Genomic DNA, 56,907 nt, shown 5'->3' on the forward strand with positions numbered 1-56,907 from the left:
TTGCGCCACGATAACGATCGGCGCGCCCCGGATCCGGCGGTTCACCGACCCGTAACACGCCAGGTGCCTTCGTCACGGCGGCGAAACAACGAGGGGCTTCCACCGAAACGGCGCTGCGCCAATCTCATGGCGCATAACCGGCCCACCCCTCAATCCGCTCGAGGCTTCGCCCGCACGGGGCCGTACCAACGACGAGGAGACGCCGATGGCACCAGCCATCACCCTGGCCGCAGACGCACCCACGCTGTCCGCCGCCAACACAGGGTTCATGCTCATCTGTTCCGCCCTGGTGATGCTCATGACCCCGGGCCTGGCCTTCTTCTACGGAGGCATGGTCCGCGTCAAGAGCACCCTGAACATGCTGATGATGAGCTTCATCAGCCTCGGCATCGTCACCGTCCTGTGGGTGCTGTACGGCTTCTCCATGGCGTTCGGCACCGACTCCGGAGGCATCGTCGGATGGAACTCCGACTGGGTCGGCCTCAGCGAGATCGGCCTGACCGAACTCTGGGACGGCTACACCATCCCGGTCTCCGTCTTCCTGGTCTTCCAGCTGATGTTCGCCGTCCTCACGCCCGCACTGATCAGCGGAGCGCTCGCGGACCGCGTGAAGTTCACCGCCTGGGCGCTGTTCATCGCCCTGTGGGCCACCGTCGTCTACTTCCCGGTCGCGCACTGGGTCTGGGGCGCCGGCGGCTGGGCCTTCGAGCTGGGCGTCATCGACTTCGCCGGTGGTACGGCGGTCCACATCAACGCTGGTGCCGCCGCGCTCGGGGTGATCCTGGTGATCGGCAAGCGCATCGGCTTCAAGAAGGACCCGATGCGCCCGCACAGCCTCCCGCTGGTCATGCTCGGCGCCGGACTGCTGTGGTTCGGCTGGTTCGGCTTCAACGCCGGTTCGTGGCTCGGCAACGACGACGGCGTCGGCGCGCTGATGTTCGTCAACACCCAGGTCGCCACCGGCGCCGCGGTCCTCGGCTGGCTCGCCTACGAGAAGATCCGGCACGGCGCCTTCACCACGCTGGGCGCCGCCTCCGGCGCCGTCTCCGGCCTGGTCGCGATCACCCCGGCCGGCGGCGCGGTCTCCCCGCTCGGCGCGATCGCCGTCGGCGTGATCGCCGGTGTGCTGTGCGCCATGGCGGTCGGCCTGAAGTACAGGTTCGGCTACGACGACTCCCTGGACGTCGTCGGCGTCCACCTCGTCGGCGGCATCCTCGGCTCCCTCCTCATCGGTTTCTTCGCCACCGGCAAGGGCCAGTCCGACGTCGCGGGCCTCTTCTACGGCGGCGGCCTGGACCAGTTCTGGAAGCAGTGCGCCGGTGTCTTCGGCGTCCTCGCCTACTCCCTGGTCGTCTCCGCGGTCCTCGCCCTCCTCCTCGACAAGACGATCGGTATGCGAGTCTCCGAGGACGACGAGGTGGCCGGTATCGACCAGGCCGAGCACGCCGAGACCGCATACGACTTCAGCGGCGCGGGCGGCGGCGCGGCCCGCACCGCGGTCACCGCCCCCGTCGCCCCGGCCGAGAGCAAGAAGGTGGACGCATGAAGCTCATCACCGCCGTCGTGAAGCCGCACCGGCTCGACGAGATCAAGGAGGCCCTGCAGGCCTTCGGAGTACACGGCCTGACGGTCACCGAGGCCAGCGGCTACGGCCGTCAGCGCGGCCACACCGAGGTCTACCGAGGTGCCGAGTACACCGTCGACCTGGTGCCCAAGATCCGCATCGAGGTGCTGGTCGAGGACGACGACGCCGAACAGCTGATCGAGGTCGTGGTCAAGGCGGCCCGCACCGGCAAGATCGGCGACGGCAAGGTCTGGTCCATCCCGGTCGAGACGGCCGTACGGGTGCGGACCGGCGAGCGCGGCCCGGACGCGCTCTGACCGCGGGCGAACGGAACAGGAGCCGCCGGGTGACGGGAACGGACATGCGAAGCGAGACAGCGGACTCGGGACCCAGCGGCTACGCGGCGGCCCGGCTGCGCCTTCTCAACGAGCAGGCGCGGTCCGGGCCGCCGCGCCGTGCCGCTCTCGCGGACCTCACGGACCAGTGGCTCAGCGGACTGTTCACGGCAGGCACCGAAGGGGCGCGCGGAGTGTCCCTGGTCGCCGTGGGTGGCTACGGGCGCGCGGAGCTGTCCCCGCGCAGCGACCTCGACCTGCTCCTGCTGCACGACGGTGGCGACCCCCGTGAGGTCGCCGCCCTCGCGGACCGCCTCTGGTACCCCGTCTGGGACCTCGGCCTCGCCCTCGACCACTCCGTCCGCACCCCGGCCGAGGCCCGCCGGACCGCGGGCGAGGACCTCAAGGTCCAGCTCGGCCTGCTCGACGCCCGGCACATCGCCGGCGACCTCGGCCTCACCACCGCACTGCGCACGGCCGTGCTCGCCGACTGGCGCAACCAGGCGCCGAAACGGCTCCCCGCCCTGCGGGAGATGTGCGAGGAACGCGCCGGACGGCAGGGCGAACTGCAGTACCTCCTGGAGCCCGACCTCAAGGAGGCCCGCGGTGGCCTGCGCGACGCCACCGCCCTGCGCGCGGTGGCCGCCTCCTGGCTCGCCGACGCACCGCGCGAGGGCCTGGCCGACGCCCGCCGCCGGCTCCTCGACGTACGCGACGCCCTGCATCTGACGACCGGCCGGGCCACCGACCGGCTCGCGCTCCAGGAGCAGGACCAGGTCGCGGCCGAACTCGGTCTGCTCGACGCGGACGTGCTGCTGCGCCAGGTCTACGAGGCCGCGCGGGTCATCGCCTACGCCGGTGACGTCACCTGGCGCGAAGTGGGGCGCGTGCTGCGCTCCCGCGCGGTACGACCCCGGCTGCGCGCCATGCTCGGCGGCGGCAAACCGGTGCCCGGGCGCTCCCCTCTGGCCGAGGGCGTCGTGGAACAGGACGGCGAGGTGGTACTCGCCCGCGCCGCGCGCCCCGAACGCGACCTTGTGCTTCCCCTGCGCGCCGCGGCCGCCGCCGCCCAGGCCGGGCTCCCGCTCTCGCCGCACGCCGTACGGCGCATGGCGGCCGGCGCCCGCCCCCTGCCCACACCCTGGCCCGCCGAGGCGCGGGAACAACTGGTGACCCTGCTGGGCTCGGGTGGGCCCACGGTGCAGGTCTGGGAGGCGCTGGAGGCGGAGGGGCTGGTCAACAGCCTGCTCCCGGACTGGGAACGGGTCCGTTGCCGCCCCCAGCGCAACGCGGTCCACCTGTGGACCGTGGACCGGCACCTCATCGAGACCGCGGTGCGCGCCTCCGAGTTCACCCGGCGCGTGCACCGACCCGACCTGCTGCTGGTCGCCGCGCTGCTGCACGACATCGGCAAGGGCTGGCCCGGCGACCATGCGGTTACCGGCGAGGTCATCGCCCAGGACGTGGCCGCCCGCATCGGTTTCGACCATCAGGACGTCGCCGTGATCGCCACTCTCGTACGTCACCACCTCCTGCTCGTCGAGACCGCCACCCGGCGCGACCTGGAGGACCCCGCCACCGTGCGCGCGGTCGCGGAGGCCGTCCGCTCCCAGGGCACCCTCGACCTGCTGCACGCCCTCACGGAGGCGGACGCACTCGCCACCGGACCGGCGGCCTGGTCGTCGTGGCGCGCCTCGCTCGTGGCCGACCTGGTCGGGCGGGTCTCCGCCGTGCTGTCCGGAGACGTCCCGGCCGACCCCGCGGAGGCCTCGCCCACCGCGGAGCACGAGCGGCTCGCCCTCGAGGCCGTCGCCACGGGCGCGCCCGTCCTGTCCCTGCGGGCCAGGACGGAACCGGCCGCCGAACCCGCCGGCGACCCCGAGCCGCTGGGCGTGGAGCTGCTCATCGCCGTACCCGACCAGGTCGGCGTGCTGCCCGCGGCGGCCGGGGTGCTCGCCCTGCACCGGCTGACCGTGCGGACCGCCGAGCTGCGGGCCCTGGACCTCCCCGACGGGGTGGACGGCTCCGTGCTCCTGCTGGACTGGCGGGTCGCCGCGGAGTACGGCTCCCTGCCCCAGGCCACCCGGCTCCGCGCCGACCTCGTACGCGCCCTGGACGGCAGCCTCGACATCGCGGGCCGCCTCGCCGAGCGGGACGCCGCGTACCCCAGGCGGCGCGGCGTGGTCGCGCCCCCGCCGCGCGTGACGGTCGCCCCGGCCGCGTCCCGGCACGCCACGGTGATCGAGGTCCGCGCACACGACGCCCCCGGGCTGTTGTTCCGCATCGGGCGGGCGCTGGAGGACGCCGGCCTGCGCGTACGCAGCGCGCACGCCGGCACGCTGGGCGCGAACGCGGTCGACGCCTTCTACGTCACCGGCTCCGACGGCGCGCCGCTGCCCGCCGAGGAGGCCGTGGCGGTGGCCCGGAAACTGGAAGAGACGCTACGTGGGTGAGGACACTCCGGCGTCCCCCCGCGCCGGGATACCCTGGAGGGCGATTCCCCAGCCTGTCTCCGACTCCGAGGACCGACGCCGCCGTGTTCGATACTCTTTCCGATCGCCTTTCAGCGACCTTCAAGAACTTGCGCGGCAAGGGGCGCTTGAGCGAAGCGGACATCGACGCCACGGCGCGTGAGATCCGCATCGCCCTCCTTGAGGCGGACGTGGCCCTGCCGGTCGTCCGCACGTTCATCAAGAACGTCAAGGAGCGCGCGCTCGGTGCCGAGGTCTCCAAGGCGCTGAACCCCGCCCAGCAGGTGCTGAAGATCGTGAACGACGAGCTCGTCACGATCCTGGGCGGCGAGACCCGCCGGCTGCGCTTCGCCAAGCAGCCCCCCACCGTGATCATGCTGGCCGGTCTGCAGGGTGCCGGTAAGACCACCCTCGCGGGCAAGCTCGGCCGCTGGCTGAAGGAGCAGGGCCACTCGCCGGTGCTGGTCGCCGCCGACCTCCAGCGCCCGAACGCCGTCAACCAGCTGAGCGTCGTCGCCGAGCGCGCGGGCGTGGCCGTCTACGCGCCCGAGCCGGGCAACGGCGTGGGCGACCCGGTGAAGGTGGCCAAGGACTCCATCGAGTTCGCGCGGACCAAGGTCCACGACATCGTGATCGTGGACACCGCCGGCCGCCTGGGCATCGACCAGGAGATGATGCAGCAGGCCGCGGACATCCGCGACGCCGTCCGGCCCGACGAGATCCTGTTCGTCGTCGACGCGATGATCGGTCAGGACGCGGTCAACACCGCGGAGGCCTTCCGTGACGGCGTCGGCTTCGACGGCGTCGTGCTCTCCAAGCTCGACGGTGACGCGCGCGGTGGTGCGGCGCTGTCGATCCGGCAGATCACCGGCAAGCCGATCATGTTCGCGTCCAACGGTGAGAAGCTCGACGACTTCGACGCCTTCCACCCGGACCGGATGGCCTCCCGCATCCTCGACATGGGTGACCTGCTCACCCTGATCGAGCAGGCGGAGAAGACGTTCAGTCAGGAAGAGGCCGAGAAGATGGCCTCCAAGCTGGCGTCGAAGAAGGGCCAGGACTTCACCCTGGACGACTTCCTGGCCCAGATGGAGCAGGTCAGGAAGATGGGCAGCATCAGCAAGCTGCTCGGCATGCTGCCCGGCATGGGTCAGATCAAGGACCAGATCAACAACCTCGACGAGCGGGACGTCGACCGCACCGCCGCGATCATCAAGTCGATGACCCCGGCGGAGCGCCAGGAGCCGACGATCATCAACGGCTCGCGCCGGGCCCGTATCGCCAAGGGCTCCGGTGTCGACGTCAGCGCGGTGAAGAACCTGGTCGAGCGGTTCTTCGAGGCGCGGAAGATGATGTCCCGCATGGCTCAGGGCGGCGGCATGCCGGGGATGCCCGGGATGCCGGGCATGGGCGGCGGTCCCGGCCGGACGAAGAAGAAGCAGAAGCAGGCCAAGGGCAAGCAGCGCTCCGGCAACCCGATGAAGCGCAAGCAGCAGGAGCAGGAGGCCGCCGCGCGCCGTGCCGCCGCCGCGGAGGGCGGCGCCTTCGGTCTGCCGCAGCAGGGTGGCAAGGACTTCGAGCTGCCCGACGAGTTCAAGAAGTTCATGGGCTGAGGCCCTCGCCCGCGCCGCTGGGGCGTCCCTCCGTTTCGGAGGGGCGCCCCAGCGGCGTGTCTCAGGGGGTGCGCGCGACGAGGTACCGGAACACGTTCGGCATCCACACGGTTCCGTCGTGCCGCTGGTAGGGATGCAGGGCCTCCGCCAGCTCCTTGTCGACCTGCGCCTGGTCCGTGGCGGTGATCGCCGGGTCGAACAGGCCGGTCGACCTCAGGCCCCGCACCGCGCTGTCCGCGTCGGCGTAGCCGAAGGGGCAGGCCACCCGCCCGGAGCCGTCCGGCCGCAGTCCGGCCCGCTCGGCGACCCGCTCCAGGTCGTCGCGGTCGGTGGGGCGCCAGGTGCCCCCGCCGTGCAGCGGATCCGCGAGCTTTGCGGCCACTTGGAGCACGGACGCCGTGGCGCACCGCTCCGGCGGGCCCCAGCCGGCCAGCACCACGGCCGCCCCCCGGCCGGCGAGCGGTACCGCCTCGGCGAGCAGTTCGCCGAGCCACTCCGCGTCTCCCGCGAGGCAGCCGATCGGCTCGAACGCGGTCACCACGGTGTACGCGGACGCGTCCGCGCGGGCCGTGTCCGCCGGTGAGCCGTGCACGATCCTGGCGCCGGTACGCGCGTGTGCCTCCCGTTCGCCGGGCAGCAGCCGCTCCCGGGCGAGGGCCAGCCGGTCGGCGGAGGTGTCGACGCCGGTGATCGTGGCACCGCGCGAGGCCGCCATCAGCAGGGCCAGCCCGGACCCGCAGCCGAGACCGAGCAGTCGTGTCGCGGGACCCACGTCCAGTCGCTCGTAGACGGCCTCGTAGAGCGGTACGAGCATCCGCTCCTGGATCTCGGACCAGTCACGCGCGCGTGTACTCAGGTCCACGCGGGGGGAGGCCCCCGTGTGAGGCAGGTGCTGCCGCACGAGCGTAGGTGTCATAGGTAAGCGCCCCAATCAGCCGAGAGTTGCCGCAGTGCCCGTTTCCCTGGCCCCCGTGGCATGCGCCCGCACACCCCCCGTATGCCAGGAAACTCCGACCCCGACGTGTCGTCCAGTGGAATGCGGCGACGGCTTGGTAGTTGCTCGTGCCAGTGGCAAGAACTCAGGTGCGCGGGAGCGGGGCGGTGCGTGGGGCCGGTGGGGGACCCGGTAACGTCGGGTGCGTGGCGCTTCCGGTGGGGCCGGGCGCCGTGTCGCGAGAGCGGCCGAAACGCCCCTTGCGCACACCAGGACCCCCTGTGCACCGGAGCGCGCCGACCGAGTACGCGCCGAGCCGGAGGGCGGCAGGTGAGGGCCGCTTCCGAGGGTGGTGGCCGGAGACGGGTGGGCGTACGTCAGCCTACGCACCACCTTGAGGTGAGCTGCGAGGCTTCTCCGCAGATCAGCGCACCCGCCCTCGTCGGAGCGCATCAGCGGCAACTGACGGGTACGTGCAAATTATTTGGGATGCCCCGGAATCGGAACACACAGGTACCCGCGCTCGTTGTCATTACGTGAGCACGACACAGACACCACCTGTACTCGCCGCAGAGCTGGCACAGGCGTGGGCCGATATTCAGCGGTACCACCCCGAATTGCCCGATCTTGCCGCGCCCGAGTCCCTGATCGGGGAGTCGTCGTCCGCGTGCGGTCACGAGCTCTCCTTCGAACGGCTGCTGCACGAGGCAGTCCACGGCGTCGCCGCCGCGCGCGGCGTACGCGACACATCCCGAGCCGGCCGCTACCACAACCGCAGATTCCTCGCGATCGCCGAGGAACTGGGCCTGGACCACCCCGAGGAGCCGCATCCCAGCAGCGGTTTCTCGCTGGTCACGCTCACTCCCGAGGCGAAGCGCCGCTACCGCCCCACGACGGAACGGCTGCACCGGGCCCTGAAGGCCCACACCGCGGCGACGGCGGGCGACACCGCCCGCAGCTTCCGCGGGCCGGCCGCACGGCACGGTTCCTCGGGCGGCGGCGTGCGCGTCAAGGCCGTCTGCGACTGCGGCCGCAACGTCCGCGTCGTCCCCTCGGTCCTGGCCCAGGCCCCGATCGTCTGCGGCGGCTGCGGCAAGCCGTTCCGCATTCCGGAAGTAGCGGCGGCGAGCTGACCTCCCGGCACCTCGTGGGTGCCGGGACCTGCCCTGCCGTCGCGCCTCACAGCCGCCGGCCGCGCTGCCGTCGCGGCGGACGGTCGTGCCGCTGGAACGCGCGGGCCGCACCCGGCGTACGGTCACCGAGACGCCGGGTGCCGCTCACGCGTGCCCACGTCACACCCGCGGTGAGCGCGGCCGCCAGGGTGTGGCAGAATGGCCAGCTGTACTCGACAGCCGCACAGGACCCCTCTCTCCTCCGGCTGACGCGTCCGTCGGGCACTCGGGTACCGCAACCCCACGCGGCATTTCCGCCGTGCCCAACCACGTCAAATCCAGGAGAATCCACTCCCGTGGCAGTCAAGATCAAGCTGAAGCGTCTGGGCAAGATCCGTTCGCCTCACTACCGCATCGTCGTCGCCGACTCCCGTACCCGCCGTGACGGCCGGGCCATCGAGGAGATCGGCAAGTACCACCCGACGTACAACCCGTCGGTGATCGAGGTCGACGCCGAGCGCGTGGCGTACTGGCTCGGTGTCGGCGCCCAGCCGACGGAGCCCGTGCTCGCCATCCTGAAGAAGACCGGCGACTGGCAGAAGTTCAAGGGCGAGCCCGCCCCGGCTCCGCTGCTCCAGCAGGCCGAGAAGCCCGCCCGTCCGTCGTTCGAGGCGATCGGTGGCGACGACGAGGGCAAGGGTGAGGCGATCACCCAGAAGAAGAAGGCTGAGAAGAAGGACGAGGCCGCCGCCGAGTCCGCGTCGACCGAGGCCTGATCATGCTCGAGGAGGCTCTCGAGCACCTCGTGAAGGGCATCGTCGACAACCCTGACGATGTGCAGGTCGCCTCGCGCAACCTGCGTCGCGGACGCGTGCTCGAGGTCCGGGTCCACCCGGACGACCTCGGCAAGGTGATCGGCCGCAACGGCCGCACCGCACGCGCGCTGCGCACCGTCGTGGGCGCCATCGGCGGCCGCGGTGTCCGTGTCGACCTCGTCGACGTGGACCACGTCCGCTGACGCCAAACGCAGCACCGGCTCGGGCCGGGGAGGGCCACTGGGCCGTCCCCGGCCCGCAGTCGTCCGAGCCGTGAGCGGCTCGTCGCAGTTTCGACAGGAGATCAAGCACAGTGCAGCTGGTAGTCGCTCGCATCGGCCGCGCCCATGGCATCAAGGGCGAGGTCACCGTGGAGGTCCGCACCGACGAACCGGAGCTGAGGCTCGGACCCGGCGCCGTCCTGGCCACCGACCCCGCCTCCGTCGGGCCGCTGACCATCGAGACCGGCCGTGTGCACAGCGGCCGCCTCCTGCTGCGCTTCGAGGGCGTGCACGACCGCAACGGCGCCGAGGCGCTGCGCAACACCCTCCTCATCGCCGACGTCGACCCCGAGGAGCGGCCCGAGGACCCCGACGAGTACTACGACCACCAGCTGATGGACCTGGACGTGGTGACCGTGGACGGCACCGAGGTGGGCCGGATCACCGAGATCTCGCACCTGCCCACGCAGGACCTCTTCGTGGTCGAGCGCCCCGACGGCACGGAGGTGTACGTCCCGTTCGTCGAGGAGATCGTCACCGAGATCGACCTGGAGGAACAGCGGGCCGTCATCGACCCGCCGCCGGGGCTGATCGACGACCGCGCGGAGATCGCCTCCTCCAGGGACTCCGGGGACGAGGCGTGATGCGGCTCGACGTCGTCACCATCTTCCCCGAGTACCTGGAACCGCTGAACGTCTCCCTCGTGGGCAAGGCACGCGCGCGCGGGCAGCTCGACGTCCACGTGCACGACCTGCGCTCCTGGACCCACGACCGGCACCACACCGTCGACGACACCCCCTACGGCGGCGGCCCCGGCATGGTCATGAAGACCGAGCCGTGGGGGGACGCGCTGGACTCGGTCCTGGCGGACGGCTACGAGGCCGGCTCCCGCGGGCCGGCCCTGATCGTCCCCACCCCCAGCGGCCGTCCCTTCACCCAGGACCTGGCGGTCCACCTCTCCGAGCGTCCCTGGCTGATCTTCACCCCGGCCCGCTACGAGGGCATCGACCGCCGCGTCGTCGACGAGTACGCGACCCGGATGCCCGTGTACGAGGTGTCCATCGGCGACTACGTCCTGGCCGGTGGCGAGGCGGCCGTCCTCGTCGTCACGGAGGCCGTGGCCAGGCTGCTCCCCGGCGTCCTCGGCAACGCCGAATCGCACCGCGACGACTCCTTCGCCCCCGGCGCCATGGCCGGCCTCCTGGAGGGCCCCGTCTACACCAAGCCGCCCTCCTGGCGCGACCGCGGCATCCCGGACGTACTGCTCAGCGGCCACCACGGGAAGATCGCCCGCTGGCGGCGCGACGAGGCCCTGCGCCGCACCACGGCCCACCGGCCCGACCTCATCGAGCGCTGCGATCCCAAGGCCGTCGACAAGAAGGACCGCGAGATGCTGTCCATCCTGGGCTGGGAACCGGACCCCGCGGGAGAGCCGTACGGCCGATTTTGGCGCAGGACGGGCGGCGTGGAAGAATAGGCCGCTGTTGTGCGTCGTCCGGCGTGCGCCCCTGCCGCAGGGGGACACGACGCCCGCCCGCATCGCACCTCCGTGATCCGTCACTCCAGTTGCCGTTGATGACCTGCGGCATCAGCGAAGAAAGCAGACGACATGTCTCACCTCCTCGACTCCGTCGACTCCGCGTCGCTGCGCAGCGACGTCCCGGCGTTCCGCCCCGGCGACACCGTCAACGTCCACGTGCGCGTCATCGAGGGCAACCGCTCCCGTGTGCAGCAGTTCAAGGGCGTGGTGATCCGCCGCCAGGGTGCCGGCGTCCGCGAGACCTTCACGGTCCGCAAGGTCTCCTTCTCCGTCGGCGTCGAGCGCACCTTCCCGGTGCACACCCCGATCGTGGAGAAGATCGAGCTCGTCACCAGGGGTGACGTCCGCCGCGCCAAGCTGTACTACCTGCGCGAGCTGCGCGGCAAGGCGGCGAAGATCAAGGAGAAGCGCGAGAACTGAGCGCTTTACCGGAGCCACACCGGGGCCGGATAACATCTGGCCCCGATGGACACCGAAGCACAGCCGACGGAGCGCGACCGTTCCTCCCTCCCGGCCGGACCCGAGAACAGCTCGGGGACGCCGGGGCCGGAGGGACGGTCGCGCTCCGCGTTGGTGCCGCGCATCACGCAGTGGCTCCCTGGCGGGCGCATTACCCTGACCCTGCTGCTCTGTCTGCTGTTCCTGCTGGCCGTCAACATCTTCGTGGCGCGGCCGTTCGAGATTCCGAGTGGGTCGATGGAGCGCGGATTGAGGGACGGGGACCGCGTTCTCGTAAACAAGTTGGCGTACCGCTTCGGCGACGGGCCGGGCCGCGGCGATGTGATTGTGTTCGACGGCACCGGGTATTTCGGTGAGGCCGACTACATCAAACGGGTCGTCGGAGTGGGCGGGGACCACGTGGTCTGCTGTGACGGGGAGGGGATGATCCGGGTGAACGGCCGTTCGGTCGACGAGTCGGGTTTCCTGTTCCCCGGTGACAGGCCCTCCACGGTGCCGTTCGACGTCGTCGTGCCCGACGGCCGGCTGTTCGTCCTCGGCGACCACCGCAGCAACTCCAGCGACTCCCGCGACCACCTCGGTTCGCCCGGCGGAGGCATGATCCCCGTGGACGAGGTCATCGGCCGCGCGGACGGGATCGTGTGGCCGCCGGCCCGCGCCACCCGGCTGCACCGGCCCGACGCCTACGTGCGGGTGCCCGCCCGGGAGGCGGGCGCGGCCCGTCCGGCGGGGGGCGCTCATGGGTAATCGCGGCAAACCCCGCGGTGTCCCGGAGAGCCCCGCGGAGAACCTGCTGCCCACCGGTTCCCGCCGCGCGGCGGCTGCGGGCTCCGGGCGTAGCCGGGCCGAGCGGCGCAAGCTCCAGCGCAAGGTCAAGCGGCGCCGCCGGCGGAGCGCGGTCAAGGAGATCCCCCTCCTCGTCGGCGTGGCCGTACTGATCGCGCTGGTGCTCAAGACGTTCCTCGTACAGGCCTTCGTCATCCCCTCCGGCTCCATGGAGCAGACGATCCAGATCGGCGACCGGGTGCTCGTCGACAAGCTCACCCCGTGGTTCGGTTCCAGGCCGCAGCGCGGGGACGTCGTCGTGTTCAAGGACCCCGGCGGCTGGCTCCGGGACGAGCGGACCACCCCGAAGGAGGAAGACCCCGTCGGGGTCAAGCAGATCAAGGAAGGGCTCACCTTCATCGGACTGCTGCCGTCCGAGAACGAGAAGGACCTCATCAAGCGGGTCGTCGGCGTCGGCGGCGACCGGGTCCAGTGTTGTGACCAGCAGGGCCGGGTCACCGTCAACGGCGTGCCCCTGGACGAGGACTACCTCTATCCGGGCAACGCCCCGTCCAGGACCCCGTTCGACATCACCGTGCCCGAGGGGCGGTTGTGGGTGATGGGCGACCACCGGGCGAACTCGGCCGATTCCCGTTTCCACCAGGACACCGCCTACCAGGGCACCGTCTCCGAGGACGAGGTGGTGGGCCGGGCGATGGTCATCGCCTGGCCGTTCGGACACTGGAGCACCCTGGAGGAACCCACCACCTACGCCTCCGTGTCGGACTCCGCGCCGGGGTCGACCGCTGCCGCGCCGCTGTCGCATAGGGTTGCCCCGGACGATCCCAACGGAATGGTCCAGCTCCCGACCCCTGCGGAACTCCCGCTCGTTATGGGAGTGGTGGGCCTGCGCCGGGCATGGCGCGGGCGGCGGCAGAGAGTGAGGAGTTGGCGTGGGGGATGCGGCGGTTGGCGCACGGTCCGGGCGCGAGGGCGAGGAGCACCGCGGACGTCCCGCGGACGCGGCCTGTCCGGCGGCGGACGACTCCGTGACCTCCGGGGAACACCCCTCGGCGGGTGGCGGCGACGGGCCCGGGGACGGGCAGCCCCCCACGGAGCAGGGCGGCTCGGGCGACGGCACCCCCCGGGCGAAGCAGCCTCGCTCCTTCTGGAAGGAACTGCCCATCCTGATCGGTATCGCGCTGGTACTGGCGCTGCTGATCAAGACGTTCCTGGTGCAGGCGTTCTCCATCCCCTCCGACTCGATGCAGAACACCCTCCAGCAGGGTGACCGGGTCCTGGTCGACAAGCTCACCCCCTGGTTCGGCTCCGAGCCCGAGCGTGGCGAGGTCGTCGTCTTCCACGACCCCGACAACTGGCTGGCGGGTGAGCCCACTCCCGATCCGAACCCCTTGCAGAAGGTCTTGAGCTGGATCGGCCTGATGCCCTCCGCGGAGGAGAAGGACCTGATCAAGCGGGTCGTCGGCGTCGGCGGCGACACGATCGAGTGCAAGGGCACCGGCCCGCTGAAGGTCAACGGCAAGGCGCTGAACGAGCCGTACGTGTATCCCGGCAACACCCCGTGCAGCCAGGACGACCAGGGCGGCCAGTTCAAGGTGAAGGTCCCCGAGGGGCACATCTGGGTCATGGGCGACCACCGCCAGAACTCGCGGGACTCGCGCTACAACCAGGCCGACAGCAACGACGGGTTCGTCCCCGTGGACAAGGTCGTCGGCCGTGCCGTCGTCATCGCCTGGCCGGTCAACCGCTGGACCAACCTGCCCGTCCCGGACACCTTCGACCAGCCCGGCCTGGGCAGCTCGTCGTCCGCCGCGGCCTTGTCGGCCGCCCCGCAGGGGCTCGCGCTCGTGGGCGCGGTGCCGCTGGTGCTCTGGCGGCGCCGCCGGTAGGGCGACGGAACGGGCCGCCAGGAGGGCTGACCGCGTCCGGTACTCCCGGGTAGGGTGCGCCCCATGAGTGGTCAGAGCACGACGCGTACGGTCCCCGGCGGCAGCGGCCCGGGCGGCGTCCGGGCCGGCGGCCGGACCGGTCAGCGTCTGTCCGGACTGGCCGTGGCCCTGGGCATGGTGCTGTTCCTCGGCGGGTTCGTCTGGGGTGCGGTGGTGTACCGGCCGTACACCGTGCCCACCACCTCGATGGCACCGACGATCGGCGCCGGCGACCGGGTGCTGGCCCAGCGCGTCGACGGCGGCGACGTCCGCCGCGGTGACGTCGTCGTCTTCACCGACACCACGTGGTCGGACGCCCCCATGGTGAAGCGGGTGGTCGCCGTCGGTGGTGACAAGGTCTCCTGCTGCCGGGACGGCAGGCTCGAGGTGAACGGCAAGGAGATCGACGAACCGTACCTCTCCGGGGACACGGTGGCGGAGTTCGCCGCCTTCCCCGAGGTGACCGTGCCGAAGGGTCGGCTGTTCCTGCTCGGTGACGAGCGTTCCGGGTCCATCGACTCCTCGGCCCACCTGACCGACGCCGCGAGCGGCACCGTCTCCCGCGGCGCCGTCCAGGCCCGGGTCGACGCCGTGGTCTGGCCGATGGACGGCATGCTGGAGACGCCCACCGGCTTCCGGCAGCTCGGGGCGCTCTCCTCACCCGGCCCGCTGCGGCTCGTCACCGGCGCGGTGATCGCCGGCGCCGTCCTGGTGCTCGGCGGGGCCGCGTACGGTCCCCTCGCCAAACGGGCCGGCACCTCCCGCGCGAACGCGGGGACCGCCGGTGTCCGCTGAACCGCTTCCGGCGGCCGAGGGCTCCTGTGCGGGCGGGCTGCGCCGGGTCGCGCGGGTCGTGCTGCTCGACCCCCGGGACCGCATCCTCCTGCTGCACGGCCACGAACCGGACGACCCCGCGGACGACTGGTGGTTCACGCCCGGCGGCGGTGTCGAGGGTGAGGAGACCCGGGAACAGGCCGCGCTCAGGGAGCTCGCCGAGGAGACCGGGATCACGGAGGTCGAGCTGGGGCCCGTGCTCTGGCGGCGCAGGTGCTCCTTCCCGTTCGCGGGGCGCCGCTGGGATCAGGACGAGTGGTACTACCTGGCCCGCACCTCCCAGACGGTCACCGCGGCGACGGCGCTGACCGAGCTGGAGCGGCGCAGCGTCGCCGGAGCGCGCTGGTGGACGTGCCCGGAACTCGCCCGGGCCCATGAGACGGTGTATCCGACGAGACTCGCCGAGCTGCTGCGGACACTGCTCGACGAGGGTCCTCCCGCCGGACCCGTGACCCTGGACACCGAAATCGTCCAGTGACCCCCGGGACTGGCGCACAATGGTGGGATCGCACGGCTGAAGGGGAACATGCCATGAGCGCCGAGGACCTCGAGAAGTACGAGACCGAGATGGAGCTGAAGCTCTACCGGGAGTACCGCGATGTCGTCGGTCTGTTCAAATACGTGATTGAGACCGAGCGACGTTTCTACCTGACCAACGACTACGAGATGCAGGTGCACTCGGTCCAGGGTGAAGTGTTCTTCGAGGTCTCCATGGCGGACGCCTGGGTCTGGGACATGTACCGGCCGGCCAGATTCGTGAAGCAGGTGCGCGTCCTGACGTTCAAGGACGTGAACATCGAGGAGCTCAACAAGAGCGATCTGGAGCTCCCGAGCGGATGACGGGCGTGCACTCGCACGGGTGACGGCGTTGTCCACAACCGCCGGGTTGTGCACCAAGATCCACTTTGCGCGCCCGCCTGCCTGAGCGTTGGCGCCGGAGGTGGTGCCGACATGAACGCACAACGGGCACGCAGCGCACTCGGCAGGTACGGCGAGACCCTGGCCGCTCGACGGCTGACGCAGACGGGGATGACGGTTCTGGCGCGCAACTGGCGCTGCGGCAGGACCGGCGAGATCGACATCGTGGCCAGGGACGGTGACGCCCTGGTCGTCTGCGAGGTGAAGACCCGCAGGGCCGGGTGCTTCCAGCACCCCATGGAGGCGGTCACGCCGGCCAAGGCGAGCCGGCTGCGCGGACTCGCGGACCGCTGGCTCGAGGAACACGGGGGAGCGCCGCCCGGCGGGGTCCGCATCGACCTGGTCGGCGTGCTGTTGCCGGCCCGTGGCGCACCGGTCGTCGAGCACGTCCGGGGGGTGGTCTGAGATGGGGTTCGCCCGCACCTGCTCGGTCGCGCTCGTGGGCGTCGAGGGCGTGGTCGTGGAGGTCCAGGCCGACCTGGAACCCGGGGTCGCGGCGTTCACACTGGTGGGGCTGCCGGACAAGAGCCTGACGGAGAGCCGGGACCGGGTCAGGGCGGCCGTCGTCAATTCCGGCGCGGAGTGGCCGCAGAAGAAGCTCACCGTGGGGCTCAGCCCGGCCTCGGTGCCGAAGGCGGGCAGCGGCTTCGACCTCGCGGTCGCCTGCGCCGTGCTCGGCGCCGCCGAACGGATCGATCCGCGGGTCCTCGCCGACATCGTGATGATCGGCGAACTCGGGCTCGACGGCCGGGTGCGGCCGGTGCGCGGCATCCTGCCCGCGGTGCTGGCCGCGGCGGACGCGGGGTACGAGCAGGTGGTCGTCCCGGAGTGCGCCGCCGCCGAGGCCTCGCTGGTACCGGGCGTGTCGGTCCTGGGCATCCGCAGCCTGCGCCAGCTGATCGCGGTGCTCACCGACGAGCCCGTGCCGGAGGAGCCGGCCGAGGAGCAGACGCGCCCCGACCCGCTGCTGGCCGGGCTGCGCGTCCCCGGCACCGGTGCGGCCACCGGCATGCACAGCACAGGCGCGGCGCACCACGACCCCGGCCACGACCTCGCGGACGTCGTGGGCCAGCTCTCGGCGCGGACGGCGGTGGAGGTGGCCGCGGCGGGCGGACACCACCTGTTCCTCGAGGGGCCACCCGGTGCGGGCAAGACGATGCTGGCGGAGCGGCTGCCGTCGATCCTGCCACCGCTGGACCGGCAGGCGTCCCTGGAGGTGACGGCCGTGCACTCGGTGGCGGGCCTGCTGCCACCGGGCAAGCCCCTGATCGACACGGCCCCCTACTGCGCGCCGCACCACTCGGCCACCATGCAGGCACTCGTCGGCGGCGGCCCCGGCACGGCCCGGCCGGGAGCGGTGTCCCTCTCCCATCGAGGCGTGCTCTTTCTGGACGAAACGCCCGAGTTCAGCAGCCGGGCGCTGGACGCCCTGCGCCAGCCGCTGGAGGCCGGGCACGTGGTCATCGCGCGCAGTGCGGGGGTGGTGCGCTTCCCGGCGCGCTTCCTGATGGTGCTCGCCGCCAACCCGTGTCCCTGCGGGCGCTTCTCGCAGACGAACGACCACTGCGAATGTCCGCCCTCCGCGATCCGCCGCTACCAGGCCAGGCTGTCCGGGCCGTTGCTCGACCGGGTCGATCTGCGGGTCGAGGTCGACCGGGTCACCCGCACCGAACTCACGGCGGGCGGCGCCCGGGGCGAGGCCACCGCCAGGGTCGCCGAACGGGTGCGGACCGCCCGGGAACGCGCCGCCGCGCGCTTCACCGGCACACCGTGGCACACCAACAGCGACATCCCCGGACGGGAACTGCGCAGCCGCTGGCACGCCGCGCCCGGCGCCATGGACGACGCCGAGCGGAGCCTGGAGCGGGGCGTGCTCACCGCGCGGGGCCTCGACCGGGTCCTGCGGGTCGCCTGGACCGTCGCCGACCTGTCCGGACACGACCGGCCCGACGCCACGGACGTCGCCCTCGCCCTGCAGCTGCGCACCGGCGTTCCGCGCGGGGTGCCCATGGCCGTCGGAGCGGCGGTATGAGCGCCGCGACCGGGCCCGAGGACGAGCTGCTGGGCCGGATCCTCCTCACCCGGGTCGTCGAACCCGGCGACGAGAGGGGCGGGCGCTGGGTGCGGGAACTCGGCGTGGACGCGGTGGTGCGGCGGCTGCGGGAGCGGGGCGAGCCGCTGCCCGGGGCGAGCGGCAGGCGATGGGCCGCCCTGCTGGCCCGGGCCGAGCGGGCCGAGCCGCGCAGGGACCTCGCCGTCGCGCGGGAGGCCGGGGTGCGGTTCGTGTGTCCCGGGGCCGCCGAATGGCCCGGTCAGCTCGACGACCTGGGGGACGCCCGGCCGCTCGGGCTGTGGGTGCGCGGGCGCGCTGACCTGCGCATGTGGGCGCTGCGCTCGGTGGCCGTCGTCGGCGCCCGAGCCTGCACGGAGTACGGCGCGTACATGGCCGCCACCCTCGCGGCCGGCCTCGCCGAGCGCGGCTGGATCGTGGTCTCCGGCGGCGCCTACGGGGTCGACGGCGCCGCCCACCGTGGCGCGCTGGGCTCCGGTGGCGCCACCGTCGCCGTCCTCGCCTGCGGGGTCGACCGGCCCTATCCGCGCGGACACGCCGGGCTCATCGGCAGGATCGGGGAACAGGGACTGGTCGTCGGCGAGTTGCCGCCCGGCGAACACCCGACACCGAGCCGGTTCATCCTCCGCAACCGGGTCATCGCCGCGCTCACCAGGGGCACGGTCGTCGTCGAGGCCGCCCACCGCAGCGGCTCCCTGGTGACCGCCCGGGCGGCGCGGCGTCTGGGCCGCCACACGATGGGGATCCCGGGGCCGGCCACCAGTGGGCTCTCCGCCGGGGTGCACGAACTGCTGCGCCAGGACGCCGTCCTCGTCACCGACGCCGACGAGGTCGTCGAACTCGTCGGCGACATGGGCGAGCTCGCGCCGGAGCGCCGGGGACCGGTGCTGCCCCGGGACCTCCTCGACCCCGCCGGGCGCCACGTCCTCGCCGCGCTTCCCGCACGCGGATCGGCCCGGCCGGACGAGATCGCGCTCGCCGCGCAGACCACGCCGGACGACGCGATCGCGAGACTGTACGAATTACGGGCACTTGGTTACGTCGAACGACACGGCGACAGCTGGAAGTTGACGCGCCAGGCGATGATGTCGCTCCGCGAAGGCCCCGACACCCGTTGACGGAGCGTGTTCGGCCGTCCGGGGGAACCCCCGACACCCCATGGGGAATACGCCAGTTGGGGCACGCCGGTGATCACGCAGAGCGACGGACGTGCCCCGGTGGGAGGGCGCACGGAACGAATCTGCGCAGGGTCCCACCTCGTTCCTTCGCACACCGCGACGCCGCAGTCACGCTACGCTCACGAGAATCCCGACACGGACAGGCAACCCGACAGCGGACCGACAGCGCACCCGACCGGCACCAGCCCACGGCAGAACGGCACAAGGCGACGAATGCCCCAGCACACCTCCGGGTCCGACCGGGCGGCGATCCCCCCAGCCGCCCGCGACGGTGGCAGCGTGCGGCCGCCCGCTCCCTCGACGCTCGACGAGCTGTGGCGGTCGTACAAGGCGACAGGCGACGAACGGCTGCGGGAGCAGCTGATCCTGCACTACTCGCCGCTGGTGAAGTACGTCGCCGGCCGGGTCAGTGTGGGGTTGCCGCCCAATGTCGAGCAGGCGGACTTCGTCTCCTCCGGGGTCTTCGGGCTGATCGACGCGATCGAGAAGTTCGACGTCGACCGTGAGATCAAGTTCGAGACCTACGCGATCACCCGTATCCGGGGCGCGATGATCGACGAGCTGCGGGCGCTGGACTGGATCCCGCGTTCGGTCCGGCAGAAGGCGCGCAACGTGGAGCGTGCCTACGCCACGCTGGAGGCGCGGCTGCGACGGACACCGTCGGAGAGCGAGGTCGCCGACGAGCTGGAGATCACGGTGACCGAGCTGCACGCGGTTTTCAGCCAGCTCTCGCTCGCGAACGTCGTCGCCCTCGAGGAGCTGCTGCACGCCGGGGGCGACAGCGGTGACCAGCTGAGCTTTCTGGACACCCTGGAGGACACCGCCGCCGACAACCCGGTGGAAGTCGCCGAGGACCGGGAGCTGCGGAGGTTCCTCGCCCGGGCCATCAACACGCTCCCGGAGCGGGAGAAGACCGTGGTGACGCTGTACTACTACGAGGGGCTCACCCTGGCCGAGATCGGCAACGTCCTGGGGGTGACCGAGAGCCGGGTCAGCCAGATCCACACCAAGTCCGTGCTCCAGTTGCGCGCGAAACTGGCCGGATTCGGCCGCTGAGCACGTCCGGCGCGGAGCGGCCGATCCTCTGGCCGCCACGGGCGGGGCGTCCGTAAAGTGGTCGGCGTGCCAAGGATTCGAGCGGCCTCCGTGGCCGAGCACCGGTCGATGCAGCGAGCCGCCCTGCTGGACGCGGCACGCTCCCTGCTGTCCGAGGGCGGGACGGAGGCGCTGACCTTCCCGGCCCTCGCCGAGCGCACCGGGCTCGCGCGCTCGTCCGTGTACGAGTACTTCCGCTCACGCGGGGCCGTCGTCGAGGAGCTGTGCGAGGTCGACTTCCCGGTCTGGGCGGCGGAGGTCGAGGCGGCCATGGCGGCCGCCGGAGGGGCCGAGGCCAGGATCGAGGCGTACGTCCGCAAGCAGCTGGAACTGGTCGGGGACCGGCGGCACCGCGCCGTCGTCGCGATCTCCGCGAGCGAGCTCGACGCGGGCGCGCGCGAGAAGATCCGCGCCGCGCACGGCGGTCTCATCGCGATGATCGTCGACGCCCTCGCCGACCTGGGGCACACCGAGCCCCGGCTCGCGGCCATGCTGCTCCAGGGCGTGGTCGACGCCGCCGTGCGCCGCGTCGAACTGGGCGCGGCGGAACACCCCGACGCGATCACCGAGGCCGCGGTCGCCATGGCCCTCGGGGGCGTACGCGGCTGACGGCCGGGTCGCGGCGCCGGCCAGGGGATCACCCGGGCACCGGAACCCCCAGCACGGGCAGCAGTCTCGACGGGCCCCTGCGAAGCAGCCACGGGGGCAGCAGGCCGAGCGGGTCCAGATAGGTGCCGGCCCGCAGCAGGCCCCAGTGCACGCAGGGCCCCGTGCAGTGGAAGCCCGCGCCCTCCACGGTACCGATCACCTCGCCCGCCGCCACCTCGTCGCCCTCGGCCACCGAGGCGCGGACCGGTTCGTGGGTCGTGCGCAACGGAGGATCGCCCGTGCCCGCCAGCTCCATCGAGACCACGCCCCTTCCGGCCACCCGGCCCGCGAACGAGACCCGGCCCGCGGCCACCGCCCGCACCGGCGCCCCCGGTGCCGCCGCCAGGTCCACGCCCCGGTGCCCGCGCCCGTACGCCGTCGCCGGTGGTTCCCAGCCGCGCAGCACCCGGGGCCGTACCCCCACCGGCCACGTCCGGCCGACGGCAGGCGTCGGGCCGTCCCCGGCCACCGGCGCGGCCGCGGGCAGCCAGGAGGGGGGCGGCGGGGCCAGCAGCGCCGCCAGGGTCAGGACCACCAGCAGGACCGGGCGCGTACCCGTCCTCGCCCATCGACTCGTTCGCATGCCGGGAGCGTTCCGGAAACGCGCGATCAGCGGCCGGACCTGTGGACGGCCACCCGTGTTGTGGACAACGGCGTCACCCGGGGCCCCGCGGGTCCCGTACACTTCTGGTGGCGACCCGGCCACCGGGTCGACTTCGCACGCCCCGACATCAGGACCGGTCACGGCCGGGCCCGGATGTCAGCGCCCCTCGGTCCTTCGTGGCAACGGCGCGTCGCGGGCGTCAGGCGCGGGAGCCGTCCGGCATCCGCGGCACAACCGAGAAATTCAAGGAGATACGGCCATGGCCGTCGTCACGATGCGGGAGCTGCTGGAGAGCGGCGTCCACTTCGGTCACCAGACCCGTCGCTGGAACCCGAAGATGAAGCGCTTCATCTTCACGGAGCGCAACGGCATCTACATCATCGACCTGCTCCAGTCGCTGTCGTACATCGACCGCGCCTACGAGTTCGTCAAGGAGACCGTGGCCCACGGCGGCACGGTCATGTTCGTCGGCACGAAGAAGCAGGCGCAGGAGGCCATCGCCGAGCAGGCCACCCGCGTCGGCATGCCCTACGTGAACCAGCGCTGGCTGGGCGGCATGCTCACCAACTTCTCGACCGTCTACAAGCGTCTGCAGCGCCTCAAGGAGCTCGAGCAGATCGACTTCGAGGACGTGGCCGCCTCCGGCCTCACCAAGAAGGAGCTGCTGGTCCTCTCCCGCGAGAAGGCCAAGCTGGAGAAGACCCTCGGCGGTATCCGCGAGATGCAGAAGGTGCCCAGCGCCGTCTGGATCGTGGACACCAAGAAGGAGCACATCGCGGTCGGCGAGGCCCGGAAGCTCAACATCCCGGTCGTCGCCATCCTCGACACCAACTGCGACCCCGACGAGGTCGACTACAAGATCCCGGGCAACGACGACGCGATCCGCTCCGTCACCCTGCTCACCCGCGTGATCGCCGACGCCGTGGCCGAGGGCCTCATCGCCCGCTCGGGTGTCGCCACCGAGGGCAAGGGCGAGAAGGCCGCCGGCGAGCCGCTGGCCGAGTGGGAGCGCGACCTGCTCGAGGGCGAGAAGAAGGGCGAGGAGGCCGCTCCGGCCGCCGCCGAGGCCGAGAAGCCGGCCGAGGCCCCCGCCGCCGAGGCCGAGAAGCCCGCCGAGGCCCCGGCCGCCGAGGCCGAGCAGGCCTGACCGCCCCGTCAGAGCCGATGACGGCGGGAGCGGTGACATCTCATCCGCTCCCGCCGTTCACCCGTAGGTCGGCGGCGCGTCGGGCACCTGCCCTCGAGTAGGTCCCTGACCCCGCGGATCTCCGATCCTCCAGACTTCGAGAAAGATTCACAGACTCATGGCGAACTACACCGCCGCCGACGTCAAGAAGCTCCGGGAGCTCACCGGCGCCGGCATGATGGACTGCAAGAAGGCGCTGGACGAGGCCGACGGCAACGTCGAGAAGGCCGTCGAGGCGCTCCGCATCAAGGGCCAGAAGGGCGTCGCCAAGCGCGAGGGCCGCTCCGCCGAGAACGGCGCCGTGGTCTCGATCATCGCCGACGACAACTCCTCCGGTGTCCTCGTCGAGCTGAAGTGCGAGACGGACTTCGTCGCCAAGGGCGAGAAGTTCCAGGCCGTGGCCACCGCCATCGCCGAGCACGTCACCAAGACCTCTCCGGCCGACCTCGAGGCCCTGCTCGCCTCCGAGATCGAGGCCGGCAAGACCGTCCAGGCGTTCGTGGACGAGGCCAACGCCAACCTCGGCGAGAAGATCGTCCTGGACCGCTTCGCGCAGTTCGCCGACGGTTACGTGACGGCGTACATGCACCGCACGATGCCCGACCTGCCCCCGCAGATCGGCGTGCTCGTCGAGCTCGACAAGCCGAACGCTGAGATCGCCAAGGGCGTCGCCCAGCACATCGCCGCCTTCGCGCCCAAGTACCTCTCCAAGGACGAGGTGCCGGCCGAGGTCGTCGAGTCCGAGCGTCGCATCGCGGAGGAGACCACCCGCGCCGAGGGCAAGCCCGAGGCAGCGATCGCCAAGATCGTCGAGGGTCGTCTGAACGGCTTCTTCAAGGACGCCACCCTGCTCGGCCAGCCCTACGCGCTGGACAACAAGAAGTCCGTCCAGAAGGTCCTGGACGAGGCCGGTGTCACCCTGAAGCGCTTCACGCGCATCAAGGTCGGCATCTGAGTCCGTACCGCGACGGGCGCGCGACCCCGATAGGGTCGACAGCAGTCGTTCGGACACGCGTCCACGCACGCGCGCGTGCCGGGCGACAGCAGATCTGACGAGGAGGCCATTGCCGTATGGGATGCGAACCACGCCCCACCGGCAATGGCCTTCTTCGTATGTGCAACACGCGAAAGAGGCGGGATCCCCGATGACCACCAAGGCTGAGAAGAGCGACGACGGCAAAGTACGCGGCCGGTTTCTGCTGAAGCTGTCCGGAGAGGCCTTCTCCGGTGGCGGGGGACTGGGCGTCGATCCCGACGTGGTGCACGCCATCGCGCGTGAGATCGCGGCCGTCGTGCGCGACGGCGCGCAGATCGCGATCGTCATCGGCGGCGGCAACTTCTTCCGCGGCGCGGAGCTGCAGGTGCGCGGCATGGACCGTGCCCGCTCCGACTACATGGGCATGCTCGGCACCGTGATGAACTGCCTCGCCCTCCAGGACTTCCTGGAGAAGGAGGGGGTCGACTGCCGCGTGCAGACCGCCATCACCATGGGGCAGGTCGCCGAGCCCTACATCCCGCTGCGCGCCGTGCGCCACCTGGAGAAGGGCCGCGTGGTCATCTTCGGCGCCGGTATGGGCATGCCCTACTTCTCCACCGACACCACCGCCGCCCAGCGCGCCCTGGAGATCGACGCCGAGGCGCTGCTCATGGGTAAGAACGGTGTGGACGGGGTCTACGACTCCGACCCGAAGACCAACCCCGACGCCGTGAAGTTCGACGCGCTCGGCTACGGCGAGGTCATCACCCGGGACCTGAAGGTCGCCGACGCCACGGCCGTCACGCTCTGCCGTGACAACAGCCTCCCGATCGTCGTCTTCGAGCTTCTGAAGGAGGGCAACATCGCCCGCGCCGTCAAGGGTGAGAAGATCGGCACGCTTGTGGGTGACCAAGCCGGGCGCAACTGACCGGGGGATGGACAATGTCCTGCCGGTCGGGAACCGTGCAGGAAGAAGACGCGACGCAGCCGGCCGCCACCCCGACGGGGAACCGCAGCCGGGCCTACTCAAGACACGCAGGAGCAAGTGGTGATCGAAGAGACCCTCCTCGAGGCCGAGGAGAAGATGGAGAAGGCCGTCGTGGTCGCCAAGGAGGACTTCGCCGCGATCCGCACCGGCCGTGCGCACCCGGCGATGTTCAACAAGATCGTGGCCGACTACTACGGCGCGCCGACGCCGATCAACCAGCTGGCCTCGTTCTCCGTGCCCGAGCCGCGCATGGCCGTGGTGACGCCGTTCGACAAGAGCGCGCTGCGCAACATCGAGCAGGCGATCCGCGACTCCGACCTGGGCGTCAATCCGAGCAACGACGGCAACATCATCCGGGTGGTGTTCCCCGAGCTGACCGAGGAGCGCCGTCGCGAGTACATCAAGGTCGCCAAGGGCAAGGGTGAGGACGCCAAGGTCTCCATCCGCTCCGTGCGCCGCAAGGCCAAGGACGCCATCGACAAGCTGATCAAGGACGGCGAGGTCGGCGAGGACGAGGGCCGCCGTGCGGAGAAGGAGCTCGACGACACCACCGCGAAGTACGTCGCCCAGGTGGACGAGCTCCTGAAGCACAAGGAAGCGGAACTGCTCGAGGTCTGATGAACGACTCTTCCTGGGGGACGCCGCAGACCGGGTACTGGGGCCCGCCCGACCACGGGCCCGGCCAAGGGGCTGCCCCGGCGGGTCCCGCGTACGATGCGCACTACGCGCAGCAGACCCGCCCCATGCCCGTCGTGCCCGACGTACCCGTACACGGCGGAGACCAGGATGTGGACCGGGGGGCCGCTCGGCTGAGCGGCCCCCCGTTCCGAGACGAGACGCCGCGGGCACGGCCCCATCCCGGGGAGGTGCCGCAGAATCCGGAGCCCATGCCCGACGCCCCGCAGCCGGCGCCCGTCCCGCGGAAGAAGAGCGCGGGACGCGACCTCGGCGCCGCGATAGGCGTCGGCGTCGGACTCGGCGTGGTGATCGTCGCGTCCCTGTTCGTCGTCAAGGCCGTCTTCGTCGGCGTGGTCGCCGTCGCCGTCGTGGTCGGCCTGTGGGAGCTGACCAAGCGGCTCGAGGAGCGCAAGGGCATCAAGGCGCCCCTCGTCCCGCTCGCGGTCGGCGGTGCCGCCATGGTCGTCGCCGGGTACGCCCGGGGGGCCGAGGGCGCGTGGGTCGCCATGGCGCTCACCACGCTGGCGGTGCTCGTCTGGCGGATGACGGCACCGCCCGAGGGTTACCTCAAGGACGTCACCGCGGGGGTCTTCGTGGCCTTCTACGTGCCGTTCCTGGCCACGTTCGTCGCGATGATGCTCACCGCCGACGACGGTCCGTGGCGCGTCCTGACCTTCCTGCTGCTGACGGTCGTCAGCGACACCGGTGCGTACGCCGTCGGCTGGCGGTTCGGCACGCACAAGCTCGCCCCGCGGATCAGCCCCGGCAAGACCCGCGAGGGACTGCTGGGGGCCATCGGCTTCGCGATGGCCGCGGGCGCGCTGTGCATGCAGTTCCTGATCGACGACGGCAGTTGGTGGCAGGGCCTGCTGATCGGCCTCGCGGTCGCCGCCAGCGCCACGCTGGGCGACCTGGGCGAGTCCATGATCAAACGCGATCTCGGCATCAAGGACATGGGCACCCTGCTCCCGGGCCACGGCGGCATCATGGACCGGCTGGACTCCCTGCTGCCGACGGCGCCGGTGGTGTGGCTGCTCCTCGTCCTCTTCGTCGGATCGGGCTGATCGGACACCGCGGCCGTCACGGCCGTGCTCACGGCTGTGGTCACGAGGTTCCGGAAGGGGCCCGCCCCCCGGGGCGGGCCCCTTCCGTCGTACCCGCCTCGTTCCGGGCGCCCGGATCTGCCCCCCGGGGCGTACCCGGCGTACCGAACCCGGACAGCCGGGCCGGGTGTGCGCCGTCGCCGGCGCGGTGGGCCTCCCATGGGGTGTGCGGTGCCCGGCGGCCGTCCGCCGACGCGTGTCCGGCCGTCGAAGCGTGGCCGGCCGGGGCGGGGACGGGGGAGCGGCGCAGCGCCACCAGGGCGACGTCGTCCACGAGGCGGGCCCTCGCGTACCGCCGCAGGTCGGAGTGGACAGCGGCCAGCAGGGCATGCGGCTCCAGGTCCGTCCAGCGCCGTGCCCGTTCGGCGAGCGGATAGAAGGCGCCCGACCTGTCGCGGGCCTCGGTCACCCCGTCGGTGTGCAGCAGCAGCGTGGCGCCTGGCGGGATGTCGGCGGTGTCCACGACGGGCTCCTCGGCGCTCAGGTCCCCCAGTCCCACCGGAAGGGCCGGAACGGACGGTTCCAGGGCGGTGACGGCGCCTTCGTGCAGCAGCAGCGGTGCCGGGTGCCCCAGGTTCACCATGCGCACGCCGCCGTCGTCGGACAGGTCGACCAGCAGACCGGTGACGAACGACTCGGCCGTGGGGCCTTCCGCCGGACGGACGTCCGGATCCGCCACGTCGCCCTGCTCGTGGACCTCCTCGCGGAACGCCGCCTCGATCTCGCCGACCGTCTCGCCCAGGGGGAGGCCGTGCCGCGCCGACCGCCGGAAGCTGGTCAGCACGCAACTGACCATCTCCAGCGAGGCCAGCCCCTTGCCCTGGACGTCACCGATCAGCACCCGAGTGCTGCGCCCGCACCGGGCTATGCCGTAGAGGTCGCCCCCCACGGCGGCCTCCTCGTCCGCCGCCAGGTACAGCGAGGCCACGTCGAAGGGACCGGCCCGGCGCGGCAGGGGGTGCAGCAGGACCCGCTGAGTGACCTCGGCCACCCAGCGGGAGGCGGCCAGCCGGCGTTCCCCACGCACCCGTACCGCGCTGGCCGCCACGGACGCTGCGCTGATCAGCAGGATGGTACTGATCTGGACCGGGAAATTGCTGCTGTCCAACTGCTGGTTCACCGCGGCGGCCACCACCGCGCAGGGCACGGTCACACCGAGCACCACGAGGACGCAGAGGGGAGTGCAGAAGATCGCGGCGAAGGTCGGACCCGCCACCATCAGAGGCCCCAGACGCACCTCCGGGGAGGTGAGCACGTCCACCCCCAGCAGGACGACCGGGAAGAGGCTGAAGAGCAGCACGCGGATCAAGGGCTGCCGCCAGACGTCGAGGACGGTCGTTCTGCCGGTGTCGGCTCGCACCGCGACCACCTCCGGTTCTGAGGACACAACGCTCCTCACCCGCTCACTTCAGGAAACGAAGCAAGCCCCGCATCCGCCTAGGGCCCTTGGTCCCTTATCGGGGCTTGCATCCTATGGGGGGGCATTCGTGTCGTGCGCGGGGAGCGGATGCACGGACGGCCGGCGGACCCGATCCGGCGCGGGACCGGGCCACCGCGGGTATCTGCGACACTGGTACAGCCATGCCTAAGCCCGGAGAACTTACCTTTGTCGCGCCGCGCGGAGCCAAGAAGCCGCCGCGGCACCTTGCCGATCTCACGCCCGCCGAGCGCAAGGAGGCGGTCGTCGCGGCCGGTGAGAAGCCGTTTCGTGCCAAGCAGCTCTCGCAGCACTACTTCGCGCGGTACGCGCACGATCCGGAGCAGTGGACCGACATCCCGGCCGGCTCGCGCGGCACGCTCCAGGAGGCGCTGCTTCCGGAGCTGATGACCGTCGTGCGGCACCTGTCGACCGACCAGGGCACCACCCGCAAGACGCTGTGGAAGCTGTTCGACGGGACGCTGGTCGAGTCCGTGCTGATGCGCTACCCGGACCGGGTGACGATGTGCATCAGCTCGCAGGCCGGGTGCGGTATGAACTGCCCGTTCTGTGCCACCGGGCAGGCCGGTCTTGACCGCAACCTGTCGACCGCCGAGATCGTGCACCAGATCGTGGACGGGATGCGGGCGCTGCGGGACGGCGAGGTGCCCGGTGGTCCGGCGCGGCTCAGCAACATCGTGTTCATGGGCATGGGGGAGCCGCTCGCCAACTACAAGCGGGTCGTCGGGGCCATCCGCCGCCTCACGGACCCCGAGCCGGACGGGCTCGGACTGTCGCAGCGGGGGATCACCGTGTCCACCGTCGGCCTCGTCCCGGCGATCCACCGGTTCTCCGACGAGGGCTTCAAGTGCCGGCTCGCCATCTCGCTGCACGCCCCCGACGACGAGCTGCGCGACACCCTCGTCCCGGTGAACACGCGGTGGAAGGTGCGCGAGGTGCTCGACGCCGGGTTCGAGTACGCGGCCAGGTCCGGGCGGCGGCTGTCCATCGAGTACGCGCTCATCCGGGACATCAACGACCAGGCCTGGCGGGGCGACCGGCTCGGGCGGCTGCTGAAGGGCAGGCCCGTGCACGTCAACCTCATCCCGCTCAACCCCACGCCGGGCTCCCGGTGGACCGCCTCCCGCCCCGAGGACGAGAAGGCTTTCGTGGAGGCGATCGCCGCGCACGGTGTGCCGGTGACGATCCGGGACACCCGTGGACAGGAGATCGACGGGGCGTGTGGTCAGCTCGCCGCGAGCGAGCGGTAATGTGACCCGGGTCAGTACATCTTCATATTCCGACAGGGGAGCGCCACAGCGCTGAGAGTGCGGCACCGGCCGCAGACCCTCCGAACCTGGCCCAGGTCATTCTGGGTAGGGAGATCGGTCATCACTCGAGCTGTTGCGCCCTGCCCGGGACCCCGCCCAGGGGTCCTGGGCAGGGCCGCGTCTCTTCCTGGTCACTCCAGGAGGAATCAAGTGGGCATCACCAAGAAGGTCACGGTCCTGGCCGTCGGGCTGGGGCTGGTCACGCTGTCCGCGTGCGGGTCGTCCGGCGGGGACGACGGCGGTGGCGGCAGTGGCGGGGGGTCCAGGACCGTGACCCTCGTCAGCCACAACTCGTGGGCCGTGTCGAAGGACGTCGTCGCCGCCTTCGAGAAGCAGTCCGGGTACGAGCTCAAGGTCCTCGAGGACGGCGACGCCGGGCAGGCCGTGAACAAGGCGATCCTGACCAAGGACAACCCCCAGGGCGACGTCTTCTTCGGGGTCGACAACACCCTGCTCTCCCGTGCCCTCGACAACGGGCTGTTCCAGCCCTACGAGGCCAAGGGCTCCGACCTGATCCTGGAGGAGTACCGCGCGGACCAGGACAAGCACCGGGTCACCCCCGTCGACAGCGGCGACATCTGCGTCAACTACGACAAGGCGTGGTTCGCCGAGCACGACGTGAACCCGCCGAAGAGCTTCGACGACCTGATCAAGCCCGCGTACAAGGATCTCCTCGTCGTCGAGAACGCCTCCACCTCCTCGCCCGGCCTCGGCTTCCTGCTCGGCACGGCGGCGAAGTACGGGGACGAGGGCTGGCAGGACTACTGGAAGAAGCTCGAGGCCAACGGCGTCAAGGTGGTCGACGGCTGGGAGCAGGCCTACAACGAGGAGTTCTCCGGCTCGGCCGGCGGCAAGAAGGCCAAGGCCGACCGGCCGCTGGTGGTGTCGTACGCCTCCTCGCCGCCTGCCGAGGTCATCTACGCCGACCCGAAGCCGGACACCGCGCCCACCGGCGTCGCGGAGGACACCTGCTTCCGCCAGGTCGAGTACGCGGGGCTGCTGAGCAACGCCGGGAACCCCGAGGGCGGGAAGGCGCTGCTCGACTTCCTGATCAGCAAGCGGTTCCAGGAGGACATGCCGCTCAACATGTTCGTGTACCCGGTGCGGGAAGGCGCCCAGGTACCCGAGGAGTTCGCGAAGTTCGGGCCGCAGGCGAAGGACCCGGAGACCATGGACCCGGCGAAGATCGCCGACAACCGTGACCAGTGGGTCAAGGCGTGGACCTCACTCGTACTGAAGTGACGCGAGCCGCGACGAGGTGGCGCGGGAGCGCGGCGCGGCTCGGTCTGATGGCCGTGCCCGTCGCGTTCTTCGCCGTCTTCTTCGCCTATCCCGTCACCGCGATCGTCGCGCGCGGACTGAAGACCGACGGGACCTGGCAGCTCGGGCGGATCGGGGACGTACTGGCCCAGCCCGACGTCCGGCAGGTGCTGTGGTTCACCACCTGGCAGGCGCTCGTCTCCACCGCTCTCACCCTGCTGATCGCCCTGCCCGGCGCGTATGTCCTCGCCCGCTTCGACTTCCCCGGCAAGCAGGTGCTGCGGGCCGTGGTCACCGTGCCGTTCGTGCTGCCGACGGTCGTCGTCGGTACGGCGTTCATGGCGCTGGTGGGGCGCGGCGGACTGCTCGACGAACTGTGGGGTCTGCGCCTGGACACCACCGTGTGGGCGATCCTGCTCGCGCATGTCTTCTTCAACTACGCCGTCGTCGTCCGCACGGTGGGCGGTCTCTGGGCGCAGCTCGACCCGCGGCAGGAGGAGGCCGCGCGGATGCTCGGCGCCTCGCGGTTCGCGGCCTGGCGCAGGGTCACGCTGCCCGCGCTCGCACCCGCCCTGGCCGCCGCCGCGCTGATGGTCTTCCTGTTCACCTTCACCTCGTTCGGCGTGGTGCAGATCCTGGGCGGTCCCACCTTCTCCACCCTCGAGGTGGAGATCTACCGGCAGACCTCCGAGATCTTCGACCTGTCCACCGCCGCCGTCCTGACGATGATCCAGTTCGCCGCCGTGAGCTCGATCCTCGCCCTGCACGCCTGGACCGTACGGCGGCGCGAGACCGCGCTGCGGCTGGTGGACGCCGCGGTCACCGCCCGCCGGCCGCGCGGCGCCGGTCAGTGGGCGCTGCTCGGCGGGGTCGTCGCCACGGTCGCCGTGCTGCTCCTGCTGCCCCTCGGGGTGCTGGTGCAACGGTCCTTCGGGGCCGGCGGTCTCGGCTACTACCGCACACTGACCCGGGACGACGGGGGAGTGTTCCTGGCCGCGCCGATCGAGGCGGTCGGCAACTCGCTGCAGTACGCACTGGCCGCCACCGTCATCGCCGTGGTGATCGGCGGACTCGCCTCCGTGGCGCTGACCCGGCGGGACGCGGGACGGCTGGTCCGCGGGTTCGACGCGCTGCTGATGCTGCCGCTCGGGGTGTCCGCGGTGACCGTCGGCTTCGGCTTCCTGATCGCCCTGGACGAGCCGCCGCTGGACCTCAGGGCCTCCTGGATCCTCGTCCCGCTCGCGCAGGCACTGGTCGGTGTCCCCTTCGTCGTACGGACGATGCTGCCGGTGCTGCGGGCGGTGGACGTGCGGCTGCGGGAGGCGGCGGCGGTGCTCGGGGCGTCGCCGTGGCGGGCGTGGCGGGAGGTGGACCTGCCCATGGTGCGGCGGGCGCTGCTGATCGCGGCCGGGTTCGCCTTCGCGGTGTCGCTGGGGGAGTTCGGTGCGACGGTGTTCATCGCGCGGCCGGAGAATCCGACCCTGCCGGTGGCCGTGGCACGGCTGCTGGGGCGACCCGGGGACCTCAACTACGGCCAGGCGATGGCCCTGTCGACGATTCTGATGATCGTGTGCGCGGTGGCGCTGCTGGTGCTGGAGCGGCTGCGCACCGACCGGACCGGGGAGTTCTAGATGCTGCTGAGCCTTCGGGCCGCGACCGTCCGCTTCGGCGGGCGGGCGGTGCTGGACGCCGTCGACCTGGACGTCGCCGAGCACGAGATCGTGTGTGTGCTCGGGCCCAGCGGCAGCGGCAAGTCGACACTGCTGCGGGCGGTCGCCGGGCTGCAGCCCCTCGACTCCGGGCGGATCCTGCTCGGCGGACACGACCAGGCGGGCGTGCCCGCGCACCGGCGCGGGGTCGGGCTGATGTTCCAGGACCACCAGCTCTTCCCCCAGCGGGACGTGGGCGGCAACGTGGCCTTCGGGCTGCGCATGCACGGTGCGTCCCGCACCTCGCAGGCCGAGCGCGTACGGGAGTTGCTGGACCTCGTCGGGCTGCCCGGGGCGGCCGGGCGGGCCGTCGCCGCGCTGTCCGGGGGCGAGCAGCAGCGGGTCGCACTGGCCCGCGCGCTCGCCCCGAGCCCCCGGTTGCTGATGCTGGACGAGCCGCTCGGGCAGCTCGACCGGTCGTTGCGGGAACGGCTCGTCGTCGAACTGCGCGAAGTGTTCGGTCGGTTGGGCACCACCGTGCTCGCCGTGACCCACGACCAGGGTGAGGCGTTCGCGCTGGCCGACCGGGTGGTGGTGATGCGGGACGGGCGGATCGCCCAGTCCGGTACGCCCCTGGAGGTGTGGCAGTGGCCGGCCGACGCCTTCGTGGCGCGCTTCCTCGGCTTCGAGAACGTCGTCGAGGCGACGGTCGGGGACGGGGTCGCCGTGACCCCCTGGGGCAAGGTCCCCGTGGCGGACGGCGCCCCGCGGGGCACGCGGACGCTGCTCGTCCGGCCCGCCGGTGTCCGCCTGGTCCCCGTCGGGGAAGGCATGCGCTGCACGGTGGTCGCGCGGACCTTCCGGGGCACCCATGTCGCCGTCCGCCTCCAGCCCGAGGACGCCCCCCGCCTGGAGGCGGCCTGTGCGCTCAGGTCCGCGCCGGAGGTCGGGGACGAGGTCGGTGTGGAGTTCGACGAGGCGGAAATCGCCGTGCTGGGGTGACCGCGGGCTGCCTAGGGTGTGCGGCATGACTCGACTCGCGTACGACCGCTACTGCCAGGTGATCGCCGACCAGGTCGCACAGGTGCGGACCGTCGTGACGTCCGGCGCCGCCCTGTCCGGCCCGGTGCCGACCACCCCCGACTGGTCCCTGGAACAGCTCGTACGGCATGTCGGCGGCGCCCTTCGCTGGGCGGCGCTGCTGGTCCGCACCGGGGCCGAGGACGAGATACCCGAGGAGCGGGTGCCGGGATTCGACGGACCGGGTGCGTGGGGCGACCCCGGCGCGCTGGACGCGTGGCTGGCGGAGTCCGGTGAGCTGATCGTCGGCGCCCTGCGGGAGGCCGGGCCGGACGCGAAGGTGTGGAGCTGGGCGGGTGTCCACCACGCCGGGTTCTGGGCCCGCCGGATGACTCACGAGCTGCTCGTCCACCACGCGGACGCGGCCCTCGCCGCCGGGCTGCCCTTCGAGGCCGCGCCCGATGCCGCCGCCGACGCGGTCGACGAGTGGCTGGAGATCGTGGAGTGGGCACAGCGGACGCTGCCGGACGACACGGTGCGGGAACTGCGCGGGCCCCGGCGCAGCATTCATCTGCACGCCACGGACGCGGGGGCGGAACTGGACGCGGAGTGGCTGGTCGTGCTCGACGAGAACGGTGTCTCCTGGCACCGCGGCCACGAGAAGGCCACGGTCGTCCTGCGCGGGCCGCTCACCTCCGTGCTCCTCGCCTTCTACCGCCGGCTGCCGCTGGACGCATCCGGACTCCAGGTGCTGGGCGACCGCGGGCTGCTGGAGTCCTGGCTGGAGCGGGCGACGTTCGGCTGAGCGCCCGTGACGGAAGTGGCCCGTCCCCCGGAGGGAACGGGCCACCCGTGTGCCGGTGGGGCGTCAGGGCCGGCCGCTCGCCCCGCGGCGGCGCATCCCGAAGAAGACCGCGCCGCCGCCGATCGCGACCAGGGCGGCCGCGACACCGGCGATGAGACCGGTGTTGGAGTCGGCGCCGGTCTCGGCGAGGTTCGACTCACCGGCCGGGGACGGCGCGTTGCTCGCGGTGTCCGCCGGAGGGGTGCTCCCGCTCTCCGACGCCGACGGGGTCGGCGTGCCGGGCTCCTCACCCGGGGTCGAGGGGTTCTCCGACGGGGTCGACGGCGTCGGAGCCGGGGGCTCCTCCTCCGTCTTCTTGCAGGCCGTCCCCGGGGTGGTCAGGTTCGGCTTGATGTCCTCGTCGACGTAGGGCGTCGCCTTGACGTGGATGCGGTACTCGGCGTTCGGCTTCCAGTCCTCCTCGAAGGTGATGGTGGTGCCCTCACGGGAGCCCTTGACCACCTGCTCGCCGACCTTCTTGATGTCGGCGCCGTTGTTCTGCAGGAACACGGTGACGGTGGCGGGGACGCCGGCCGGGTCGACGTCGGTGACGGTGATGACGCCCTTGTCACCGTCACACTTGGCCTCGGCCGAGAACTCGTTGATGTTGCACGCCGCCGCGGTGCCGGCGACGCCGAGGGCGAGCGCGGCGGACGCGGAGACGACACCGAGGGCGCGCACGGAGCGCGCGGCGGTACGGCGGGATACGGACAGAACTGCCACGTTTGTCCTTCACAGGGTACGTAAGTGCGGGGGGTTGAGGGAGTGTTGACGCTGCATCAGCACACTCATGAGGATCCCAGGTCTATAAGCGCCACATAAGTGGTGTCAACGCATATGCCGACAGCGACACTTGGCTTTGCCCTCTTATTAACCGCCCATACGTTTCAGCGCCTCCGGTGCCTCCTCGATCCGGTCCACCAGGGCGATCCGCGCGTCCATCGAGCGCTCCCGGGCGAGGGCCCGCAGCAGTGGCCAGGCCGGCAACCTCTCCGTCCAGTGCGCCCGGTTCACCAGCACCATCGGCGTGGGCTCGCCGCGCGACTCGTAGTAGTTCGGCGTCGTGTTGTCGAAGATCTCCTGCACGGTGCCGGCGGCGCCCGGCAGGAAGACCACGCCCGCGTTGCAGCGGGCCAGCAGGCCGTCCTCACGGGTGGCGTTGGCGAAGTACTTCGCGATGTGGGAGGCGAAGGCGTTCGGCGGCTCGTGACCGTAGAACCAGGTGGGGATGCCGACCGAGTGGTTGCCCTCCGGCCAGCGGGTGCGCACCTCGAAGGCGGCGCGCGCCCAGTCGGTGACCGACGGCGTGAACGAGGGTGCCGATGCCAGGACCCGGCATGCCGCGTCCAGCATGGCGTCGTCGTAAAGGGCCGCGTAGGCGCCGAGGTTCGCCGCCTCCATCGCGCCCGGACCGCCGCCCGTCGCCACCGTGAAACCGGCATGTGTCAGCGCCCGCCCGAGCCGGGCCGCACCCAGGAACTCCTCGGTGCCGCGGGCCATCGCATGGCCGCCCATCACACCCACCACCCGTGCTCCGCGCAGGAGTTCGTCCAGGGTGTCGGACATGGAGTCGTCGTGGACCGCGCGCAGCATGGAGGCCAAGATGTCGCCGCTCGCCCGGGTCCGCCGGAACCAGGTGTAGGCCAGCGCGTCCGGAGTCGCCTCGTAGCCCTTGTCGAGCGAGGCGAACAGGTCGCCGGGTGCGTAGAGGTGGCCCCGGTACGGGTCGAAGGGCAGACCGGGGACGGGCGGCAGGACCAGGGCGCCGTCGGCCCGCAGCTTCTCCGCCGCGTCCGGACGCATCCGGCAGCCGAGGAACACGGCCTCGGCGGTGTCGGTGGTGAGCAACTCCCGGGTCCGGTCGGTCAGATCGACGGCCTGGACACGGAACCCGGAGAGCGTGCCGCGGGCCGAGACGACAGCGTCGAACTCCTGGAGTGTCTCGATCTCGCGGTCCTGGTGGTGGACGACATGGGCGGGACTCGTCTGCACCCGCCCATGCTAGGCCCCTCGCGTGGTCAGCCCTCCACGGCGGCCGGGTCCATCCACACGACCTCCCAGGTGTGGCCGTCGAGGTCGTCGAAGGAGCGGCCGTACATGAAACCGTGGTCCTGCGTCTCGCCGGCGGTGGTCCCGCCCGCCGCCAGGGCCTTCTCCACCAGCTCGTCGACCTTCTCGCGGCTCTCCGCGCTCAGCGCGATCAGCACCTCGCTGCTCTTCGTGGCGTCCACGATGTCCTTCTTCGTGAACTCCGCGTACTTCTGCCTGGTCAGCAGCATCGCGACGATCGTGTCGCTGATCACGACCGAGGCGGCGGTCTCGTCGCTGAACTGCGCGTTGATCGAGTAGCCGAGCTCGGTGAAGAACTTCTTCGACGCGTCGAGGTCGTTGACGGGCAGGTTCACGAAAATCATCTGCTGGTACATGGTCGGGGCCTCTCCCGTTCGCTTCCGTGGTGTTCGTGGGGGTAGACCGGCGGCCCGCCCGGAACTCATCGGCCCGCGGGGATCTTCCCGGGATCGGTGCCGTACGGTCCCCTGCCCGGGTCCGTACCTCCTCAGCCGGACAGGGGCCAGGCCGACAGCTCGGCCACGACCAGTGACAACGGTCCGAACAGGGCGAGCAGCGCACCCGCGCGGAGCGCGGCGGCCCGGCGCAGCGTCGTCGCCGGGGCCCCGAGGCGCCGGAGCGCGGCGTTGGTGTCCGTGCGGGCCTGCCTGGCCTCGACGGCGGCCGTCAGCAGGGTCGCCACGGTGCAGCCGGCCACCAGCAGCGCACCGAGCACCACCAGGGGACCGGCGGACGCGTCCCCGCGGTCGTGCAGTGAGGCCATGACGTACGCGGCCGACATCACCGCGCACACCACGCCCAGCGGGCGGCCGACGCGCGTGGCCTCCGTCATCAGTACCCGCCCGGCCAGCAGCCGCAGCGCGCCGGGGCGGACCGTCTGCAGCAGCCGGCCGCACAGGTGGGTGAGACCCGGACCGGCGAGAGCGAGCCCGACGGAGGCCAGGGCCAGCCCGAGCAGGGCGGCCGGCCGGTCACCCGCCGGGCCCTCCGCGCCGGTCCGGCTCGCGAAGGCCTCCACGGCCAGCCCGGCCGCCAGCACCGCGATGCCCCAGGGCAGCCCGGACGGCGGCGTGTGCGCGGCGGCGGGCGGGACGGCGGCGGACTCGCCGACGGCCTCGGCGGCGCTTCCGGAGGGGTCCGCGGCGCCGTCCTGCCCGGCCTGCGCGACGGCCGTACGACGGCCGCGGGCGGACGCACCCAGCTGGGCGCCGAACCGTCCGTAGGCCCCGAACGACTCCTTCACCGCCGTACGCCGGTAGGCACCGAACCTGCCGTACGCCCGCGCCGCGCGGGGCGCGCCCGCCGCCGGCTCACGCGGCCGCATGGTCACGGCCACCGCCGCCGACGCGCTCAGCGGCACCAGGGCCAGCAGGGTCAGGGCGGCCGGGAGCGGAAGCGGCCGGCCGGCGGCGAGGAAGTCCGTCGCGGCACCGTCGACGGGCATTCCGGTGAGGTCGCCGCGCAGTTGCAGGAAGACGAGCAGGGCCACCGCCGAACCCAGGAGGCAGGACAGGGCCGTGGTGGCCGCGGAGACCGCCATCAGACGGGCGGGACCGAGCCCGACCGCCGACAGGCCGGGCCGGGGCCGGGTGCCCGGATCGGTGCGGGCGACCGCGACCGCGAAGTACACCGTGGCGGCGAGCGGGGCCGCGCACCAGGCCAGCCGGAGCGCCGAGACGGACGCCGCGTCCGGATGGGCCAGCGCGTGGCCGAGGGCGCACAGCAGCAGGAAGCCCGTGCCGGCCGACGCGGCCGCGACCAGGAGGCGCCGCAGCTGGACGGCGGGGTGGGCACCGAGGCTCAGACGGAGAGCGAGCACGTCGCCCGGCCTTCCGTCTCGGCCGTCACGGGGACCGGCGGCAGGTGGACGGTGTGCACGCGCCGTCCGTCGAGCAGCGACACCGTCCGGTCGGCGAGTGCGGCGGTCCGCGCGTCGTGCGTCGCGAGGACCACCGTGATGCCGTGCGAGCGGGCCGCGGTGGTGAGCGTACGCAGGACGTGCGCGCGGTCGACACGGTGCAGCGGGGCGGTCGGCTCGTCGGCGAACAGGACCGCGGGCGCCGGGGCGAGGGCGCGGGCCACGCACACCCGCTGCCGTTCCGCCTGGGTCAGCTCCTCCGGGCGCCTGCGCGCCCTGTCACCGATGTCGAGGCGCTCCAGCCACGCCAGGGCCGCCGTCTTGGCGCGGCGCCGGCCGGTGCCGCGCAGCATCAGCGGCAGGGCGGTGTTCTCCCAGACGTTCAGCTCGGGGACGAGCAGCGGGACCGGGTCGATCCAGCCGAAGCGCTCCCGGCGCAGCCGCTCGCGGGCCGCGGGGGTCATGGTGTGCACGGGCACGCTGTTGAACCAGATCTCCCCGCTGCGGGCGGGGAGCAGGCCGGACAGGCAGCGCAGCAGGGTCGTCTTGCCGCTGCCGCGCGGGCCGCCGACGGCGAGGATCTCGCTCTCCCGGACGCCGAGCGAGATCCCGCTCAGCCCGGGGGAGCCGTCATTGTGCCGGAAGTGCAGGGCTCGCGCCCAGAGCACGTCGTTGTCCGGTGGGGCCACCATGGCGTACACCTCGGTTCGGATCGGAAATGCCGTGCGCTCTTCGGGTTAATCCCCCGTCCGGGGGAACGAAGGCAGGGCCGATCGGTCACTGGGCACGCTAGGCAGGCCGCGCCGGGAGGCCGGACAGCACGCGGCCCCGGGCCGCCGTTTCTCACTCGAACGGGCGGCCCGGGGCCGGTGTTGATCATCCAGAAGGAAGATCGGAACCCCGATCGGCCTACAGCTTGGTCCAGGCCTCGGAGAGGGTCGCGCGCAGGATCTGCTCGATCTCGTCGAAGGTCTCCTGGTTGGAGATCAGGGGCGGGGCGAGCTGGACGACCGGGTCGCCGCGGTCGTCGGCACGGCAGTACAGGCCGTTCTCGAAGAGCTTCTTCGACAGGAAGCCGTACAGGACGCGCTCGGTCTCGTCGGCGTCGAAGGACTCCTTGGTGTGCTTGTCCTTGACCAGTTCGATGCCGTAGAAGAAGCCGTTGCCGCGGACGTCGCCGACGATCGGCAGGTCGTGCAGCTTCTCCAGGGTCGCGCGGAAGGCGCCCTCGTTGTCCAGCACGTGCTGGTTCAGGCCCTCGCGCTCGAACAGGTCGAGGTTGGCGAGGCCGACCGCGGCGGAGACCGGGTGGCCGCCGAAGGTGTAGCCGTGCAGGAAGGTGTTCTCGCCCTTGTAGAACGGCTCGGCCAGACGGTCGGAGACGATGCACGCGCCGATCGGGGAGTAGCCCGAGGTCATGCCCTTGGCGCAGGTGATCATGTCCGGCACGTAGCCGAACTTGTCGCAGGCGAACGTCGTGCCCAGCCGGCCGAAGGCGCAGATGACCTCGTCCGACACGAGCAGCACGTCGTACTGGTCGCAGATCTCCCGTACCCGCTGGAAGTAGCCGGGCGGGGGCGGGAAGCAGCCGCCGGCGTTCTGCACCGGCTCCAGGAAGACGGCCGCGACCGTGTCCGGGCCCTCGAAGAGGATCTGCTGCTCGATCTGGTCGGCGGCCCAGCGGCCGAACGCCTCCGGGTCGTTCCCGTGGATCGGTGCCCGGTAGAGGTTGGTGTTGGGCACCTTGTGCGCGCCCGGAACCAGCGGCTCGAACGGGGCCTTCAGGGCCGGCAGTCCGGTGATGGACAGGGCACCCTGGGGAGTGCCGTGGTAGGCCACGGCACGGGATATGACCTTGTACTTGGTCGGCTTGCCGACGAGCTTGAAGTACTGCTTGGCGAGCTTCCAGGCGGTCTCCACCGCCTCACCGCCGCCGGTGGTGAAGAAGACCTTGTTCAGGTCGCCCGGGGCCTCGTGCGCGAGCCGCTCAGCGAGTTCCACGGCCTTGGGGTGGGCGTAGGACCAGACCGGGAAGAAGGCCAGCTCCTGTGCCTGCTTGGAGGCGGTCTCCGCGAGTTCCTGACGGCCGTGACCCGCCTGCACCACGAACAGGCCCGCGAGGCCGTCGAGGTAACGCCTGCCCTTGTCGTCGTAGATGTGAGTGCCCTCGCCCCGGACGATCGTGGGGACGGGGGAGTTCTCGTACGAGGACATGCGGGTGAAGTGCATCCACAAGTGGTCGTACGCGGACCTGCTGAGGTCCTTGGGGCTGTCGGTGCTCACGATTATCGGGTTCCCCACATGTAGGTCTGCTTCTTGAGTTTGAGGTAGACGAAGCTCTCGGTGGAGCGCACTCCGGGAACGGCCCGGATGCGTTTGTTGATGACCTCCAGAAGGTGGTCGTCGTCCTCGCAGACGATCTCGACCATCAGGTCGAAGGAGCCCGCGGTCATCACGACGTACTCGCATTCGTCCATGGCGGCCAGCGCGTCGGCCACGGACTCCACGTCGCCCTCGACGTTGACGCCGACCATCGCCTGCCGGCGGAAGCCCACCGTGAGCGGGTCCGTGACGGCGACGATCTGCATCACGCCCTGGTCGAGCAGCTTCTGGACGCGCTGGCGCACGGCCGCCTCCGACAGACCCACGGCCTTGCCGATGGCGGCGTACGGCCGGCGGCCGTCCTCCTGGAGCTGCTCGATGATGGCGAGGGAGACGGCGTCCAACTGGGGACCGCCGCCGTTCTTGGACTCGCGCGAGTCCTTCGGGTCTGCGCTTCGACTGGCCACGGAGCCACTGTGCACGACGTATCGACAGTTTTGCAAGGCGCATTCGATGAAATTCGTTGTCTGTGGCGTTCTGCTGTGCGGATTTCGCAGATGCGGAGTGGGCGGGGGTGTTGAAAACGTCAGCCGTCGGTTTAGGGTGGGTGTCTCAGAGGTTGGACACCTCGACACGTTTCGACCCCATACCTCGGACACCCACGAGGAACACCAGGAGGGCCTGCAGTGAGCACCGAGCTGCGTCGTCTGCGCAACTACATCGGCGGGGAGTTCCGGGACGCCGCCGACGGACGGACCACCGAGGTGGTCAACCCCGCGACCGGCGAGGCCTACGCGACCGCTCCGCTGTCCGGGCAGGCGGATGTGGACGCCGCGATGGCGGCCGCCGCCGAGGCCTTCCCCGGCTGGCGGGACACCACCCCGGCCGAGCGCCAGAAGGCCCTGCTGAAGATCGCGGACGCCTTCGAGGAGCGCGCCGAGGAACTCATCGCGGCCGAGGTGGAGAACACGGGCAAGCCCGTCGGGCTGACCCGCACCGAGGAGATCCCGCCGATGGTGGACCAGATCCGCTTCTTCGCGGGCGCGGCGCGGATGCTCGAGGGCCGCTCGGCCGGTGAGTACATGGAGGGCCTGACCTCGATCGTGCGCCGTGAGCCGGTGGGCGTCTGCGCGCAGGTCGCCCCCTGGAACTACCCGATGATGATGGCCGTGTGGAAGTTCGCCCCGGCGATCGCCGCGGGCAACACCGTCGTCCTGAAGCCCTCGGACACCACCCCTGCCTCCACGGTCCTGCTGGCCGAGATCCTCGGCTCGGTCCTGCCCAAGGGCGTCTTCAACGTCATCTGCGGCGACCGCGACACCGGACGTCTGATGGTCGAGCACCCCACCCCGGCGATGGCCTCCATCACCGGGTCGGTGCGCGCCGGCATGTCGGTCGCCGAGTCCGCCTCCAAGGACCTCAAGCGGGTCCACCTGGAGCTGGGCGGCAAGGCCCCGGTCGTCGTCTTCGAGGACACCGACATCGCCAAGGCCGTCGAGGACATCTCCGTAGCGGGCTTCTTCAACGCCGGCCAGGACTGCACGGCCGCCACGCGCGTCCTCGTGCACGAGTCCATCCACGACGAGTTCGTCTCCGCCCTGGCCAAGGCCGCCGCCGACACCAAGACCGGCATGCCGGACGACGAGGACGTCCTGTTCGGCCCGCTCAACAACCCCAACCAGCTGGCGCAGGTCGAGGGCTTCATCGAGCGGCTGCCCGCGCACGCGCGCGTGGAGGCCGGCGGCAAGCGCGTCGGCGAGCAGGGCTTCTTCTACGCGCCGACCGTCGTCTCGGGGCTCAACCAGGACGACGAGATCATCCAGAAGGAGGTCTTCGGCCCCGTCATCACCGTCCAGCGCTTCACCGACGAGGACCAGGCCGTCGAGTACGCCAACGGCGTCGAGTACGCGCTGGCCTCCTCGGTGTGGACCAAGGACCACTCGCGCGCGATGCGGATGTCCAAGAAGCTCGACTTCGGCTGTGTGTGGATCAACACCCACATCCCGCTGGTCGCGGAAATGCCGCACGGCGGCTTCAAGAAGTCCGGCTACGGCAAGGACCTCTCGGCGTACGGCTTCGACGACTACACGCGCATCAAGCACGTGATGACGTCCCTGGACGCGTAGGCGTCGCGGTGTCGGCCCCGGACGGTGAACCACCGTCCGGGGCCGACGTGTTCCCGGCCGGACCAATTTTTGAACGTGTTCAACTCCAGGCGTACGCTGCTGCCATGAGCGACAGAGCCGCCCTGCTCAAGGGCATTCGCGTATGGCTGGTGTTCTTCGTCGTCTGTCTGGTGCTCAGCGGAGCGACCGCCTTCCCCCTGGTGCACGAACTGCGCTGGACCGAGGAGTTGTTGCGGTCGCTGTCGGTGCAGGAACACCTTCCCGCCCTCATGGAGTGGATCGGGCGCGTGCGGGAGGGGCTCGACACCGCCGACGCCGACCACCCCTTCCTCCTCTACGGCACCGACTGGCTCGCCTTCGCCCACCTCGTGATCGCGGTCGCCTTCTACGGCCCCTACCGCGACCCCGTCCGCAACGTCTGGGTCATCGAGTTCGGCATGATCGCCTGCGCCGGTATCGTCCCGCTCGCCCTCGTCTGCGGCCCGATCCGCCAGATCCCCCTCTGGTGGAGCGTCATCGACATCGCCTTCGGGGTGTTCGGCGCGATCCCGCTCTACGTCGTCCGCCGGAAGATCAAGCGCCTGGAGGCGCTCCAGACGCCCCCTCCGCACACCGCCGCGGCGGTCACCGTGTGACGGGAAGCGGCTCCCGCGTGCGGCCGGAACCCGCTGCCCGCGGACCGTGGAAGGTGGCGCCTTGCCGCCGTTGACCGTGCCGTCCGCCCATGACACGGTCGGCCTTGCCTCCGGCAGGACCGGCCGGGGTGCGGGGCTACGGGAGGGGACGGGCGATGACGGCAGCGGGGCGCACCCGGGCGGGACGGCGTGGACCGAGGGCCTGTGTCGTGGTGACGGCGGCGGTGGTCGCCGCGGTGGCCGCGGGACCGGCGGCGGTCGCGGCCGGTCCCGCGGCCACCGCACCGGTGCCGGTGGCGGCGGGCGTGGCGAGCGATCCGACCCCGGAGGAGCAGAACCGGCTCAGGGAAGTGGCCGGCGCGATCTGGACTCCGCAACTGGCCGCCGGATGGAACATGAACGCCGAGGCGGCCGACGTGCTGTCCACGGCCACCGGGGAGATCCTCCGGTGCAGCGAGGCGTTCTCCCTCGTGCCGCGCCCGCCGGGCTTCGTCCCCGGGCTCGGCTACCTCGTCAGCTACTGGAAGAACCTGCGCGACTACTTCCTCGCGGTGAAGGACGACCGGACCTGTCGCGCCTGTGTGGTCACGGCCGCGGTCAACTACCGGTCGGCGATCGAGATGGCCTCCATGGGCATCTGAGTCCGGCGCAGCGCGCACAGGACGTCGACGCGGTTGGTGGTGATCGAGTCGACGCCCATGGCCAGCAGGCGGCGCATGGAGCGGCGGGTGTCCGGCGTCCAGACGGACACCAGCAGGCCGTCGCGGTGGACGCGCTCGACGAGGGCCCGGTCGACCAGGCCGAAGCGGTAGTTCAGCCAGCGCGGGCGGATCACCTCCAGCAGACCCGCGCGGGCCGGTGCCCGTGTCGTCCGGGTGAGCGCGATCTCGGCGGACGGGTCCGCCGCGCGCACGGCGAGCATGGCGGGGGCGCCCGCGCAGTAGTGGACGCGGTCCCGGGCACCGCTCTCGCGCACGGCGTCCACGACCCGGCGCGCCGCACGGACGTCCGGAGCGCCGGGCAGGTCGATCATCACCCGGCTGCCCTCCGTCGCCGCCAGCGCGGCGGAGAGCGTGGGCACCCCGTCGTCGGTCATCCCGCGCACCTCCTCCCACGACAGCGACAGCAGAGGGCGGTCGTGCCGCCACAGGCGCTTGAGGGTGTCGTCGTGGAGCAGCACCGGGACGCCGTCCCGGGTCAGGCGCACGTCGATCTCCACCGCGTCCGCGCCCCGCCGGAGCGCGGACCGCAGTGAGGCGAGGGTGTTCTCGCGGACGCGGTAGGGGTCGCCGCGGTGGGCCACGGCGGTCACGTTCTGCATGGAGGTCCTTCGCGCGGCGGTCAGGAGGCGAGCCAGGACGTGGTGTAGGTGTCGATCTCGGCGGCCAGCCGCGCCTTGCCGGCGGCGTCCATGAACGACGCCTCGACCGCGTTCTTCGCCAGGTCGGCCAGGCCCCGTTCGTCGAGGTCCAGCAGCCGCGCGGCGACCGCGTACTCGTTGTTGAGGTCGGTGCCGAACATCGGCGGGTCGTCGGAGTTGATCGTCACCAGGACACCGGCGGCGGCGAACTCCTTGAGGGGGTGCTCGTCGAGCGTGGTCACCGCGCGTGTGGCGATGTTGGAGGTGGGGCACACCTCCAGGGCGATGCGCCGCTCGGCCAGGTGCCGGAGCAGCTCGGGGTCCCGCGCCGAGCTGGTGCCGTGCCCGATGCGCTCGGCGCCCAGCTCGTTGAGGGCGTCCCACACCGTCTGCGGGCCCGTGGTCTCGCCCGCGTGCGGCACGGAGCGCAGACCGGCCGCGATGGCACGGTCGAAGTACGGCTTGAACTGCGGGCGGGGCACGCCGACCTCCGGGCCGCCGAGGCCGAAGGAGACCAGGCCCTCGGGACGCAGCCGGTCGTCGGTGGCCAGGCGCGCGGTCTCCTCGGCGGACTCCAGCCCCGCCTCGCCGGGGATGTCGAAGCACCAGCGCAGCACCGTGCCGAACTCGCTCTCGGCCGCCTTGCGGGCGTCCTCGATCGCGTCCATGAAGGCACGCTCGTCGATCCCGCGGCGGGTGGAGGAGAACGGGGTGATGGTCAGCTCGGCGTAGCGCACCTGCTGCCGGGTCAGCTCCCGGGCCACCTCGTAGGTCAGCAGCCGGACGTCCTCCGGGGTGCGGATCAGGTCGACGACGGACAGGTACACCTCGATGAAGTGGGCGAAGTCCGTGAAGGTGAAGTAGTCGGCCAGGGCCTCGGGGTCGGTGGGGACCCTGGAGTCGGGGTGGCGGGCGGCCAGCTCCGAGACGATGCGGGGGGAGGCGGAGCCGACGTGGTGCACGTGCAGTTCGGCCTTGGGCAGGCCGGCGACGAAGGCGTGCAGGTCGCGCATCTGCCCGGCGGTGGCTGCGTCGAGGTGGTCGGTCAATGTTCCTCCCCGGGAACGGCGCCCCCCGGCCGCGCTGCGGCGGGACGCGGGTGATCGGCTGATCGGTGTGCGGGGGTCATCGTAGGCCGGGGGCGCGCGGCGCGGACAAGGGCCGTAGCATGACGGGACGTCCGACGGAGGGGGCCCGGCGCATGGCCGACGACGCGCAGACGCCGCAGCAGCGGGAGCGGGCAGCGGGGGGTGTGCCGACCGGTGAGCCGCACACCGGTGCCGTGTGGCCGGCGCCGGCCGACGGCGGCGCGCGGGACGCGGTGGCGCAGGACGGTTCCCTGGTGGACGTGCGGACCACCGGGACGCCGGCTCCCGTGAGCACCCCGGATCCCTGGGCGCCGCCCGCCGACCGCACCCCGGCGCCGGGCCCCGGAGCGGGCGGCCCGCGGTCCGACGGCCGCGGAACCGGAGGCGGGGGAGCGGGCGGTCCGGGCGAGACCGTCGTGGCCGGCGGCCCCCGGCCGTGGTCCGCGCCTTCCGCTCCTGCCGCGCCCTCCGGGCCTTCCCCCGCCACTCCCTCCTCCGTCCACGACCAGCAGACGGTGACGTCCTTCCCGGCGGTGGGCGGCCACCCCACCGCGCCCCAGCAGCACACCCAGCCGTGGGCCGGCCCGTCCGCGCCGCACACCCCCGTGCCGCCCGCCGCCAACCCGTTCGCGCCCCCGGTCGGAGGCGGGCCCGTCCCGCCGCCGCCCATCGGCCCCGAGGGGCCGGGCCAGGTCCCGTACGGCTATCCGGGCACCGGGTACGGCGGCGCCCCGGTGCAGGGATACTCCGGCTGGTCCGGTGGGGCACCGCTGCCGAGCAACGGACTGGGCGTGACCGGACTGGTGCTCGGCATCATCTCGGCCGCCGTCTTCTGCGTCTGGCCGGTGGCCATCCTGCTGGGAGTGCTGGCCGTGATCTTCGGCGGGATCGGCCGGGGCAAGGCCCACCGGGGCGAGGCCACGAACGCGGGTCAGGCTCTGGCCGGGATCATCTGCGGCGCGGTCGGCGTCGCCCTGGGCATCGCCTTCGGCGCCTTCGTCCTCCTCACGTAGCCGGACCGGAACCCGGCGCCGGACCGGAACCCGGCGCCGGACCGGAACCCGGCGCCGGACCGGAGCCCGGCGCGGAGCCCCGACCCGACGCCGCGCGGAGCCGACTGCGCGCTTCCATCAGCGCGAAGCCCAGCAGGTTCGGCCCCCGCCACCGCCGCGGGTCCGCCGCCCCCTCGTCGCCGGCCGCGAGGCCTATGCCCCACACCCGGTCCACCGGACTCGCCTCGACCAGCACCCGGTCCCCCGTGTTCAGCAAGAAGGACCGCAGGCCGTCGTGCGCCGCGAACTTGTGCACGCTGCCCTCGACGACGATGCCGAACCGCTCCCGGCGCCATATCGCCTCGTCGAAGCCGCGCACCAGCCGTCCCGCATCCTTCGCCTGCGAGGGATGCCCCGCGGCCAGCACCCGCCGCTCCCCCTCGGCATCCGCGAACAGCCGGGCCTTGGCCGCCATCATCCAGTGCTCCGCGGTCGCGTACTCCACGCCGTCCACCGTGAACGGCGACGGCCACCACTGACTCAGACAGCTCGCGCCGATCCGCCCGCCGGGCAGCGGCCGGTGCCCCCAGAAGTGCAGGTACTTGACCCGCACCCCCGCCCTCAGCGCCTCGATCAGCGCGTCCCGTGAGTCCATCGCCCCCGTGATCCCCTCCATGCACGCGAGTCTGTCAGGGACCACTGACAGTCCGTCCTGCCTTTTCCGTGGCAACTCGACACCTGGTCGACAGATTCCGTCGCGTAACCAAAAGGCAACAACGGAATCCCTTGTTGGAGTCCCGTTGCTCTGTCAGGATCGGCACTCAAATCGAGCTGGAGCCACGCCGCCCCCCTCGGGGACACGGAGGAGAGCGACATGCACAACCCGGGCACCACCACCCCGGAACGATTTCCCGCCCAGGACCGGTTCGCGGACGGAGCGCAGTTCATCGCGGGCCGTCCGGCGAAGGGCACCTCGGGCCGTACCCACGCGGTCGTCGACCCGGCCACCGGCGCGGAGGTGTACGCCTACGAGCTCGCCGGCACCGACGACGTCGACGCGGCGGTCGCCGCCGCGCGGGAGGCCTTCCCGGCCTGGGCCGGCGCCACCCCGGGCGAGCGTTCCGACGCCCTGCACCGGTTCGCCGCCGTCGTCGCCGACCGTGCGGAGGACTTCGCGCGTGCCGAGTCGCTGCAGTGCGGCAAGCCCCTGAAGCTGAGCCGCGAGTTCGACGTCCCGGGCACCGTCGACAACATCACCTTCTTCGCCGGCGCCGCCCGCCACCTCCAGGGGCAGTCGGCGGGCGAGTACTCCGGCGACCACACCTCCTACGTGCGCCGCGAGCCCATCGGTGTCGTCGGCTCCATCGCCCCCTGGAACTACCCGCTCCAGATGGCCGCCTGGAAGGTCCTCCCGGCGATCGCCGCGGGCAACACCATCGTCCTCAAGCCCGCCGAGCTCACCCCCCTGACCTCGCTCCTCTTCGCGCGGGCCGCCACCGACGCGGGCATCCCGGACGGTGTGATCAACATCGTCACCGGCACCGGCAGGGAGGCCGGCGAACACCTGGTCGGCCACCCCGACGTGGCCATGACCTCCTTCACCGGCTCCACAGCCGTCGGCAGGCGGGTCGCCGAGATCGCCACCGCCACCGTCAAGCGCCTCCACCTGGAGCTCGGCGGCAAGGCCCCCTTCGTCGTCTTCGACGACGCCGACCTCGACGCCGCCGTCAACGGCGCCGTGGCGGGCGCGCTCATCAACACCGGGCAGGACTGCACGGCCGCCACGCGCGCGTATGTGCAGCGACCCCTCTACGAGGCGTTCGTCGAGCGCACCGCCGCCCTGATGGACACCGTCCGGCTCGGTGACCCCTTCGCCCCCGGCACCGACCTCGGTCCGCTGATCTCGCACGTCCAGCGCGACCGCGTGGCCGGCTTCGTCGACAGGGCGCGTGCCTACGCGCGCGTGGTGACCGGTGGTGAGACACCCCTGGGCGAGCTGGCGAACGGCGCGTACTATCGCCCCACGCTCATCGCCGACGCGGCGCAGGACAGCGAGGTCGTGCAGTCCGAGATCTTCGGTCCGGTGCTGGTCGTCCTGCCCTTCGACACCGACGACGAGGGCATCACGCTGGCCAACGACACCCCGTACGGGCTCGCCGCCTCCGCCTGGAGCCGGGACGTGTACCGCACGGGCCGGGCCACCCGCGAGATCAAGGCGGGGTGCGTGTGGATCAACGACCACATCCCGATCATCAGCGAGATGCCGCACGGCGGCTACAAGGCGTCCGGCTTCGGCAAGGACATGTCCTCGTACTCCTTCGAGGAATACACCCAGATCAAGCACGTCATGTTCGACAACACCGCGGTGGTCCGCAAGGACTGGCACCGCACCGTCTTCGGGGACCGATAGCAGCCAGGCCGCCCGACCGCGGCCAACCTCCCGAAAGGGCACCACGCGCATGGAGCAGTACGAGCCCGACCGCCTCTCGCCGGCCCAGGAGGCCGCGATACGGCGCAGTTTCCGCAACGGCAGGGCGGCCCTGAGCCGCCGTTCCCTGCTGCGCGCCTCCGCGGGCGGTGCGCTCGCGGTGGGCGGACTCGGCGCGCTGAGCGCCTGCGGCATCCCCGCCGCCGGAAACACGCAGGGCGGCGTCTCGGCGGAGGACCACTCGAAGGAGGAGAAGACCGTCAGCTTCTCCAACTGGACCGAGTACATGGACGTCGACGACAGCGGGCGGAAGCATCCCACGCTGGACGCGTTCACCCGACGCACCGGCATCAAGGTCAAGTACACCGAGGACATCAACGACAACACCGAGTTCTTCGGCAAGATCAAGCCGCAGCTCGCCGCCGGCCAGGACACCGGCCGCGACATCATCGTCCTCACCGACTGGCTCGCCGCCCGGCTGATCCGGCTCGGCTGGGTGCAGAAGCTGGACCCGGCCAACCTGCCGCACGCCTTCGCCAACCTGTCGCCCCAGTTCCGCAGCCCCGACTGGGACCCGGGCCGCGCCTACTCCTACCCCTGGCAGGGCATCGCCACGGTCATCGCCTACAACAAGAAGGCGCTCGACGGTGTGGAGGTGAGGACCCTTTCCGACCTGCTGGACAACCCCAAGCTCAAGGGCCGTGTCGGCCTCCTCACCGAGATGCGCGACACCATGGGCCTGACCCTGCTCGACATGGGCAAGGAGCCGGAGAAGTTCACCGCCGACGACTACGACGCGGCGCTCGCCCGGCTCCAGAAGGCCGTCGACAAGGGCCAGATCCGCCGCTTCACCGGCAACGACTACACCGCGGACATCAGCAAGGGCGACTTCGCTGCCTGTGTGGCCTGGGCCGGTGACGTCGTCCAGCTGAAGGCGGACAACCCGGACATCGACTTCCTGATCCCCGACAGCGGCTACATGATGTCCAGCGACAACCTGCTGGTGCCCAACAAGGCCCGCCACAAGGCCAACGCCGAGCGGCTCATCGACTACTACTTCGAGCCGCGGGCCGCCGCGGAGCTCGCCGCCTACATCAACTTCGTCTGCCCGGTCGAGGGAGTGAAGGGCGAGCTCGCGAAGATCGACGAGGACGCGGCGAACAACCCGCTGATCCTCCCCGACAAGGCCATGCAGGCCAAGTCCCGTGCCTTCCGCTCCCTGAGTTCCGAGGAAGAGACGGCATTCGAAGAGAAGTTCGCGAAGCTCACTGGGGCGTGACGAGATGAAGACGACCAAAGACACCAGCGCGGCCGGCAACGGCGGGGACGTCCGCCTCACCGGCATCAGCAAGACGTACGGCTCCTTCACCGCCGTGCACCCGCTCGACCTGACCGTTCCGCAGGGCTCCTTCTTCGCCCTGCTGGGCGCCTCCGGCTGCGGCAAGACCACCACCCTGCGCATGATCGCCGGCCTGGAGGAGCCCACCGCCGGCACCGTCCACCTCGGCGACCAGGACGTCACCGCGCTCCCGCCGTACAAGCGGCCGGTGAACACGGTCTTCCAGTCCTACGCCCTCTTCCCGCACCTCGACATCTTCGAGAACGTCGCCTTCGGCCTGCGGCGGCGCGGCATCAAGAGCGTCAAGAAGCAGGTCGACGAGATGCTGGAACTGGTCCAGCTCGGCGAGCAGGCCCGCAAGAAGCCGCACCAGCTCTCCGGCGGCCAGCAGCAGCGCGTCGCGGTGGCCCGCGCGCTGATCAACCACCCCAAGGTGCTGCTCCTCGACGAGCCGCTCGGTGCCCTCGACCTGAAGCTGCGCCGCCAGATGCAGCTCGAGCTCAAGCGCATCCAGACCGAGGTCGGCATCACCTTCGTGCACGTCACGCACGACCAGGAGGAGGCCATGACCATGGCCGACACGGTCGCCGTGATGAACGCCGGCCGGGTCGAGCAGCTCGGCACGCCCGCCGACCTCTACGAGAACCCGCGCACCACCTTCGTCGCCAACTTCCTCGGCACCTCCAACTTCATCGAGGCCGAGGTGGACTCCGCCTCGGGCGACGAGATCGTGCTGAGGGCGGGCGGCGGCAAGCTGATCCTGCCCGGGGCCCGCAACAGCGCGCCCACGACGGCCGGAGGCAAGGTCCTGGTCGGCGTGCGCCCGGAGAAGATCTCCCTCACCCCCGCCGACGACGCCGGCGAGATACCCGAGGGCCGCAACCGGATCACCGGCCGCATCGCCGACTCGAGCTTCATCGGCGTGTCCACACAGTTCGTCGTCGACAGCCCGGTCTGCTCCGACTTCGAGGTCTACGTCCAGAACATCGACCGCGACGCCCGGCTGCGGCCCGGCGCCGAGGTGGTCCTGCACTGGAACCCGGCGCACACCTTCGGCCTGGACGCGGCGCAGTCCCTGCTCGCCGGGACAGTGGGCTCCGCGGGTGTGGAGACGGTCGCGGAAGAGGTCGCCCGATGACGACGGTCACCGAGGCGCCACCCCTGGCGCCCGCCCCGGAACGGAAACCCCCGCGCAAGCGGGGCCGCTGGACGCCGTACTGGCTGCTGCTGCCCGGCCTGCTGTGGCTGGTCGTCTTCTTCGCGCTGCCCGTGATCTACCAGGCCTCCACGTCCGTGCAGACGGGCTCCCTGGAGGAGGGCTACAAGGTCACCTGGCACTTCGCCACCTACTGGGACGCCCTGTCCGAGTACTGGCCGCAGTTCGTCCGGTCGGTGCTCTACGCGGCCTCCGCGACCGTGCTGTGCCTGCTGCTCGGTTACCCGCTGGCCTATCTGATCGCCTTCCGCGCGGGACGCTGGCGAAACCTGATCATGATCCTGGTGATCGCGCCGTTCTTCACCAGCTTCCTGATCCGCACCCTCGCCTGGAAGACGATCCTCGCGGACGGCGGGCCGGTGGTCGACGCCCTGAACACCCTGCACGTCCTGGACGTCACGGCATGGCTCGGCTGGACCGCCGGCGACCGGGTGCTCGCCACCCCGCTCGCGGTCGTCTGCGGTCTGACGTACAACTTCCTGCCGTTCATGATCCTTCCGCTCTACACCTCGCTGGAGCGCATCGATCCCCGGCTGCACGAAGCGGCGAACGACCTCTACGCCAAGCCGTCGACCACCTTCCGCCGGGTCACCTTCCCGCTGTCGATGCCGGGCGTCGTCTCCGGCACGCTGCTGACGTTCATCCCGGCGTCCGGCGACTACATCAACTCCGACCTGCTCGGCTCCACCGACACCCGCATGGTCGGCAACGTCATCCAGTCGCAGTTCCTCCGGATCCTCGACTACCCGACGGCCGCGGCGCTCTCGTTCATCCTGATGGCCGCGATCCTCGTCATCGTCACGCTCTACATCCGCAAGTCCGGCACGGAGGATCTGGTTTAAATGACCTTCGTCAACTGGCTCAAGCGCCACCTCGTCGTCCTCGCGGGACTGCTGACGCTCGCGTACCTCCTGCTGCCGAACGTCGTCGTCACCGTGTTCTCCTTCAACAACCCGAAGGGGCGTTTCAACTACACGTGGCAGGAGTTCTCCACCGAGGCGTGGCAGGACCCCTGCGGTGTGTCCGGCCTGTGCGCCTCCCTGTCGCTCAGCCTCCAGCTCGCGCTGTGGGCGACGCTCGGCGCCACCCTGCTCGGCACGATGATCGCCTTCGCGCTTGTCCGCTACCGTTTCCGCGCGCGCGGCGCCGTCAACTCGCTGATCTTCCTGCCGATGGCGATGCCCGAGGTGGTCATGGCGGCCTCGCTGCTCACCCTGTTCCTCAACATGGGCGCCCAGCTCGGCTTCTGGACGATCCTGATCGCCCACATCATGTTCTGTCTCAGCTTCGTCGTGGTCGCCGTGAAGGCCCGCGTGATGTCGATGGACCCCCGGCTCGAGCAGGCAGCACAGGACCTGTACGCCGGCCCGGTCCAGACGTTCCTCCGGGTGACGCTGCCGATCGCCGCCCCGGGCATCGCGGCGGGCGCGCTCCTCGCCTTCGCGCTCTCCTTCGACGATTTCATCATCACCAACTTCAACGCCGGTTCGACCGTCACCTTCCCGATGTTCGTCTGGGGCTCCGCGCAGCGCGGAACCCCGGTCCAGATCAATGTCATCGGTACGGCCATGTTCGTCATCGCCGTGACGCTGGTGCTGGTCTCCATGGTCGTCGGCAAGCGCCGCAACCGTCAGAAGGCATAGAAACACAACCGCATTCCCCTGTAGGGAGTTGAAATCATGGCCCCGAGCGCCATGAGCCGTTGGAGCAGATCCCTTTCCGAGGCCCGGCCGGCCGCCTACTGGCTGGACGACCCCGGCAGGCCCGGCCCCGAGCCCGCCCTCACCGGCGCCGAGACCTGCGACCTGCTGGTCGTCGGCGGCGGCTACAGCGGACTGTGGACCGCGCTGATCGCCAAGGAGCGCGATCCCGCACGGGACGTCGTGCTGGTGGAGGGCCGCGAGGCGGGCTGGGCCGCCTCCGGCCGCAACGGGGGATTCTGCGCGGCCTCCCTCACCCACGGCCTGCCGAACGGACTGACCCGCTGGCCGGACGAGATCCAGACCCTTCAGCGGCTGGGCGCCCGCAACCTCGACGCCATCGAGGAGACGGTCGCCCGCCACTCCATCGACTGCGACTTCGAACGCACCGGTGAGATCGACGTCGCCACCGAGCCGTACCAGGCCCGCGAGCTGAAGGACTGGTACGAGGAGATCCGGGCCAAGGGCCTCGCGGAGGGCCTCGAGTACCTGGACACCGAGGCCGTACGGGACCAGGTGAACTCCCCGACCTTCCTGGCCGGCCTCCACGACCGCCGGGGGGTGGCGATGCTCCACCCGGCCAGGCTCGCCTGGGGGCTGAAGCGGGCCTGCCTCGACCTCGGTGTGCGCGTGTACGAGCACACCCCCGCCCTGAGCCTGAAGCCGTACGGCGCCGGCATGGCCGTACGGACCCCCTACGGGCGGATCCGCGCCCCTGCGGTGGCGCTCGGCACCAACGTCTTCCCCAGCCTGGTCCGGCGGGTCCGCGCCTACACCGTTCCGGTCTACGACTACGCCCTGATGACGGAGCCGCTGACGGCGGACCAACTGGCGTCGGTCGGCTGGAGGAACCGCCAGGGCCTCGGGGACAGCGCCAACCAGTTCCACTACTTCCGGCTGTCCGCCGACAACCGGATCCTGTGGGGCGGTTACGACGCGGTCTATCCCTACGGCGGCCGGGTGCGCGCCGAGTACGACGACCGTCCGGAGACCTACGCCAAGCTCGCCGGTCACTTCTTCACCTGCTTCCCGCAGCTCGAGGGGGTGCGCTTCACCCACGCCTGGGGCGGCGCGATCGACACCTGCTCCCGCTTCTCGGCGTTCTTCGGTACCGCGCACGCGGGGAAGGTGGCGTACGCGGCGGGCTACACGGGGCTCGGCGTCGGCGCCACGCGCTTCGGGGCCGAGGTGATGCTGGACCTGCTGGCGGGGGAGCGGACCGAGCGCACGGAGCTGGAGATGGTGCGCAGGAAGCCGCTGCCGTTCCCGCCGGAGCCGTTCGCCTGGACCGGTATCGCCCTCACCAAATGGTCGCTGGCCAGGGCGGACGCCCAGGGCGGGCGGCGCAACCTGTGGCTGCGGACGATGGACAGGCTGGGCCTCGGCTTCGACAGCTGAATCACGCGGGGGCTTGACAACCGAATTGGTCTGGACCAAATTGAGCGCGCTCCACCCCTCCCGTTCCCCCATGCCCGGAGGCCCTTGTGGATCGCCCCAGACCTCTCGCGCGCCGGCCCCTCGTCGCGTTGCTCACCGTGATTGCCCTCGCCGCGACCGGAATGACCGCGGCGTCCACGTCGGCCGCCCGCGCGGCCGACGTGGACGCCGTCAGGAACGGCGGCTTCGAAGCCGGCCTCGACGGCTGGAGCTGTACGGCCGGGACGACCGTGAACTCACCTGTTCACAGCGGAAGTTCGGCGCTCGAGGCGACCCCGGCCGGTGCGGACAACGCCCGTTGCACGCAGACCGTCACCGTGAAACCGGACTCCCAGTACACCCTCTCCGGCCAGGTCCGCGGCAGCTACGTCCACCTCGGGGCGAGCGGCACGGGCACCACCGACGTCTCCACCTGGGCCCAGTCCGCCCCCGACTGGCAACGGCTCACCACCACCTTCCGCACCGGCCCCTCCACCACCCGCGTCACGATCCACACCCACGGCTGGTACGGCACCGGCACCTACCACGCCGACGACATCACCCTCGTCGGCCCGGGCGGCGAGACCGGGCAGCCGCCCGCCCCGCCCACCGGTCTGCGGACGGGCACCGTCACCTCGACCAGCGTGGCCCTGTCCTGGTCGCCGGCCGCGGGCGCCACCGGCTACGCGGTCTACCGCGACGGCGCCAGGGTCCAGAGCGTCAGCGGCACGTCGGCCACCGTGTCCGGACTGTCGCCGAGGACGGCCTACGCCTTCCAGGTCGCGGCCGTGAACGACGCCGGGGAGTCGGCCCGTTCGGCCACCGTGACGGCGACGACGGGTGAACCCGACTCGGGCGGCGGTCCCTCCGGCCTCCCGCCGCACGCGCTGGTCGGCTACCTCCACGCGAGCTTCGCCAACGGCTCCGGCTACACCCGTCTCGCCGACGTCCCCGACAGCTGGGACGTCATCGACCTGGCCTTCGGCGAGCCGACCACCGTCACCTCCGGCGACATCCGCTTCGACCGCTGTCCCGCCTCGGAGTGCCCCGGCGTGGAGAGCGACGCCGAGTTCAAGGCGGCCGTCAGGGCCAAGCAGGCGGCAGGGAAGAAGGTGCTGATCTCCATCGGTGGTCAGAACGGCCAGGTGCGGCTCACCACCGCCGCCGCCCGCGACATGTTCGTCACCTCCGTCTCGAGGATCATCGACGAGTACGGACTCGACGGCCTGGACATCGACTTCGAGGGTCACTCGCTCTCCCTGGACGCCGACGACACGGACTTCAGGAATCCGAAGACCCCGGTGATCGTCAACCTGATCTCCGCGCTGAAGACCCTCAAAGCGAAGTACGGGGACGACTTCGTGCTGACGATGGCCCCGGAGACCTTCTTCGTCCAGCTCGGATACCAGTACTACGGCACCGGCAAGTGGGGCGGGCAGGACCCGAGGGCGGGCGCGTACCTGCCGGTCATCCACGCCCTGCGCGACGAACTGACCCTGCTGCACGTCCAGGACTACAACTCCGGACCGGTCATGGGCCTCGACAACCAGTACCACTCCATGGGCGGCGCCGACTTCCACATCGCGATGACCGACATGCTGCTCACCGGCTTCCCGGTCGCGGGCGACGCCGACCACGTCTTCCCGCCGCTGCGCGCCGACCAGGTCGCCATCGGGATGCCGGCCACCACCCACGCGGGCAACGGTCACGTCTCCCCGGCCGAGGTCACCAGGACACTGGACTGCCTGACCAAACGGACGAACTGCGGCTCGTACGCGACGCACGGCACGTGGCCGGCGCTGCGCGGGCTGATGACCTGGTCGGTCAACTGGGACCGATTCGGCGGCTGGGAGTTCCAGCGGACCTTCGACTCCTACTTCGGCTGACGACCAGCCACACACCGATGAGCAGGACCGCGCCGAGGCACCAACTGGCCGCCACGTCCAGCGGCCAGTGGTAGCCCCGGCGCACCAACCCGTACGAGGCGCCCAGGACCAGGGCGCCACAGAGCACGACCAGTCCACGGCGCACGGCCGGCGACCCGAGCAGCGGAAGGAGCAGCAGCGTCGCCGCGCCGTACGCCACGACGGCGGTGGCGGTATGGCCGGAGGGGTAGTAGCCGACGGCCGGGGGCACGGCCGGGGTGCCCGGGCGGTCGGTCCACTCCTTCAACGGCGCGACCAGCACCGGCACCAGCACCATCGCGAGGGCCCCGGCGAGGGGCGGCAGCCACCAGCGGTCATGGCCGCGCGCCCGCCCGCGCCACGCGACGAACGCCAGGGCGAGGGCCAGGAGGGGTACGGCCACCTGAATGTTGCCGATGTCCGCGAGCAGTTCGGAGGCCCGGTCCGGACGGACGAGTTCCGCGCTCAGCCGTTCGTCGAGATCCACCAGCGGCCCGTCCGCGACGACCTGCCACGTGATCAGCGCGAAGAGGAGCAGGGGCGGTCCGAGCAGCAACATGCCGTCCAGCTTCGCAGGCCGGCGAGGTCCCGTGGCCTCACCGCCCGTGAAACATCTCCCGCGCGCGGTCGGAGGCGGAGGCCGGGGTCCGACGGGCGCTGTCCGACTGCGAGCGGAGCCTGCATCCCGCCCACCCCGCATCCGGGAGGCCCGCGTCCTGCCGGCCCGCGTCACCGGCCCGGAAACCCGGCACGTGAACGCCGAAGGGCCGGCGCAAGGGGGGGTGTGCGTCGGCCCTTCGGGGAACGGCGTGCCGTGTGTGGTGCCCGGACGGCCGTCCGGACCGGAACGTCGCGCGCCCCGGGGGGTTTGGGGC

The 56,907-nt window shown here is 71.5% G+C and carries 55 protein-coding genes, 1 pseudogene and 1 riboswitch; of the genes and pseudogenes, 42 read left to right on the plus strand and 14 right to left on the minus strand.

Going from position 1 to position 56,907, the window contains the following annotated elements; genetic code table 11:
* The first annotated feature begins 205 nt into the window (after window positions 1-205).
* The 4 genes from BU52_RS13775 to ffh all read left to right on the plus strand — a co-directional run bounded on the left by BU52_RS13775 (window position 206) and on the right by ffh (window position 5,983).
* A complete protein-coding gene (locus BU52_RS13775) occupies window positions 206-1,546 on the plus strand; it encodes an ammonium transporter (protein WP_037933297.1) in 1,341 nt (446 codons plus the stop codon).
* Window positions 1,543-1,881, plus strand: a complete 339-nt coding sequence (locus BU52_RS13780; protein ID WP_037933299.1) for a P-II family nitrogen regulator — start codon at window positions 1,543-1,545, stop codon at window positions 1,879-1,881. Before BU52_RS13775 ends, BU52_RS13780 begins: the two co-directional genes overlap by 4 nt.
* Before the next feature lie 29 nt (window positions 1,882-1,910).
* Window positions 1,911-4,352, plus strand: coding sequence for a [protein-PII] uridylyltransferase (locus tag BU52_RS13785; protein ID WP_037933302.1), 2,442 nt, complete (start codon window positions 1,911-1,913; stop codon window positions 4,350-4,352).
* Between the two features lie 83 nt (window positions 4,353-4,435).
* A complete protein-coding gene (ffh, locus tag BU52_RS13790) occupies window positions 4,436-5,983 on the plus strand; it encodes a signal recognition particle protein (RefSeq protein WP_037933308.1) in 1,548 nt (515 codons plus the stop codon).
* Between the two features lie 61 nt (window positions 5,984-6,044).
* Here ffh and BU52_RS13795 read toward each other — a convergent pair whose 3' ends face one another.
* Entirely contained in the window at window positions 6,045-6,899 is an 855-nt protein-coding gene (locus BU52_RS13795; protein WP_078903221.1) for a methyltransferase domain-containing protein, read from the minus strand.
* 554 nt (window positions 6,900-7,453) lie between these two features.
* Between BU52_RS13795 and BU52_RS13800 the strand changes: the two genes are divergently transcribed.
* From BU52_RS13800 to BU52_RS13875, 17 genes and pseudogenes are all read left to right on the plus strand, one after another.
* On the plus strand, window positions 7,454-8,050 hold the full coding sequence (locus tag BU52_RS13800) for a hypothetical protein (RefSeq protein WP_037933313.1): 597 nt from the start codon (window positions 7,454-7,456) through the stop codon (window positions 8,048-8,050).
* Between the two features lie 335 nt (window positions 8,051-8,385).
* Complete coding sequence (rpsP, locus tag BU52_RS13805) at window positions 8,386-8,805, plus strand: 30S ribosomal protein S16 (protein ID WP_037933314.1); 420 nt, start codon at window positions 8,386-8,388, stop codon at window positions 8,803-8,805.
* 2 nt (window positions 8,806-8,807) lie between these two features.
* Window positions 8,808-9,047 (plus strand): RNA-binding protein, encoded by a 240-nt coding sequence (locus BU52_RS13810; protein WP_003973401.1) that lies wholly within the window; start codon window positions 8,808-8,810, stop codon window positions 9,045-9,047.
* 110 nt (window positions 9,048-9,157) lie between these two features.
* Window positions 9,158-9,709, plus strand: a complete 552-nt coding sequence (gene rimM / locus BU52_RS13815) for a ribosome maturation factor RimM (protein WP_037933316.1) — start codon at window positions 9,158-9,160, stop codon at window positions 9,707-9,709.
* Window positions 9,709-10,542, plus strand: a complete 834-nt coding sequence (gene trmD, locus BU52_RS13820) for a tRNA (guanosine(37)-N1)-methyltransferase TrmD (RefSeq protein WP_037933318.1) — start codon at window positions 9,709-9,711, stop codon at window positions 10,540-10,542. The genes rimM and trmD overlap by 1 nt, the downstream gene beginning before the upstream one ends.
* A 132-nt stretch (window positions 10,543-10,674) precedes the next feature.
* Complete coding sequence (rplS, locus tag BU52_RS13825) at window positions 10,675-11,025, plus strand: 50S ribosomal protein L19 (protein ID WP_004924850.1); 351 nt, start codon at window positions 10,675-10,677, stop codon at window positions 11,023-11,025.
* A 45-nt stretch (window positions 11,026-11,070) separates the two neighbouring features.
* A complete protein-coding gene (gene lepB / locus BU52_RS13830) occupies window positions 11,071-11,811 on the plus strand; it encodes a signal peptidase I (RefSeq protein WP_037933320.1) in 741 nt (246 codons plus the stop codon).
* Window positions 11,804-12,889: pseudogene (lepB, locus tag BU52_RS33510) on the plus strand (signal peptidase I); the annotation flags it as partial. The gene lepB (BU52_RS13830) and the pseudogene lepB (BU52_RS33510), both read left to right, overlap by 8 nt.
* Window positions 12,783-13,739 (plus strand): signal peptidase I, encoded by a 957-nt coding sequence (gene lepB / locus BU52_RS13835; protein WP_037933324.1) that lies wholly within the window; start codon window positions 12,783-12,785, stop codon window positions 13,737-13,739. The pseudogene lepB (BU52_RS33510) and the gene lepB (BU52_RS13835), both read left to right, overlap by 107 nt.
* 63 nt (window positions 13,740-13,802) lie before the next feature.
* Complete coding sequence (gene lepB, locus BU52_RS13840) at window positions 13,803-14,573, plus strand: signal peptidase I (RefSeq protein ID WP_037933327.1); 771 nt, start codon at window positions 13,803-13,805, stop codon at window positions 14,571-14,573.
* Complete coding sequence (locus tag BU52_RS13845; RefSeq protein WP_037933328.1) at window positions 14,563-15,090, plus strand: NUDIX hydrolase; 528 nt, start codon at window positions 14,563-14,565, stop codon at window positions 15,088-15,090. The genes lepB (BU52_RS13840) and BU52_RS13845 overlap by 11 nt, the downstream gene beginning before the upstream one ends.
* A gap of 53 nt (window positions 15,091-15,143) precedes the next feature.
* On the plus strand, window positions 15,144-15,452 hold the full coding sequence (locus BU52_RS13850; protein WP_003993268.1) for a DUF2469 domain-containing protein: 309 nt from the start codon (window positions 15,144-15,146) through the stop codon (window positions 15,450-15,452).
* A gap of 81 nt (window positions 15,453-15,533) precedes the next feature.
* On the plus strand, window positions 15,534-15,935 hold the full coding sequence (locus BU52_RS13855) for a YraN family protein (protein ID WP_078903228.1): 402 nt from the start codon (window positions 15,534-15,536) through the stop codon (window positions 15,933-15,935).
* Window position 15,936: 1 nt separating this feature from the next.
* Entirely contained in the window at window positions 15,937-17,562 is a 1,626-nt protein-coding gene (locus tag BU52_RS13860) for a YifB family Mg chelatase-like AAA ATPase (RefSeq protein WP_037933333.1), read from the plus strand.
* Entirely contained in the window at window positions 17,559-18,719 is a 1,161-nt protein-coding gene (gene dprA / locus BU52_RS13865; protein ID WP_037933335.1) for a DNA-processing protein DprA, read from the plus strand. The genes BU52_RS13860 and dprA overlap by 4 nt, the downstream gene beginning before the upstream one ends.
* Before the next feature lie 273 nt (window positions 18,720-18,992).
* Window positions 18,993-19,835: an RNA polymerase sigma factor WhiG gene (whiG, locus tag BU52_RS13870; RefSeq protein WP_037933341.1), complete on the plus strand. Its 843-nt coding sequence runs from the start codon at window positions 18,993-18,995 to the stop codon at window positions 19,833-19,835.
* Between the two features lie 90 nt (window positions 19,836-19,925).
* Entirely contained in the window at window positions 19,926-20,483 is a 558-nt protein-coding gene (locus BU52_RS13875; RefSeq protein WP_037933343.1) for a TetR/AcrR family transcriptional regulator, read from the plus strand.
* A gap of 28 nt (window positions 20,484-20,511) precedes the next feature.
* On the opposite strand, the gene BU52_RS13880 is transcribed toward BU52_RS13875, so the two are convergent.
* A complete protein-coding gene (locus tag BU52_RS13880) occupies window positions 20,512-21,105 on the minus strand; it encodes a murein hydrolase activator EnvC family protein (RefSeq protein ID WP_051858168.1) in 594 nt (197 codons plus the stop codon).
* 280 nt (window positions 21,106-21,385) lie between these two features.
* Here BU52_RS13880 and rpsB point away from each other — a divergent pair, with 280 nt between their 5' ends.
* From rpsB to BU52_RS13905, 5 genes are all read left to right on the plus strand, one after another.
* On the plus strand, window positions 21,386-22,273 hold the full coding sequence (rpsB, locus tag BU52_RS13885; RefSeq protein ID WP_037933346.1) for a 30S ribosomal protein S2: 888 nt from the start codon (window positions 21,386-21,388) through the stop codon (window positions 22,271-22,273).
* A 157-nt stretch (window positions 22,274-22,430) separates the two neighbouring features.
* Complete coding sequence (gene tsf, locus BU52_RS13890; RefSeq protein WP_037933349.1) at window positions 22,431-23,267, plus strand: translation elongation factor Ts; 837 nt, start codon at window positions 22,431-22,433, stop codon at window positions 23,265-23,267.
* Between the two features lie 190 nt (window positions 23,268-23,457).
* The gene (gene pyrH, locus BU52_RS13895; RefSeq protein WP_030824848.1) at window positions 23,458-24,216 is read left to right on the plus strand and encodes a UMP kinase; all 759 of its coding nucleotides are present in this window, start codon (window positions 23,458-23,460) and stop codon (window positions 24,214-24,216) included.
* Between the two features lie 120 nt (window positions 24,217-24,336).
* The gene (frr, locus tag BU52_RS13900; RefSeq protein WP_014675285.1) at window positions 24,337-24,894 is read left to right on the plus strand and encodes a ribosome recycling factor; all 558 of its coding nucleotides are present in this window, start codon (window positions 24,337-24,339) and stop codon (window positions 24,892-24,894) included.
* A complete protein-coding gene (locus BU52_RS13905) occupies window positions 24,894-26,018 on the plus strand; it encodes a phosphatidate cytidylyltransferase (RefSeq protein ID WP_078903224.1) in 1,125 nt (374 codons plus the stop codon). The genes frr and BU52_RS13905 overlap by 1 nt, the downstream gene beginning before the upstream one ends.
* 40 nt (window positions 26,019-26,058) lie before the next feature.
* Here the strand turns inward: BU52_RS13905 and BU52_RS13910 are convergent, their stop codons facing one another.
* Window positions 26,059-27,417, minus strand: coding sequence for a PP2C family protein-serine/threonine phosphatase (locus tag BU52_RS13910; RefSeq protein WP_235216329.1), 1,359 nt, complete (start codon window positions 27,415-27,417; stop codon window positions 26,059-26,061).
* Window positions 27,418-27,638: 221 nt separating this feature from the next.
* Here BU52_RS13910 and rlmN point away from each other — a divergent pair, with 221 nt between their 5' ends.
* From rlmN to BU52_RS13935, 5 genes are all read left to right on the plus strand, one after another.
* Window positions 27,639-28,745: a 23S rRNA (adenine(2503)-C(2))-methyltransferase RlmN gene (rlmN, locus tag BU52_RS13915; RefSeq protein WP_037933355.1), complete on the plus strand. Its 1,107-nt coding sequence runs from the start codon at window positions 27,639-27,641 to the stop codon at window positions 28,743-28,745.
* A 24-nt stretch (window positions 28,746-28,769) separates the two neighbouring features.
* Window positions 28,770-28,875: riboswitch (TPP riboswitch) on the plus strand.
* Between the two features lie 80 nt (window positions 28,876-28,955).
* On the plus strand, window positions 28,956-30,047 hold the full coding sequence (locus BU52_RS13920) for a thiamine ABC transporter substrate-binding protein (protein ID WP_037933358.1): 1,092 nt from the start codon (window positions 28,956-28,958) through the stop codon (window positions 30,045-30,047).
* Between the two features lie 47 nt (window positions 30,048-30,094).
* Complete coding sequence (locus tag BU52_RS13925) at window positions 30,095-31,696, plus strand: ABC transporter permease (RefSeq protein WP_107061163.1); 1,602 nt, start codon at window positions 30,095-30,097, stop codon at window positions 31,694-31,696.
* Window positions 31,697-32,716 carry an ABC transporter ATP-binding protein gene (locus BU52_RS13930; protein ID WP_037933362.1) on the plus strand — a complete coding sequence of 340 codons (1,020 nt, stop codon included), beginning with the start codon at window positions 31,697-31,699 and terminating at the stop codon, window positions 32,714-32,716.
* Window positions 32,717-32,741: 25 nt separating this feature from the next.
* Window positions 32,742-33,539: a maleylpyruvate isomerase family mycothiol-dependent enzyme gene (locus BU52_RS13935; RefSeq protein ID WP_037933364.1), complete on the plus strand. Its 798-nt coding sequence runs from the start codon at window positions 32,742-32,744 to the stop codon at window positions 33,537-33,539.
* Between the two features lie 63 nt (window positions 33,540-33,602).
* Here BU52_RS13935 and BU52_RS13940 read toward each other — a convergent pair whose 3' ends face one another.
* The 7 genes from BU52_RS13940 to BU52_RS13970 all read right to left on the minus strand — a co-directional run bounded on the left by BU52_RS13940 (window position 33,603) and on the right by BU52_RS13970 (window position 40,310).
* Window positions 33,603-34,301, minus strand: coding sequence for an LAETG motif-containing sortase-dependent surface protein (locus BU52_RS13940; RefSeq protein WP_051858172.1), 699 nt, complete (start codon window positions 34,299-34,301; stop codon window positions 33,603-33,605).
* A 147-nt stretch (window positions 34,302-34,448) separates the two neighbouring features.
* The gene (locus BU52_RS13945) at window positions 34,449-35,570 is read right to left on the minus strand and encodes an LOG family protein (RefSeq protein WP_037933367.1); all 1,122 of its coding nucleotides are present in this window, start codon (window positions 35,568-35,570) and stop codon (window positions 34,449-34,451) included.
* A 26-nt stretch (window positions 35,571-35,596) separates the two neighbouring features.
* On the minus strand, window positions 35,597-36,004 hold the full coding sequence (locus tag BU52_RS13950) for a VOC family protein (RefSeq protein WP_037933370.1): 408 nt from the start codon (window positions 36,002-36,004) through the stop codon (window positions 35,597-35,599).
* 131 nt (window positions 36,005-36,135) lie between these two features.
* Window positions 36,136-37,467, minus strand: coding sequence for a hypothetical protein (locus tag BU52_RS13955; protein WP_037933372.1), 1,332 nt, complete (start codon window positions 37,465-37,467; stop codon window positions 36,136-36,138).
* Window positions 37,449-38,198 carry an ABC transporter ATP-binding protein gene (locus BU52_RS13960; protein ID WP_037933375.1) on the minus strand — a complete coding sequence of 250 codons (750 nt, stop codon included), beginning with the start codon at window positions 38,196-38,198 and terminating at the stop codon, window positions 37,449-37,451. Before BU52_RS13960 ends, BU52_RS13955 begins: the two co-directional genes overlap by 19 nt.
* Before the next feature lie 217 nt (window positions 38,199-38,415).
* Window positions 38,416-39,789, minus strand: coding sequence for an aspartate aminotransferase family protein (locus tag BU52_RS13965; RefSeq protein ID WP_037933383.1), 1,374 nt, complete (start codon window positions 39,787-39,789; stop codon window positions 38,416-38,418).
* 2 nt (window positions 39,790-39,791) lie between these two features.
* Window positions 39,792-40,310, minus strand: a complete 519-nt coding sequence (locus BU52_RS13970; RefSeq protein WP_037933386.1) for an Lrp/AsnC family transcriptional regulator — start codon at window positions 40,308-40,310, stop codon at window positions 39,792-39,794.
* Between the two features lie 204 nt (window positions 40,311-40,514).
* Here BU52_RS13970 and BU52_RS13975 point away from each other — a divergent pair, with 204 nt between their 5' ends.
* The 3 genes from BU52_RS13975 to BU52_RS13985 all read left to right on the plus strand — a co-directional run bounded on the left by BU52_RS13975 (window position 40,515) and on the right by BU52_RS13985 (window position 43,230).
* Window positions 40,515-41,954 (plus strand): gamma-aminobutyraldehyde dehydrogenase, encoded by a 1,440-nt coding sequence (locus BU52_RS13975; RefSeq protein WP_037933389.1) that lies wholly within the window; start codon window positions 40,515-40,517, stop codon window positions 41,952-41,954.
* A gap of 104 nt (window positions 41,955-42,058) precedes the next feature.
* Complete coding sequence (locus BU52_RS13980) at window positions 42,059-42,589, plus strand: hypothetical protein (RefSeq protein WP_037933391.1); 531 nt, start codon at window positions 42,059-42,061, stop codon at window positions 42,587-42,589.
* Window positions 42,590-42,744: 155 nt separating this feature from the next.
* On the plus strand, window positions 42,745-43,230 hold the full coding sequence (locus BU52_RS13985; RefSeq protein WP_051858174.1) for a hypothetical protein: 486 nt from the start codon (window positions 42,745-42,747) through the stop codon (window positions 43,228-43,230).
* On the opposite strand, the gene BU52_RS13990 is transcribed toward BU52_RS13985, so the two are convergent.
* Window positions 43,191-43,910, minus strand: a complete 720-nt coding sequence (locus BU52_RS13990) for a glycerophosphodiester phosphodiesterase (protein WP_051858176.1) — start codon at window positions 43,908-43,910, stop codon at window positions 43,191-43,193. The genes BU52_RS13985 and BU52_RS13990 overlap by 40 nt on opposite strands.
* A gap of 20 nt (window positions 43,911-43,930) precedes the next feature.
* Complete coding sequence (locus BU52_RS13995) at window positions 43,931-44,998, minus strand: adenosine deaminase (protein ID WP_037933395.1); 1,068 nt, start codon at window positions 44,996-44,998, stop codon at window positions 43,931-43,933.
* A gap of 119 nt (window positions 44,999-45,117) precedes the next feature.
* Between BU52_RS13995 and BU52_RS35940 the strand changes: the two genes are divergently transcribed.
* Window positions 45,118-46,050 (plus strand): DUF4190 domain-containing protein, encoded by a 933-nt coding sequence (locus BU52_RS35940; RefSeq protein ID WP_200881189.1) that lies wholly within the window; start codon window positions 45,118-45,120, stop codon window positions 46,048-46,050.
* Here the strand turns inward: BU52_RS35940 and BU52_RS14005 are convergent.
* Complete coding sequence (locus BU52_RS14005) at window positions 46,043-46,705, minus strand: NADAR family protein (RefSeq protein ID WP_078903225.1); 663 nt, start codon at window positions 46,703-46,705, stop codon at window positions 46,043-46,045. The two genes, BU52_RS35940 and BU52_RS14005, sit on opposite strands and share 8 nt — an antisense overlap.
* A gap of 198 nt (window positions 46,706-46,903) precedes the next feature.
* On the opposite strand from BU52_RS14005, the gene BU52_RS14010 reads away from it, so the two are divergent.
* From BU52_RS14010 to BU52_RS14040, 7 genes are all read left to right on the plus strand, one after another.
* Entirely contained in the window at window positions 46,904-48,439 is a 1,536-nt protein-coding gene (locus BU52_RS14010) for a gamma-aminobutyraldehyde dehydrogenase (RefSeq protein WP_037933397.1), read from the plus strand.
* Window positions 48,440-48,488: 49 nt separating this feature from the next.
* Window positions 48,489-49,736, plus strand: a complete 1,248-nt coding sequence (locus BU52_RS14015; protein ID WP_037933399.1) for a polyamine ABC transporter substrate-binding protein — start codon at window positions 48,489-48,491, stop codon at window positions 49,734-49,736.
* Between the two features lie 4 nt (window positions 49,737-49,740).
* Entirely contained in the window at window positions 49,741-50,934 is a 1,194-nt protein-coding gene (locus BU52_RS14020) for an ABC transporter ATP-binding protein (protein ID WP_037933402.1), read from the plus strand.
* Window positions 50,931-51,854, plus strand: coding sequence for an ABC transporter permease (locus tag BU52_RS14025; protein ID WP_037933405.1), 924 nt, complete (start codon window positions 50,931-50,933; stop codon window positions 51,852-51,854). Before BU52_RS14020 ends, BU52_RS14025 begins: the two co-directional genes overlap by 4 nt.
* A complete protein-coding gene (locus BU52_RS14030) occupies window positions 51,855-52,655 on the plus strand; it encodes an ABC transporter permease (protein ID WP_037933407.1) in 801 nt (266 codons plus the stop codon).
* 36 nt (window positions 52,656-52,691) lie between these two features.
* Window positions 52,692-54,110 (plus strand): NAD(P)/FAD-dependent oxidoreductase, encoded by a 1,419-nt coding sequence (locus BU52_RS14035; protein ID WP_037933410.1) that lies wholly within the window; start codon window positions 52,692-52,694, stop codon window positions 54,108-54,110.
* An 86-nt stretch (window positions 54,111-54,196) separates the two neighbouring features.
* Entirely contained in the window at window positions 54,197-56,014 is a 1,818-nt protein-coding gene (locus tag BU52_RS14040; protein WP_037933412.1) for a chitinase, read from the plus strand.
* On the opposite strand, the gene BU52_RS14045 is transcribed toward BU52_RS14040, so the two are convergent.
* Window positions 55,953-56,591 (minus strand): phosphatase PAP2 family protein, encoded by a 639-nt coding sequence (locus tag BU52_RS14045; protein WP_037933415.1) that lies wholly within the window; start codon window positions 56,589-56,591, stop codon window positions 55,953-55,955. The two genes, BU52_RS14040 and BU52_RS14045, sit on opposite strands and share 62 nt — an antisense overlap.
* Window positions 56,592-56,907 lie beyond the last annotated feature (316 nt).

This window comes from Streptomyces toyocaensis, from assembly GCF_000725125.1.
Classification (GTDB): Bacteria; Actinomycetota; Actinomycetes; order Streptomycetales; family Streptomycetaceae; genus Streptomyces; species Streptomyces toyocaensis.

Bases quoted from the DNA above. Each gene is read 5' to 3' on its own strand.
- BU52_RS13775 (WP_037933297.1), top strand. From the start codon at position 206: ATGGCACCAGCCATCACCCTGGCCGCAGACGCACCCACGCTGTCCGCC.
- BU52_RS13780 (WP_037933299.1), top strand. From the start codon at position 1,543: ATGAAGCTCATCACCGCCGTCGTGAAGCCGCACCGGCTCGACGAGATC.
- BU52_RS13795 (WP_078903221.1), bottom strand. From the start codon at position 6,899: ATGACACCTACGCTCGTGCGGCAGCACCTGCCTCACACGGGGGCCTCC.
- BU52_RS13810 (WP_003973401.1), top strand. From the start codon at position 8,808: ATGCTCGAGGAGGCTCTCGAGCACCTCGTGAAGGGCATCGTCGACAAC.
- trmD (WP_037933318.1), top strand. From the start codon at position 9,709: ATGCGGCTCGACGTCGTCACCATCTTCCCCGAGTACCTGGAACCGCTG.
- rplS (WP_004924850.1), top strand. From the start codon at position 10,675: ATGTCTCACCTCCTCGACTCCGTCGACTCCGCGTCGCTGCGCAGCGAC.
- lepB (WP_037933320.1), top strand. From the start codon at position 11,071: ATGGACACCGAAGCACAGCCGACGGAGCGCGACCGTTCCTCCCTCCCG.
- lepB (WP_037933327.1), top strand. From the start codon at position 13,803: ATGAGTGGTCAGAGCACGACGCGTACGGTCCCCGGCGGCAGCGGCCCG.
- BU52_RS13850 (WP_003993268.1), top strand. From the start codon at position 15,144: ATGAGCGCCGAGGACCTCGAGAAGTACGAGACCGAGATGGAGCTGAAG.
- BU52_RS13860 (WP_037933333.1), top strand. From the start codon at position 15,937: ATGGGGTTCGCCCGCACCTGCTCGGTCGCGCTCGTGGGCGTCGAGGGC.
- dprA (WP_037933335.1), top strand. From the start codon at position 17,559: ATGAGCGCCGCGACCGGGCCCGAGGACGAGCTGCTGGGCCGGATCCTC.
- whiG (WP_037933341.1), top strand. From the start codon at position 18,993: ATGCCCCAGCACACCTCCGGGTCCGACCGGGCGGCGATCCCCCCAGCC.
- BU52_RS13880 (WP_051858168.1), bottom strand. From the start codon at position 21,105: ATGCGAACGAGTCGATGGGCGAGGACGGGTACGCGCCCGGTCCTGCTG.
- rpsB (WP_037933346.1), top strand. From the start codon at position 21,386: ATGGCCGTCGTCACGATGCGGGAGCTGCTGGAGAGCGGCGTCCACTTC.
- tsf (WP_037933349.1), top strand. From the start codon at position 22,431: ATGGCGAACTACACCGCCGCCGACGTCAAGAAGCTCCGGGAGCTCACC.
- pyrH (WP_030824848.1), top strand. From the start codon at position 23,458: ATGACCACCAAGGCTGAGAAGAGCGACGACGGCAAAGTACGCGGCCGG.
- BU52_RS13905 (WP_078903224.1), top strand. From the start codon at position 24,894: ATGAACGACTCTTCCTGGGGGACGCCGCAGACCGGGTACTGGGGCCCG.
- rlmN (WP_037933355.1), top strand. From the start codon at position 27,639: ATGCCTAAGCCCGGAGAACTTACCTTTGTCGCGCCGCGCGGAGCCAAG.
- BU52_RS13925 (WP_107061163.1), top strand. From the start codon at position 30,095: ATGGCCGTGCCCGTCGCGTTCTTCGCCGTCTTCTTCGCCTATCCCGTC.
- BU52_RS13930 (WP_037933362.1), top strand. From the start codon at position 31,697: ATGCTGCTGAGCCTTCGGGCCGCGACCGTCCGCTTCGGCGGGCGGGCG.
- BU52_RS13935 (WP_037933364.1), top strand. From the start codon at position 32,742: ATGACTCGACTCGCGTACGACCGCTACTGCCAGGTGATCGCCGACCAG.
- BU52_RS13950 (WP_037933370.1), bottom strand. From the start codon at position 36,004: ATGTACCAGCAGATGATTTTCGTGAACCTGCCCGTCAACGACCTCGAC.
- BU52_RS13960 (WP_037933375.1), bottom strand. From the start codon at position 38,198: ATGGTGGCCCCACCGGACAACGACGTGCTCTGGGCGCGAGCCCTGCAC.
- BU52_RS13980 (WP_037933391.1), top strand. From the start codon at position 42,059: ATGAGCGACAGAGCCGCCCTGCTCAAGGGCATTCGCGTATGGCTGGTG.
- BU52_RS13985 (WP_051858174.1), top strand. From the start codon at position 42,745: ATGACGGCAGCGGGGCGCACCCGGGCGGGACGGCGTGGACCGAGGGCC.
- BU52_RS13990 (WP_051858176.1), bottom strand. From the start codon at position 43,910: ATGCAGAACGTGACCGCCGTGGCCCACCGCGGCGACCCCTACCGCGTC.
- BU52_RS35940 (WP_200881189.1), top strand. From the start codon at position 45,118: ATGACGGGACGTCCGACGGAGGGGGCCCGGCGCATGGCCGACGACGCG.
- BU52_RS14005 (WP_078903225.1), bottom strand. From the start codon at position 46,705: ATGGAGGGGATCACGGGGGCGATGGACTCACGGGACGCGCTGATCGAG.
- BU52_RS14010 (WP_037933397.1), top strand. From the start codon at position 46,904: ATGCACAACCCGGGCACCACCACCCCGGAACGATTTCCCGCCCAGGAC.
- BU52_RS14015 (WP_037933399.1), top strand. From the start codon at position 48,489: ATGGAGCAGTACGAGCCCGACCGCCTCTCGCCGGCCCAGGAGGCCGCG.
- BU52_RS14020 (WP_037933402.1), top strand. From the start codon at position 49,741: ATGAAGACGACCAAAGACACCAGCGCGGCCGGCAACGGCGGGGACGTC.
- BU52_RS14025 (WP_037933405.1), top strand. From the start codon at position 50,931: ATGACGACGGTCACCGAGGCGCCACCCCTGGCGCCCGCCCCGGAACGG.
- BU52_RS14030 (WP_037933407.1), top strand. From the start codon at position 51,855: ATGACCTTCGTCAACTGGCTCAAGCGCCACCTCGTCGTCCTCGCGGGA.
- BU52_RS14035 (WP_037933410.1), top strand. From the start codon at position 52,692: ATGGCCCCGAGCGCCATGAGCCGTTGGAGCAGATCCCTTTCCGAGGCC.
- BU52_RS14045 (WP_037933415.1), bottom strand. From the start codon at position 56,591: ATGTTGCTGCTCGGACCGCCCCTGCTCCTCTTCGCGCTGATCACGTGG.